Raw genomic sequence first — 57671 nt, forward strand, 5'->3', positions numbered from 1 at the left:
CTCTGGATAGTGCGTCGTACGGTCGTCGACGTCGTACGCCCGGCGATCTGGCCGGAAGAGTTGACGATGACTCGCTGGTGCTCCGGCTTCTCCACGAGATGGGCGAACATGCGTGTGCGCTTCGACGGCAGCAACGGCGCGCTGATGGAAACCGAAGGCTTCTGGATCAACATCAGCGCCGAGTCGGGCATGCCCACGCGGATGAGTGACGACTTCATGCGGCCACTGGAGGAATCCACCGACGAGCATCGCCTGAAGTGGAAGCGGGTACTCGCCGAGAACGCACCGGAGGCGGACGGCGCGGGTGTTCTGGACACGCCGTTCGCTCTGCGCGCCACGGATATCGACCCGTTCGACCACGTCAACAACGCCGTCTACTGGCAGGCAGTCGAAGAGGTCCTCAGCGCTCGCACGGAACTACGGACAGTTCCGCATCGAGCACTGATCGAGTACCTCTCCCCCATCGTCTTCAGCGACGACGTCGTCCTGCGCAGCCGCGTCGACGACAAGACCGTCACGGTCTGGTTCCTGGTCGGCGAAGCGCTCCGCGCAGTTGCGCAGGTGAGCGCCCTCTAACGCAGTTTCTGGGTCGCGACAGCCGCGACACCGAACACCAACGCAAGAAGAATCGCGGCCCAGAAACCGAAGAGCCACCACACCACGCCGAACACGACCACTGCCGGGGCAACGGTGATGAAAGCGATGGTGGGGCTTTCGCGTACCACCTCGAGTGCAGTTCGGGCATTAGTTCGATCGAGCTTCTTACCGGCCATCGAAAACCTCCGTCAAGGTCCTGACCATCCAGAGTAACCGGACTGACGGGCACAAAGCGGATACCGTGAACGCATGGCCGACCACCGCACCCTCGTCCTCATGCGACACGGCAAGTCCAGCTACCCCGAGGGCATCCGTGATCACGAGCGTCCGCTCGCCGAACGGGGCCTGCGCGAGGCCCGCATCGGCGGCGAATGGATCCGCGAAAACGTCCCGCCCGTCGACGCCGTTCTGTGCTCCACCTCCCGGCGGACCGTCGAAACCCTTGCCTCGACGGGAATCGAAGCTCCCGCCGGGTTCGAGAAGTCCATCTACGGCGGCTCACCCGCAGACGTCATTGCAGCTGCGCGAACCACGTCCGACCACGTCAAGACGCTCCTGATCGTCGGACACGAACCCGGAATTCCCTGGACTGCACTCGATCTCGCATCGAACGAAAACTCCGAAGCGGCCCAACGTATCCGCGACAAGTTCCCGACTTCGGCGATCGCCGTCCTCTCCGTACCGGTGCCGTGGACCGAACTCGACGACTCCGTCGCCACTCTGCTCGAGTTTCACGTGCCTCGTTAGATCAACCACACCGCTAAAGCACCTCACGCAGTAGGCGGTCCGAAAGTGTAAGCGCGTCACGGTCGTACGTCGATGTCGACGCCAACACTTCGTCGGCACCGGTCCGTTCGGCGAGAGAGTGAAGTTGCTGTTTCACCTCGACGGGTGTGCCGTGCAGCGCCGAAGCCGTGAACGACTCGATGCGCCTGGCGTTTCGATCACTGCGCGGGGCGCGCCTGATCTCGTCCGGCGACACGAGCGGCGGAAACTCCCCTGTCCGTGACGATTCTGCGAGCGCGTACGCCTCCGGGATCAGCAACTCACGGGCCGCCTCGGTGGTATCGGCAACCGCCACCTCGAGGGAAACCACCACATAGGGTTCGGGGTGTGTGTCGGTGGGCTGGAAAGCTCGGCGGTACTCGTCCAACGCATCCACCCGATCGGTGCTACCGATTCCCAGTATCGGCCCACCCACGACCACCGGAAGCCCCAGCTGCGCTGCCACTTTCAGACCTGTGCGCGTCGCCAGCACGAAGATCGGCACCCCAGTCTGCGACGCCGGCCGTGCCGTCACTGCGGCGGATCCGTCCAGGTAACGCCTCACCTCGTCCAGGTCCGACACAAACGTGTCCGGAGCGTCCTTGCTGCGTCGTAGTGCCTGACGTACGGGCTCCGTGAATCCCAGCGATCGGCCGAGGCCGAGATCGATTCGCCCCGGGTAGAGAGCCTCCAGCATCAAGAACTGCTCGGCGACGATCAGCGGTTGGTGATTCGGCAGCATGACTCCACCGCTGCCGAGTCTGATTTCGCGCGTATGCGCGCCGATCGCGGCAAGCAGTACTGCCGGCGACCCGCTCCCGATCCCGGGCACCGCGTGATGCTCGGCGACCCAGAACCGGTGGTAGCCGAGAGCGTCGGCGTGCGCGGCACGTTCGACGGAATGCGTCATAGCTGCGGAGTCGGGGTATCCGCTCCTGGTTCGGGATCGGTCGAGCAGTGAGAGAAGCACCCTCGGAGCAACACGGAATTCGGAAAGTTTCATCCGGACGCCGAACGAGGACCGTTTCTGACCGCAATACCCGCAACACTGGACCTGTCGCCGGAATTCACCATCACATGAAGGGCACGTCATGGACATCAAGCTCGAACTGGTCGCCATTCCCGTCACCGACATCGACCGCGCCAAGGACTTCTACGTCCGCCTCGGATTCAATGCCGACCACGATCACACGGTCAGCGAAGACCTGCGATTCGTCCAGCTGACCCCTCCCGGTTCGGCCTGCTCGATCTGCATCGGCAAGGGAATCACCGACGCCGAGCCCGGCTCGGTCGTCGGCATGCAGGTAGTGGTCAAAGACATCGAAGAGGCCGAGCGCGAGTTCAAGAGCCGCGGCATCGACATCAGCCCGATCGACGACCAGGCCTGGGGGCGGTTCATCTACTTCGCCGACCCCGACGGGAACAAGTGGGCTGTCCAGGAGATCGTCATCCCGGACCTCAGCGGCAGCAACTCCTGAAAACGTCCCACTCCTGACATGAAAAATCCCCCCACCTCTTTCGAAGTGGGGGGATTTCTACGAACTAACGCTTAGCGGTAGTCGTTGCTGAAGCCGTAGTCGTCCAGCGGAACTGCAGCACCGGTGTTCTGGCCGAAGCCGTCCGGGCTGTAGTACTGGTCGTCGTACGACGGCACTGCGTAAGCAGCGGCGCGTGCCTCTTCGGTGGGCTGAACCTGGATGTTGCGGTAACGGTTGATACCGGTACCCGCAGGGATCAGCTTGCCGATGATGACATTTTCCTTCAGACCGATCAGCTTGTCCGAGCGGCAGTTGATAGCCGCGTCGGTCAAGACACGAGTGGTCTCCTGGAACGATGCCGCGGACAGCCACGAATCCGTCGCGAGCGACGCCTTCGTGATACCCATGAGCACCGGACGGCCGGCTGCGGGCTCGCCACCCTCGGCGACAACGCGGCGGTTTGCCGACTCGAACTCGGCGCGCTCGGTGAGCGAACCGGGCAGGAACTCGGTGGCACCGGAATCGATGATCGTCACGCGACGAAGCATCTGGCGCACGATGACCTCGATGTGCTTGTCGTGGATCGACACACCCTGGCTCCGGTACACCTCCTGGACCTCGTTGACCAAGTGGATCTGAACCTGACGCGGACCCATGACTCGCAGGACCTCGTGGGGATCGGCAGCACCTTCCATGAGCTGCTGTCCGACCTCGACGTGGTCACCGTCAGCCAAGAGGCTTTCGCGACCGTCGGCGTGCTTGAAGACACGCAGACGCTGACGCTTGCTGAGCTTGTCGTAGACAACCTCTTCGCCGCCGTCGTCCGGAACGATGGTGATCTTGTAGAAACGATCGCCGTCTTCGAGCTGTACCCGACCGGTGACGTCCGCGATAGGAGCCTTGCCCTTGGGCACACGTGCCTCGAACAGCTCCTGGACACGCGGCAGACCGCCGGTGATGTCATCTCCTGCGACACCACCCTGGTGGAAGGTACGCATGGTCAGCTGAGTACCGGGCTCACCGATCGACTGTGCGGCGACGATACCGACAGCCTCACCGATGTCGACCAGCTTGCCGGTGGCCATCGAGCGGCCGTAGCAAGTGGCGCAAACGCCGGTGCCGGTGGTGCAGGTCAGGACCGAGCGGACCTTGACCGTCGTGATGCCGGCTTCGAGCAGAGCATCGATCGCGGGGTCACCGAGATCGTGGCCACGCTCGACGATGACGGTGCCGTTCGCGTCGACTGCATCGGCCGCCAAGGTACGGGCGTACGTGCTGGTCTCCACGTGAGCATCGCGGATCATCGTGCCGTCGGCCTGCTTCTCGGCGATCGTGGTGACGATGCCGCGCTCTGTTCCACAGTCGACCTCGCGGACGATGACGTCCTGCGAAACGTCCACCAGACGACGGGTCAGGTAACCCGAGTCGGCGGTGCGGAGTGCGGTATCGGCCAGACCCTTACGAGCACCGTGCGTGTTGATGAAGTACTCGAGAACGGTCAGGCCTTCCTTGAAGGAAGACTTGATCGGACGCGGGATGAACTCACCCTTCGGGTTTGTCACCAGGCCCTTCATACCGGCGAGCGAGCGAACCTGAGTCATGTTGCCGGCTGCGCCGGACTTCACGATCATCGGGATCGGGTTGCTGTCGGGGAAGTGAGCCTCCATGGCCTTGCCGACCTTGTCGGTCGCTTCCTGCCAAATGGTGACCAGAGCGCTGTTGCGCTCCTTCTTGTCCAGAGCACCACGCTGGTACTGCTTCTCGATCTTGTCGGCCTGAGCCTCGAAGTCCTCGATGATGGCAGGCTTCTCCGGCGGCACGAGCACGTCGGAGATCGAGACCGTGACACCCGAACGGGTGGCCCAGTAGAACCCGACGTCCTTGAGCTTGTCGACGGTCTGAGCAACCACGATCATCGGGTACCGCTCGGCGAGATCGTTGATGATCGTCGCCTGGCGCTTCTTCGGCATCTGCTCGTTGACGAACGGGTAGTCCGCCGGAAGCAGCTCGTTGAAGAGCACACGGCCGAGTGTCGTGGTGGCGGTCCAGCCGTCACCGTAGTTCCAGCCCTCGGGGAACAGTTCGTTCTCGAGGTCGCGCGGCGGACGCTGCTGCGTCAGACGCACCTTGATCTGAGCCTGAACCGAGAGCGCGCCGCGGTCGACTGCCATCTGAGCCTCGGCGGGCGAGGAGTACACGCCCTGCTCTGCCTCGTCGTTGGTCGGAGCAACGAGCTCACCGGTGACGCCCTCGTCTAGACGGGTCAGGTGGAACAGACCCGTGACCATGTCCAGACGCGGCATGGCGAGCGGGCGACCCGAAGCAGGCGAGAGGATGTTGTTCGAGGACAGCATCAGGATGCGTGCCTCGGCCTGTGCCTCTGCCGACAGCGGGAGGTGAACAGCCATCTGGTCACCGTCGAAGTCGGCGTTGAAGGCCTCACACACCAGCGGGTGGAGCTGAATGGCCTTGCCCTCGACGAGCTGCGGCTCGAATGCCTGGATACCCAGACGGTGCAGCGTAGGTGCACGGTTGAGCAGCACGGGGTGCTCGGCGATGACCTCTTCGAGGACGTCCCACACCTGGACGCGCTTGCGCTCGACCATGCGCTTTGCCGACTTGATGTTCTGCGCGTGGTTCAGATCGACCAGACGCTTCATCACGAACGGCTTGAACAGCTCGAGAGCCATCAGCTTGGGCAGACCACACTGGTGCAGCTTGAGCTGAGGACCGACGACGATGACGGAACGACCCGAGTAGTCGACGCGCTTACCGAGCAGGTTCTGACGGAAGCGACCCTGCTTGCCCTTGAGCAGATCGCTCAGGGACTTCAGCGGGCGGTTACCCGGTCCGGTGACCGGACGTCCACGACGACCGTTGTCGAACAGGGCGTCGACCGACTCCTGCAGCATCCGCTTCTCGTTGTTGACGATGATCTCGGGAGCACCGAGGTCGATCAGTCGCTTGAGGCGGTTGTTGCGGTTGATGACGCGGCGGTACAGGTCGTTGAGGTCGGACGTCGCGAAACGTCCACCGTCGAGCTGAACCATCGGGCGAAGCTCCGGCGGGATCACCGGAACAGCGTTGAGGACCATGCCCATCGGCGAGTTGCCGTTGGTCTGGAATGCCGCAACCACCTTGAGGCGCTTGAGTGCACGCAGCTTCTTCTGGCCCTTGCCGCTGCGGATGGTCTCGCGGAGAGACTCTGCCTCGGCGTCGAGGTCGAAGTTCTGCATCAGGATCTGGATGGACTCTGCGCCCATCGCACCCGTGAAGTACTCGCCGTAACGGTCGACCAGCTCGCGGTACAGGAGCTCGTCGATGATGAGCTGCTTGACGCTCAGCTTGGTGAAGGTGGTCCAGATCTCGTCGAGACGATCCAGCTCACGCTGCGCGCGGTCACGGAGCTGACGCATTTCGCGCTCGCCGCCGTCCTTGACCTTGCGGCGGACATCGGACTTCGCGCCCTCTGCCTCGAGCTCGGCGATGTCGGCTTCGAGCTTCTGCGCACGTGCCTCGAGATCGGCGTCGCGCTGATCTGCGACGGTCTTCTTCTCGACCTGCATCTCGGCTTCGAGGGTGGACAGCTCGTTGTGACGGAGCTCCTCGTCGACACCGACGATGACGTAGGCAGCGAAGTAGATGATCTTTTCGAGATCCTTCGGAGCCAGGTCGAGCAGGTAACCGAGACGGCTCGGAACACCCTTGAAGTACCAGATGTGCGTGACCGGTGCGGCCAGTTCGATGTGACCCATGCGCTCACGACGAACCTTGGCGCGAGTGACCTCGACGCCACAGCGCTCACAGATGATGCCCTTGAAGCGGACACGCTTGTACTTACCGCAGTAGCACTCCCAGTCCCGAGTGGGGCCGAAGATCTTCTCGCAGAAGAGGCCGTCCTTCTCGGGCTTGAGCGTGCGGTAGTTGATGGTCTCCGGCTTCTTGACCTCGCCGTAGGACCAATTGCGGATGTCCTCTGCACTGGCCAAGCCAATGCGGAGTTCATCGAAGAAGTTGACGTCGAGCACGTAACTTCCTTTCCCCGTTGGGGTTACGGTTGCCGGTCACCCGGCAACCTGACTGCCAATTCAAATGTGAACTACGCCCCCGGGCCGCTCTTTCAAGAGCAACCCGGGGACCGAAACCTAGTTCGCGAGGTCGTCGACCGTCGCAGCTTCGTTCCTGGACAGGTTGATGCCCAGGTTCGCTGCGGCCCGCTCCAAGTCCTCGTCGTCGCCGTCCGCCATCGTGATGGCCGCGCCGTCCGAGGACAGCACCTCCACGTTGAGGCAGAGCGACTGGAGCTCCTTGAGGAGCACCTTGAACGACTCGGGGATGCCGGGTTCGGGGATGTTCTCGCCCTTGACGATGGCTTCGTACACCTTGACTCGACCGACCACGTCGTCCGACTTGATGGTCAGCAGTTCCTGCAGCGTGTAAGCCGCGCCGTAGGCCTGCATCGCCCAGCACTCCATCTCACCGAAGCGCTGGCCACCGAACTGGGCCTTACCGCCGAGAGGCTGCTGCGTGATCATCGAGTACGGACCGGTCGAACGAGCGTGGATCTTGTCGTCGACCAAGTGGTGCAGCTTGATGATGTACATGTAACCGACCGAGACCGGGTACGGGAACGGCTCGCCGGAGCGGCCGTCGAACAAGGTGGCCTTTCCGTCGGGTCCGACCATCTGCTCGCCGTCACGGTTCGGCAGCGTCGCGCCGAGGAGACCGGTGAGCTCGTCTTCCTTCGCACCGTCGAACACCGGGGTGGCGATGTTCGAGTCGGCCGGAGCGGACAGCATCTCTTCCGGCAGGGTCGCAGCCCAGTCGGGACGAGAGCCGTCGGACGCGATCTGAACGTTCCAGCCGGTCTTGCCGATCCACCCGAGGTGGGTCTCCAACACCTGACCGATGTTCATACGACGCGGGACGCCGTGCGTGTTCAAGATGATGTCGACAGGCGTGCCGTCCGAGAGGAACGGCATGTCTTCCTGCGGCAGGATCTTGCCGATGACGCCCTTGTTACCGTGGCGGCCGGCGAGCTTGTCACCGTCCTGGATCTTGCGCTTCTGTGCCACGTAGACGCGGACCAGCTCGTTGACACCGGGAGGCAGATCGTCGTCTTCGTCACGCGAGAACACGCGGATTCCGATGACCTTGCCGGTCTCACCGTGAGGAACCTTGAGGGACGTGTCACGAACCTCGCGAGCCTTCTCACCGAAGATGGCGCGAAGGAGGCGCTCTTCGGGGGTCAGCTCGGTCTCGCCCTTCGGCGTGACCTTTCCGACCAGCACGTCGCCGTCACGAACCTCGGCACCGATACGGATGATGCCGCGCTCGTCGAGGTCGGCGAGGACCTCGTCGGAGACGTTCGGGATGTCGCGAGTGATTTCCTCGGCACCGAGCTTGGTGTCGCGGGCATCGATCTCGTGCTCCTCGATGTGAATCGAGGTCAGGACGTCCTCTTCCACGAGACGCTGCGACAGAATGATCGCGTCCTCGTAGTTGTGGCCTTCCCACGGCATGATCGCGACGAGCAAGTTCTTGCCCAGCGCCATCTCACCGTTCTCGGTGCAAGGACCGTCGGCCAGAACCTGGCCGGCCTCGACGCGCTGTCCCTCGTCCACGATCGGACGCTGGTTGGCGCACGTGCCCTGGTTGGAACGCGCGAACTTGCGCATCCGGTACGTCTTGCGGCTTCCGTCGTCAGCCATCACCGTGACGTAGTCCGCGGAGATCTCCTCCACGACACCGGTCTTCTCGGTGATGATGACGTCGCCGGCATCCACAGCTGCACGCAACTCCATGCCGGTACCGACGAGAGGTGCCTCGCTGCGAACCAGCGGGACAGCCTGACGCTGCATGTTCGCGCCCATCAGGGCACGGTTTGCATCGTCGTGCTCGAGGAACGGAATCATCGCGGTTGCGACGGACACCATCTGACGCGGCGAAACGTCCATGTAGTCGATGTCGGAGGACGCGACGAACTCGACCTCGCCACCCTTACGGCGGACGAGAATCTTCGAGTCGGTGAAGCGACCCTCGCGGTCGATGGCCGAGTTGGCCTGCGCGACTACGTGGCGGTCTTCTTCGTCAGCGGTCAGGTAGTCGACCTCGTCGGTCACCTGTCCGTCGACGACGCGACGGTACGGGGTCTCGATGAAACCGAACGGGTTGACGCGGGCGTAGACCGACAGCGAACCGATCAGGCCGATGTTCGGGCCTTCCGGGGTCTCGATCGGGCACATGCGGCCGTAGTGCGACGGGTGAACGTCGCGAACCTCGAGGCCGGCGCGCTCACGGGACAGACCACCCGGGCCGAGGGCGGACAGACGACGCTTGTGCGTCAGCCCCGACAGCGGGTTGTTCTGGTCCATGAACTGCGACAGCTGGGAGGTTCCGAAGAACTCCCTGATCGCAGCGACGACGGGACGGATGTTGATCAGCGTCTGAGGCGTGATTGCCTCGACGTCCTGTGTGGTCATGCGCTCACGAACCACACGCTCCATGCGGGACAGGCCCACGCGGATCTGGTTCTGGATGAGCTCGCCGACCGTACGCAGACGACGGTTGCCGAAGTGGTCGATGTCGTCGACCTCGACGGGAACCTCGACGCCGCCCGGAGCCGTCATCGAGGTGTCACCTGCGTGCAGACGCACGAGGTACTCGACGGTGGCGACGATGTCTTCTTCGGTGAGCGTGGATGCAACGATCGGCTGACCCGCGTTCAGGCCGAGCTTCTTGTTGATCTTGTAACGACCCACGCGAGCGAGGTCGTAGCGCTTGTCCTTGAAGAACAGGTTCTCCAGCAGGGTCTGCGCGCTCTCCTTGGTGGGGGGCTCGCCCGGACGCAGCTTGCGGTAGATGTCGAGCAACGCCTCATCGGTGCCGGCTGTGTTGTCCTTCTCCAGCGTGGCCATGAGGATCTCGGAGAAGCCGAAGCGCTCCGTGATCTGCTCGGTGGTCCAGCCGAGTGCCTTGAGCAGGACGGTGACAGGCTGACGACGCTTGCGGTCGATACGGACACCAACGGTGTCGCGCTTGTCGACGTCGAACTCGAGCCATGCGCCGCGACCCGGGATCACCTTGACGCTGTGCAGATCCTTCTCGGTGCTCTTGTCGACGCTCATGTCGAAGTACACACCGGGGGAACGCACGAGCTGCGAGACGACCACACGCTCGGTGCCGTTGATGATGAAGGTGCCCTTGTCGGTCATCATCGGGAAATCTCCCATGAAGACCGTCTGGCTCTTGATCTCACCAGTGTTGTTGTTGATGAACTCCGCGGTGACGAACAACGGCGCCGCGTAGGTCATGTCCTTGTCTTTGCACTCGTCCGTCGAGGCCTTGACCTCGTCGAATCGAGGGTCGGAGAAGGACAGCGACATAGTGCCGTTGAAATCCTCGATCGGAGAAAGCTCCGCGAGGATGTCCTCGAGACCACCGGACACTCCATTGTCGCCGAGTGCCGCTGCTCGTTCACGCCAACTCTGCGCGCCGATCAGCCACTCGAACGAATCTGTCTGTACGTCAAGAAGCCCGGGAACTTCGAGGGGTTCGCGAACTTTCGCGAACGAAACCCTCTTCGGGGCTCCGGGGATTCCGGAAACTGCCTTGGTCTGGCTAGAGACTGCCAAGATGCGTCCTTCCAGCACCTCACGCGGGCCGCTCCGTGCTGTTGCGACCGCCGCTGTATCTGCTTCGAATTTCGCTGGTTACAACCCGAACGAAACCCGTCGCAGAAAGCAAGAAGTACTTGACTTCGCAGCGGTTGAGACGAGGGGTGGACAGGAGGCAGCCAGCGCAACGTCCAAAAGTACACCCTTACTCTGGAAATGTCGAGTCGGGTGTAACTGAGGGTCGAATTCAGATACTGACGTGAGACTGCCGATCACTCGTCCGTGCATGTTCACCGATCAGAGTGGACCTTGCGGACCGCTCCGTCAAGGGCGAGAGCGCGTGTCGCAGCATTCGAACATTCGTGACGCGCATTCGAACACTGCCACCGGGAGTGTAGCCAGCAACGGCGTCACATACGAAAAATCTGGACCGACATCGTGCGTCGATCCAGATCTTCGCGCTGGTGCGCAGGTGCTACTGGTCGCGAATCTCCGAGCTACTGGTCGCGAATCTCCGAGATCAGCCAGTTTCCGTCCTGCTTCTCCAGACTCACGATGACCATTCCGGAGCGAGAGTCTGCCGCCACGCCGTTCTGCGTCGAGCTGACGTTCAGTTGGGCGAGCAACTGCGCCCGGTCCTTCTCGAGCCGTGTGATCCCGATCAGCGGGACATCAGCGGTCGTTGCCGTCTGGGTTTGTTCGACGCCGGCCTTCTGCGTGTCCTTGTACTGCGTCAGCTGATCGCGCATCGACTGGTTCAGGCCCTGGACACCCTTGTCGAAATCGGCGTCGAACGTGTCGGGAGAGAACGTGAAGACTGCAGCCAACGCCGACGGCGTCACACGAAGAACCTCAGCCGTGGCGCCTTCGTCCACCCAGGCGATGTCGTCCGTCTTCGCGCCGACTTTGAAGAAGGCGATGCCGGCGAGGATCGCGACGATGACCGCTGCGGCCCCCAGGATCGCGACCAGGCGCCAACCGGCCTTGGATTGTGTAGGTGTTGTCGCCGACTCCCCCGCGCCCGTCTCCGGGGTAGCAGGGGCCTTGGGCTCGTCTGCGACGGTTTTCGCCGGTTTGGTCAGATCGGGGCCTGGTGTGGATTCCGGAGCGTCGGTTTCCGTCTTCGGCGGCTCGATGTCTCCGGACTCGGCCTTCGTGAGCGTCGGCTTCGCAACCTCCGGCTTCACAGCCTCCTGTGTTTCTTCTTCCGGCTGTTCGATCGTGGGCTCGACCGGATCCGAATCGGACGTCCCCGCGGGGACGTTGAGCGAGCGAGCGCTTCCCGCGATCTTCGGCCGACGGTTCTGCGGGGAGGACGGTCCGCCGGTACGACGTTTGGGTGGCATTACGCGCTTCTCCTTCGAGGGATGTCGGTGTGCAGGTTCGACGAACTACTGGCCACCGGAATCACCACCCTCGGTTGTCGGTGCGGGAGCACCGGAGGCAGGTGCCTCGGTCCCCGAACCGGGTGCGGGCGTTGCGTCAGGAGCAGGCGTGGAGCCGTCGGTGGCCGGCAGGGTGCCGGAGCCGAGATCGAGCCGAGAGCCGATCGGATCAGCCGACTGAGCCTTCCAGACCCCGTCGACCTCGACCATGCCCAGCCGCATGCCGAGCTGATTCTTGACGAACTGGTTGCCCTGGGTCGTGGTGACTCGAACGACGACCAGTGCCGTGGCGGTCCGGTCATCGGTATTGAGCTCGGTCAGCGCGGACTGAACGACTTCGGTGTCAGCCTTCGAGCCCGAGTTACGCAACTCGTCGGTGATGGAATCCTGAACGGTCTGCAGATACGTCGTCATCTCGTCACCGGTCACCGAAGAACGCATGTTCTCGATCGACTGGTCGAGATTGGCCGAATCCGCGTTGTTGAGGTTGATCGCGACTTGCTGTGCACCGATAAGCGCGTCGTCACGCATCTCGGCGGTGGTGCGGTCGGTGGTGAGCGCCCGAACGTACGGGACGCCGAACACACCGAGCGCAACCACGGCCGCCAGAAGCAAGACACCGACCGCAATCAGAGACGCTGTCAGCCCCTTCGGTCTACCGGTTGTCGGCGCTCCCGATTCCACTTGCTCGGGCCCGCCGGACTGCGGGGAACTGTTTCTCTGAATCACACTCACTACCCTACTTACCTGTTTTGCCCAGCCTCTGGCCGCGAATCGTCAACTGCCACAACTCAGTAGCCTGAACTGCACAAACTCGACCACATTCGGATCGGTCTACTTCGGTGTCACTCCGAGCAACGGCGCCAACTGCGTCGCGATCGGGTTGAGGTTCAACTTGTCCGGATCGACCTTCGGCTTGAAGTCCCAAGGCTGGATCGTGTCGGGATCGGCGTACACCACGCGGTTGGCACTGCGGACGCCCGTCTCGCTGCCCAGCGGCGTCTCACACGACGCGGCGGTGTTGAGCGGGAAGTCCTGCTGGGTGTCGTCGAAATTGGGATTCTGACGCTTCATCTCGTCCAGGATCGCCATGGTGCCTTCGTAACCCACCGTGCACGAGAGCGGATTGTTGGTCTCCAGCACCAAGCCCTGATGGACCGTTCCGTCGCCGGGAGCAACCGTCGGTGCGGCAGCGGCCAGACCGGGAAGGAAGATCAGGAACGGCTGCAGCGCGATCGTTCGCGGCGCAAGCGTCTTGGTGGTCGCGGCAAGATTGGTCAGGTCAGTCGTCAGGCTCGGGCCCGCCTCGTTGATGAGGGCACCGATCTGATCGCTGGCCGGGATGCCGTTGTCGATCAAGCGACGGATGTCCGGATCGCTGGTCCGCAACTGCGCCGTGACAGCATCGAGATCGGTACTGAACTGCTTGATCGCGGAGGACTGATCCGACTGCGTCGTCAGTACCGTCTCACTGTTCCGAATCAGCGCGAGCGTCTGAGGCAGAGTGTCGAGCCCGGACTGCGACAGACCGGACAGCGAATCGGCCAGGACCTGAATGTCCTCGCCCTTCCCGTTGAACGCTGCACCGAGTTCGACGGCGACGGTGTGGAGCGCGTCGACGGGCACGGACTTGACCAAGCCGTTGGCACTGGTCAGCACATCCTCGATCGGGATCGGAGTTGTGGTGTCCCCCACCGCGATCACCGAGCCGTCCTCGAGAAACGGTCCCTGGTCGGTATCGGGCTGAAGGTCGACATACTGCTCACCGATGGCGGAGCGGTTGGCCACGACGGCACGGGCCGACGCGGGAATCTCCGGAGCACTGTTGTCGATCTTCAGGTCGACCTGAATTCCGTCCTCGGTCAACGACATGTCGCCCACTCGCCCGACCGGCACGCCGCGATACGTCACCTCGGCGTTGGTGAAAATTCCACCGGACGTGGCCAATTCAGTCTTGACCGTGTACTGACCGAACCCCATGAGATTGTCCAGGCGCACGTACTTGGCGCCGACGTAGATGAGACCCAGGAGCGCAACCACGACAAAGCCGACGAGCTGCCATCTGACCAGAGCTGATCTCACTGTCCATCACCGCCGATTCCGAACTGTTCCAGCATTCCCTGGATGGGGTTGAGTGGGTTCGCCGCGGGCGCCGGCGTTGCCGGGTCACCCGCTGTTGTGGCGGGAAGGCCGGCGACAACGGGAACCTGCGGCAGGATCGGAGCGATCGGCAGCAGTGACACTGTCGGCCACCCCGGTCGCGGCCCGTTGCCGTTGTAGTACGGGTTGGAGGGGTCGACCACCGGCTTGGGATTGCCGAACTTGGGCTGGCGGTATTCCGGTTCTCCCTGCCCGACACCGAGACCCGAGAGTGTATTGCCGATCTGCAGGTCGACACTCAGGAAGAGGTTGACGGAACCACCCTGTGCAATCTTCTCGACACCGTCCGGGAACGGGAACGTCGGAAGGAACGGAAGTGCCCCCACGAAGTCGTCACCGGAGTCTGCGAGCGCCTGCAGCGTCGGACGCAGAGCCTGAAGATCAGCGATCAGATCGTCCTTGGACTGTGTGAGGACGTCGGTTCCCACTGTTCCGAGTCGATCCACCTGAGCGAGCATCTGCGTCAGCTGCGGACGCTGCTCGTTGAGAACCTGTGTCGCAACGGGGAGTTCCTCGAGAATCTTCCCGATCTTCTCGTTCTGATCGTTGACGCGAGTCGAGAGCACATCCAGGCCGTCGAGCGCGCGTGTGATGTCGTCACGCTGCTCGTTGAGTCCACCGATGAGTGTGTTCGCCTGCTCCAGAAGACTTCTCGTCTTGCCTTCGCGACCGTCGAACGCGGCACCGAGTTCTTCGACGATGGGCTGCAACTGGCCCACACCGCCGCCGTTGAGCAGCAGCGACAATGCGCCGAGAACCTGCTCGATCTCCGTGGCGTGGCGAGTGCGATCCAGCGGAATGAGATCACCGTCGGCCAGCTTCGCAGAGTCCGGTCCGGACGGCGGGGCCGACAGCTGGATGAACTTCTCGCCGAGCAGGTTGGTCTGCTCGACCGCGGCAATTGCGTTGGCGGGCAGATCAACCGACGAGTCGAGGATGATGCCGACATCCGCGGTCCATCCGTCCGGTCCGACCGACACGTCGTCGACGCGACCGACGGGAACGCCGTCGACCTTCACAGCGGACTGCGGAACCAAGTCGAGCACGTCGTCGAACTGAATGGTCAAGTGCATCGGATCGGAACCCACATCGGGACCGCCGGGAAGCGGAACCGCGTAGATTCCCTCGGACGAGCAGGCTGTTGCCGAGATCAGGACGGCGCACAGTCCGGCGCCGACTATCAATGAACGCTTCACTCGCCCTCCCCGTTTCCACTGGTCAGTCGCGGTGACACGACGCCGGGCACAGTGCCCGGAACTACCTGCATCTGCCGTTCGGAACCGGCAAGGATGCCGAAGGGAAGGTTCAGGCCTGCAGCCTGATTGGCTGCGTCGGTCATCGCAGCGACGTTTGCGCACTGGTCGATGGCCGGTTGCATCTGCCTTCCCAATGCCTCGAACCGCGGATCACCGGGCAACAGCTTGCCGAGGTCCATCAACTTGCAGAGCACGCCGGCCGGGTTCTGAAGATCAGGGAACGCCAGACGTGAAGCCAGCACACCTGATTCGGCGTCGTACGAGTTGACCAAGTTGGAGATCGCCAGCGGAAGCATGGTGAGCGTGTTGGCCAGTGCTTCCTTGTTGTTCGCCAATGTCTGTGTCGGTTCGACGAGACCTTCGGTTGTCTGGACCAGTTGATCGCGGTTGTCGGCCACGAACTTCGCGACGTCGCCGAGCGCAATCGAGAGCTGGTTCAGAGCGGCACCGAGATCGTCGCGCTCACCTGCCAGGAATCCGGTCAGGTCCGACAACTGCGTGTTGAACTGGCGCACCTGCTGATCGTTGGCCGCGAGAGCGCCCACAAAAGTATCCAGGTTCTTGATGGTGAGCGAGATGTTGTCACGCGAATCGTTGAGCGTCCGTGCGGCATCCGAGAGGTTGGTGATGCTGTCTCCCAACGCTTCACCGTTGCCCTCGAGGTTGGCCGCACCTGTCTCGACGAAATCGGACAGTGCTCCGTTCTTGTTGGCACCTTCAGGACCGAGAGCCGACGCGAGTTCGTCGATGCTGGAGTACAACTGGTCGACCTCGACGGGCGTCGCCGTCTTCTCGATCGGAATGACTGCACCGCTGGCCATCTTGTCGCCGCCGGTGAAGACCGGTGTCAGCTGGATGTAGCGGTCGGCAACCACCGACGGCGTGATCTGAGCGGCACTGGCACCCGCGGGAATGTCGATCCCACGATCGACACGCAGCTCGACCTTGACCTGATCTCCCTGGGGTTCGACGGATTCGACGGTGCCGACCTTGACACCGAGAACACGAACGTCGGAGCCGTCGTAGATACCCACCGACTTGTCGAAGTAGGCGGTGATCTTGGTGGTTCCGGCGCGAGTGAACACCCACCACAGCGCACCACCGATTACGAGTAACCCGATCAGAACAGCGGCGATGATCGCGACCGAGCGCTTCTTGGAGCCGCTTCCGGCTTCGGCAGTATCAGCCATCAGTTGCCTCCCAACGTACGAACGGGGTCACGGTAGCCCGGAATGTCCGGCAGACCCGGCGGAAGGAGGTTCACGACGACCTGGTCGAACCAACGGCCGTTGCCGACCACGTTGGCGTACAAGCGAATGAAGGGTTCGTAGAGCTTCAGTGCCTTGTCCAAGTTCTCGTTGTTGGCCTTCAAGATGTCGATGACGCCGTTGAGCTGCGTCAGCGCCGGCCCGATTGCCGCCTCGTTGTCACGAACGAGACCGGTGAGCTGCTGAGAGACGCGCTGAGTTCCGGTGAGCAGCTGCGAAATCGCTTGCTGGCGATTGTTGAGTTCCTGCACCAAAAGTCCGCCGTCACGGATCAGCTGGGTGAATTCCTTGTTGCGGTCAGCAAGAATCTGCGACGTCTTCCCGGTGGCGGCGAAGAGCTTCTGCAAGTCCTGATCGCGGCTCGCGATCGTCTGCGACAGCCGACTGACGCCGTCGAGCGAAGCGCGGACATCGCCAGGTGTCTCGGAGAATGCCTGGGACAACGTCTCCATGCTCTTCGCCAACTGGTCGGTGTCGATGTCGCCGACGGTGTCCGCCGCGGCCGAGAAGGCCTGAACGACGTCGTACGGCGAGGTGGTGCGCTCGAGCGGAATCCGATCCTTGGGATCGAGGTTGTCGGTTCCGCGCGGATCTAGGGCGAGGTACTTCTGTCCCAGAATGGTCTTGATCTGAATGGACGCAGAGGTTTGATCTCCCACCCACGCGTCACTGACCTTGAAGTCGACGAGAACACGGTCACCGTCGAGATCGACGGAAGTGACCTTGCCGACCTTCACGCCGGCGATACGAACCTCGTTACCAGGCTTGAGACCCGCGGCTTCGGAGAACTCGGCGGAGTAGGACGAGCCTGCTCCCACGAACGGAAGCGAATCAAGGAAGAACGCGGACAAAGTGGCCAGCAGCACCACGAAGATACCGATGGCTCCGGCCATTGCCGGACTGCGACGTTTACTCATCGACCTTGCAACTCCCTCATACCGTCTTGAGTGCATCGCGTGGCCGCGTTGGTGTAAATCGGCTGATTGACCGTCGGCAGGCCGGTGGGCAGATTCAGCGAGGCAGACTGTCCTGGACCGGCAACGATGTCGATTCCGCACAGATAGAACTGGAACCAGGAACCGTAGCTCGCTACGCGTGCGAGCTTCTCGAGCTTGACCGGCAAGGTCTCGAGCACCGCGTTGACGTCGTCACTCCGACGATTGAGTGTGGTCGCCAGCGTGTTGAGTGCCGTGATCGAGCCCTGAATCGACGGCCGCGTCGGCTCGAGCAGGTCTGCCGTCGCGTCGGTCAGGCCGGCGAGTGAGGTGACGGCCGAACCGACCACCCCACGCTCGTTGGCCAACCCGGTGACGAGTTGCTGGGTGTTGACGATCAGTGAATCGAGGTTCTTGTCGTTCGCGTTGACGGTGTCGAGAACGTCGTTGAGGTTCTTGATCACCGCGCCGATGACCGCGTCCTTGTCCGCGACGGTGTTGGTCAGGCTCGCGGTGTTGCGCACGAGCTCACTGATGGTGCCCGATTCGCCTTGGAACACCTGGATGATCTGGTACGACAGCTTGTTGACGTCGTCCGCGCTCAGGGTGGTGAACAGCGGCTTGAAGCCGTTGAAGAGTGTCGTGAGGTTGACTGCCGGGCGCGTCTGAGACAGCGGCAGGGTATCGCCGCCGGTGATCTTCTTGCCTTGGCTGCCTTCACCTTGCGAGAGCGAGATGTACCGCTGCCCCACCAGGTTGCGGAACCGGATGGTGGCGATGGAACTGGCCGGCAACCAATCACGGTCGGATACCGAGAACTGGACCTCGGCCTGGTTGTCGTTGACGATGGCAATCTTCTCGACCTGGCCGACACGAACACCGGCAATGCGAACCTCGTCGCCCTCGTTCAACGAAGTGACGTCGGAGAAGACGGCGTTGAACTTGGTGCCGCCACCGCCGCCGAGGTTGGCGATACTGGCTGCCAGCAGTCCTGTCGCCAGGACCGTCACCACAACGAAGATGATGAGCTTTGTCAGCGGAGCTGCGAGTCCTCTCATTGGACGCTCACCTCCGCCCCTGCGAATGCCGGAGCGCTGACCATCGTGGTCCACGCCGGAACATCGTCCGGCGCAACACCGTTGGCCTGTCCGTAGATCACCTTCAACGTATCCTCTTCGAGTTTCGAGCCCGCGTAGCCGGCCTGCTGAGCCGGACCGCTGTTGTTGGTCGAGAACAACTGAGGTCCGGAGCCCTCGGGTGCAGGCAGGAATTCCATGGTGGCGGGACCTGGGTTGCGGGAAGGAACCTGGTAGGAACCGTCACCGTACGAACCGCCGGGGTACTGCGGGAACGGACGACCGGGCTCGGTGACGTTGTCGTAGCAAACCGGGCCGCGGTTGTCGACGAGCCGTGGCTCGTCCTGGTTGGGCAGGTAGCGACCCTTGGGGTTCACGATCTGAATACTCGCACGCACACCAGGATTGGGCGCGTCGGTGGACAGGATCTTGGCAGCTTCCGGAGCGGTGTCCGAGAAGCCCTTGAACGTGCACCCGAAGGTCGGAGAGTACTGGGCCAGAAGCTGGAGAGCTTCCTTCGAATCCGCAGCGAGCGTGATGATCGAGGACGAGTTCGCTTCGAGGAAGGCTGCGGTGTCCGACGATGTCACGGTGAGCGACGCCAGCAGTGTCCGCAACTGGTCCTGCTTCTGCACCACCGTGTTACCCGTGGTCCGCAGATTGTCGAGAGCGTTGATCAGATCGGGCGCAGCGTCCGAGTACGTCTGGGAGAAGTCCGCGAACTTGCGCAGATCCTCTTGCACCGCGGGCAGTTCGGTATTGACGCCGCGGAAGATCTCCTCGAGACGATCGACCGTCAGACCGAGCTCGGCGCCGCGTCCCGTCAGACCCTGCGCGAGAGAACCGAGAGTGTTCGCCAGATCCTGCGGCGGAATCGCCTGCAGAAGTGGGAGCAGTCCGTCCAGAACGTCGCCGACCTCGACAGCATTGCCGCTCTTGTCCTGGTGGATCACCGTTCCCGCGGAAATCGGGGTCGCGGTGGTTCCCTCCGGAATGATCAGGGAGACGTAGCGCTCACCGAAAAGCGTCTTCGGGAGCAGACGCGCCGTGACGTTGGACGGAATGAGATCAGCCTTGTCCGGCTCGATCGCGAGGACCGAGGTGACCTGGCCGTCTTTCGTCGACGCGGATCGCACCTCGCCGACCAGCAGCCCACGGACCTTGACGTCCGCGTTGGGTGGCAACGCATTTCCGACTGTGTCGGTCACGAGGTCGATCTTCACGACGTCCTTGAACGTCTTGTTGAAGGTTCCGATGGTGAAGGCCAGGAACAATGCCAACACCACGAAGAACACGAGTCCGAGCACACGGCGGCGCAGGACTGACGGAGCCTCGATCATCCGGCCACCCTCACTGTCGTCGTGGTGCCCCAGATTGCGAGGCTGAGGAAGAAGTCGAGAACGGCGATGGTCACGATTGCGGCGCGAACAGCGCGTCCGACGGCCACACCGACACCTGCGGGACCACCTGAGGCATGGAACCCGTAGTAGCAGTGGATCAGGATCAGCACGAAGGCGAATACCAGGACTTTCGCAAACGAATACAGCACGTCCTGCGGTGGCAGGAACAGGTTGAAGTAGTGGTCGTAGGAACCCGTCGACTGCCCGTTGAAGACCGTGCTGATCACTCTCGAGGCGAGGTACGCCGCGAGTAGACCCACGATGTACAGCGGGATGACGGCGACGAAGCCGGCGATCATGCGCGTCGTGACCAGGAACGGCACCGACGGAACTGCCATGACCTCGAGCGCGTCGATCTCTTCGGAGATACGCATGGCACCGAGTTGGGCGGTGAAGCCACAACCCACCGTGGCCGAGAGCGCAAGAGCCGCAACGATCGGAGCGATCTCACGGGTGTTGACGTATGCGGAGAGGAAGCCGGTCAGGACCGAGCTACCCAACTGCTCCAGAGCGGCGAAGCCCTGGAGGCCGACGACGACACCGGTGAATCCGGACATCATCGCGATGACGCCGATGGTTCCGCCGATCACTGCGAGCGCACCGCTACCGAAGGTCACTTCGGCGAGTAGTCGAAGCGTCTCCTTCCGGTACCGATGCAGGGTGCGCGGGGTCCACGCGATGGCGCGCGCGTAGAACGACATCTGCTCGCCCGCGCGGTCCAACGCGTTCACTGGAATTCTGGCTACTTTGCGACTCTTCAGCAGGAACTGATCGCCGCGGCCTCGTGCAATGGTCATTTAGGTCAAGATCCCTTCGCCGGCACGATCTGGAGGTACACCATCGTCAGAATCAGATTGGCGAAGAACAACAGCAGGAACGTGATGACGACGGCCTGGTTCACCGCCTCACCGACGCCCTTCGGGCCACCGGACGGGTGGAGTCCCTTGTACGCGGAGATCACACCAGCGATGACACCGAACACCGCGGCTTTGATCTCACCGCTCCAAATGTCCGGTAGCTGCGCAAAAGCTGAGAACGACGAGATGTAGGCACCGGGGTTACCGCCCTGCAGGATCACGTTGAAGAAGTAACCACCCGCGATACCGACGACGGACACCAGTCCGTTGAGCAGAACAGCGATCAGCACCATCGCGAGTACACGCGGAACCACCAGGCGCTGAATCGGATTGATTCCGAGGACTTCCATCGCGTCGATCTCTTCACGGATGGTTCGAGAACCGAGATCGGCCGTCACGGCCGATCCGGCCGCACCGGCGACCAGCAACGCTGTCACCAGGGGGCTACCCTGCTGGATCACCGCCAGGACGCTGGCAGCGCCAGTGAACGATTCTGCACCCAACTGCTTGATCAGCGAACCGGTCTGCAGTGAGACGACGGCGCCGAAAGGGATGGCTACCAATGCCGTCGGCAAAATTGTCACGCTGGCGATGAACCAGGCCTGCTCGATGAACTCACGGAACTGAAATGGACGCCGGAACGTATTCCTGACGACGTCGACAAACAGTTCGACGATGTTTCCGGCCTGAGTTAATGCTCCGTTGACCGGACTCAGAACCGAGTTGCGGGTAACCCCCATCCGATATGCCTACCCTTGCCCGTGTGTCGTGTTTCCGTAGGGATCGCCCTCGTATGCAGGAATGACCTGCGTGTCTTGCGAGTTGTCGTTCCACTCCCCCTGATAGCCGCTCGCTTCGGCGTACTGGGGATCGTACTGCCCAGTTCCGTCAACCTCGTCGAGGCTGTCCTGAATCGCCGCCTGTGCGTTAGCTGGGAGGGTGTGCATGATCTGACGGACGCGCTCCTGGCGACGACGAACAGCCTGACGCTCCGGGTTTCCGGGGGTGGCCTTCATCTGCGGCACGATGCCCTCGACGTCGTCGACACCACCGGCGTGGTGACCGGCGTCGACGAGCGCCTGCTCGTGCGCCATCTGAGCCTCGTCCTTCTCCTCCGACATACCGATCGGACCGATCATCGTTCCGTTGAGGAACTGCTTGACGACGGGCTCGTCCGAGGTGAGCAGCACCTCACGAGGACCGAACATCACCAACTGACGACGGAAGAGCATGCCGATGTTGTCCGGCACCGTGCGTGCGAGGTTGATGTTGTGCGAGACGATCAGAATCGTCGCGTCCGACTGGGCGTTGATGTCGATCAGCGTTTGGCTGATGTACGTCGTACGCACCGGATCCAGACCGGAGTCGGGCTCGTCGACGAGGATGATCTCGGGATCGAGAACGAGTGCACGCGCCAGACCGGCACGCTTGCGCATACCGCCGGAGATCTCACCGGGAAGCTTGTCCTCGGCGCCGACCAGACCCGTGAGGTCCAACTTCTCCATCACGATCTTGCGGATATCGGATTCCGACTTCTTGGTGTGCTCACGAAGCGGGAAGGCGATGTTGTCGTACAAGTTCATCGAGCCGAACAGTGCGCCGTCCTGGAAGAGAACGCCGAACAGCTTGCGGATCTCGTAGAGCTCCTTGGAGGAGCACTGCAGGATGTCCGTGCCGTCGATGACGATGGAGCCTTGTTCAGGGCGGAGCAGTCCGATCAGGGACTTCAGGAACACCGACTTACCGGTACCCGAAGGCCCGAGCAGTGCGCTGACCTCACCCGCGGGAAGTGTCAACGACACGTCCTGCCAAATCCTCTGCGACCCGAAAGACTTTGTCAGTCCTTGTACCGCTACCTCGACTCCCACCATTACCTCCGCGACGTCCGTTGCATGCATGCACCCGTGTGGGTTGGGTCACTCTATCGCATGGGAGTGGTACCCGTGACTGCGAATACTACTAACGAGTAGGGAAGAAGCATAATTCAGATCACAGCCTAGTTCGGACACCCCTCCCACCTGCATGAATTCCGGCATATCACCCGCGAAAAAAGTTCAAAAAAAGAGGGCCACTCCCCGTGGGGAGTGGCCCTCTTCGTTACTACTCGCGAAGAGCAGCGGGAAAACCGTCTTACTTGATGACGATCTTTGCGCCGGCAGCTTCGAGCTTTTCCTTGGCAGCCTCTGCGGCGTCCTTGGCAACCTTCTCGAGGATGGCCTTCGGAGCGCTCTCGACGAGGTCCTTGGCTTCCTTCAGGCCGAGGCCGGAAACGACCTCACGGACGACCTTGATGACCTGGATCTTCTTGTCGCCAGCCGACTCGAGGACGACGTCGAACTCGTCCTGCTCTTCAGCAGCTTCTGCGCCGGCAGCCGGTGCGCCTGCAGCGGCGACGGCGACGGGAGCAGCAGCGGTGACCTCGAAGGTCTCCTCGAATGCCTTAACGAACTCCGAGAGCTCGAGGAGGGTGAGCTCCTTGAACTGGTCCAACAACTCTTCGGTGCTGAGCTTCGCCATTGTGGCGGTCCTTCCTGTAAGTCCCATGTCGCTGATCCGCGACCGGGCGGGGTTATAGCAGTGATGCGCGGGTGCGGATCAGCTTTCGGCTTCGGCCTCGGCCGGAGCCTCGGTGGCAGCCTCTGCGGGGGCCTCTGCGGCTCCGCCTTCTGCAGCCTTCTTCTCCTGCAGGGCAGCGGCCAGACGGGCCATCTGCGAAGCGGGAGCATTGAACAGGCCTGCGGCCTTTGCCAAGTTGCCCTTCATCGCGCCGGCAAGCTTTGCCAACAGGATTTCGCGGGATTCGAGATCCGCGATCTTGTTGACCTCTTCCACGGACAGCGCAGCGCCGTCCATGTAGCCGCCCTTGATGATGAGCGCCTTGTTGTCCTTAGCGAAGTTCTTCAGAGCCTTCGCAGCGTCGACCGGTTCGCCCTTGATGAATGCAATGGCGGTCGGACCAACGAACAGGTCATCAAGGCCCTCGATGCCAGCCTCTGCGGCGGCACGCTTGACCAGGGTGTTCTTGGCGACGGAGTAGGTGGCACCTTCTCCGAGAGCGCGTCGCAGTGTCGTGATGTTGCCAACCGAAAGGCCACGGTATTCCGTGACCACAGCGGCGGTCGAACCCTTGAACTGCTCGGTGATTTCCGCAACTGCGGAAACCTTCTCAGGCTTTGCCATACTTCGCCTCCTCTCGTGACAGTCGTTGTCCCACTCAGGAACCGCTGCACCTCATCGGGGTGAACCCGAGAAGACACAGTCCGCGACATGCAAAACGCCCCGGCGCAAGCGCACGGGGCGTACAGAGGAAACATGAAGAAGAGGCTTACGAATCAGCGTAACGATGCAAAGCGAGGCAGTGCATAACCAGGCAAACTGTAGAACCACTACATCAAGCTATCCCCCTACCTCGTTCACCTACGTGGGCCGCCGGGCACTCCCGGACTTTCAACCACACCCATCACTGAGTGCAATCACCAACGGTCTTGGGTAGAACATGATTTTGGGGTGAAGTTCATATCCAGCACTGAACTCCGCCTCGAAGACTACCTGACTGCTCGCTGCACAACCAAATCGAGTTCGTCACGCACCCGATTCCTTCAAGCACCGATAGCCCTGGCGATCTTGTGTTCGATTGCTGCCCGAGCTCGGTCCGGCAACACCAGCAATCCATCGAGTTCCTTGTGGGCCTTCCGGTACGCACTCTGACGTTCCTGTGGCGTCGCGCCCTCGTCCATGGCCAGTCGCAGCAGACGTTGCGCCCTTACCAGGCGTTCTTGTTCGTCGAGGGTGAATCCGCTCCGTCGGCGGCGCTTCGCCTCAGCTTCCGCGATTTCGAAGGCGATCGAGTAAGCGTGCACCGCCTCGCGGTACTCGGTTTGTGCCTGCTGGTTGCCGATCATCGTCTCCGGATTGCCTGGGCGAAGCAGATCGGCACGATATTTGGCTCGATGAAAATCGGCGGTCAAAGGCTCGCGCATGTCCGTCATCATCGGGGTGTCGAGCAGTGTGACCGGATCGAGCTCGTACGAGAACCATCGGGCGTCGACCGCATCGTGCTGCTCGATTGCCTTGGCCAGCTCTCGGCGCTGTGTTTCTTCGTCGGCGTGATGTTGTGCGTTGGCTTGCGCGATGGCGACCTTGGTCTGCTGCTTGAGCCGGAAGCGCTCTTGCCGGCGCTCGATCCGCCTTTCGTTGGCAACCGCGACACCTTTCAGCGCCCCACCGATGGTGCCGCCGAAAACGAAGATCAGCCACCAAAAGTTTCCGAGGAACTGGAACGCTTCGTGCATACCCCGATGATGCCACCGTTAGATCGATACCACCGATGGACCGATACCACCGGCAGAGGCAGGCCCTCCCGACACAGACAAGAAGGCCGGCAGGGAGTGATCCCTGCCGGCCTTCTTGTTCGTATGCGGACTGCTTACGCGTCTGCAGCATCCTCGAGGAGGTTGCGAGTACGGTTCGGATCCACCGGGATGCCCGGACCGGTGGTGGTCGAGACCGTGATCTTCTTCACGTAGCGGCCCTTGGCCGACGAGGGCTTCGCACGCAGGATCTCGTCCAGGGCTGCGCCGTAGTTCTCCACCAGCTTCTCATCGTCGAACGATGCCTTGCCGATGACGAAGTGCAGGTTGGCCTGCTTGTCGACGCGGAAGTTGATCTTTCCGCCCTTGATGTCGTTGACAGCCTTGGTGACATCCGCCGTGACGGTGCCCGTCTTCGGGTTCGGCATCAGGCCACGCGGTCCGAGGACACGGGCGATGCGGCCGACCTTGGCCATCTGATCAGGAGTCGCGATTGCGGCGTCGAAATCGACCCATCCACCCTGGATGCGCTCGATCAGGTCTTCTGCACCGACTACGTCAGCGCCTGCAGCCTCGGCTTCTGCTGCCTTCTCGCCAACAGCGAACACGATGACGCGAGCGGTCTTACCGGTGCCGTGGGGCAGGTTGACCGTTCCGCGGACCATCTGGTCAGCCTTACGGGGGTCGACGCCCAGACGAACTGCAACCTCAACGGTTGCATCCATCTTGGTGGACGACGTCTCCTTGGCGAGCTTTGCAGCCTGAAGCGGGCTGTAGAGCTTGTCTGCGTCGATCTTCTCAGCGGCGGCGAGGTACGCCTTGCTGCGCTTTGCCATTTGTTCTGTCCTTACTTGTCACTGCAGCGAATTACCTGTGCAGTGGTGAATGGTTCAGTTGTGGTCGGGGCCTGGCCGGCCCTCCCACGTAATGCTGTGGAGCGGACTATCAGCCCTGGACCGTGATGCCCATGGAACGAGCGGTGCCGGCGATGATCTTCGCGGCCTGCTCGATGTCATTGGCATTGAGGTCTTCAGCCTTGGTCTTCGCGATTTCGCGCACCTGATCCATGGTCACCGAGGCAACCTTGGTCTTGTGCGGTTCGCCGGAGCCCTTGGCGACGCCGGCTGCCTTGAGGAGCAGCTTGGCGGCGGGAGGGGTCTTCAGCTTGAAATCGAAGGTCCGGTCTTCGTAGACCGAGATCTCGACCGGCACAACGTTGCCGCGCTGGGACTCAGTCGCCGCGTTGTAGGCCTTGCAGAACTCCATGATGTTCACGCCGTGCTGACCGAGTGCGGGACCCACGGGAGGTGCAGGGTTGGCCTGACCTGCCTGGATCTGCAGCTTGATGAGCCCGGCGAGCTTCTTCTTCTTTGGGGGCATCTCTAGTTCCTAGTTTCTAGCTTGGGTGTGTGTCTTGCGTCGAACAAATTGCAAGTTTTGGGGTGGTCAGATCTTCGCGACCTGGTTGAAGTTGAGCTCAACCGGGGTTTCACGACCGAAGATCGACACGAGAACCTTGAGCTTCTGCTGCTCGCCGTTGACCTCGCTGATGCTGGCCGGAAGGGTTGCGAACGGGCCGTCCATGACGGTGACCGACTCGCCGACCTCGAAGTCGACCTCGATGAGGGGCTTGCCGAAGGACTCGGACGGTGCCTCGCCTGCTGCGACGGCGGCCGCTGCAGCCTGCTGCTTCTTCTGCTCCTGCTGCGGGAGCAGGAACTTGACGACCTCGTTGAGGGTCAGCGGCGAGGGACGCGACGTGGCACCGACAAAACCGGTGACACCAGGCGTGTTGCGCACGGCGCCCCACGACTCGTCGTTGAGCTCCATGCGAACGAGGATGTATCCGGGCAGAACCTTGCGGTTGACCTGCTTGCGCTGGCCGTTCTTGATCTCGGTGACCTCTTCGGTGGGAACTTCCACCTGGAAGATGTAGTCGCCGACATCGAGGTTCTGAACGCGAGTCTCGAGGTTGGTCTTGACCTTGTTCTCGTAACCGGCGTACGAGTGGATGACGTACCAGTCACCCGGGGCGCGGCGCAGCGCAGCCTTGAGTTCGGCAACGGGATCCTCGACCTCGAGCTCGGCGGCGGGAGCGGCCTCGTCGGAGTTCTCGGCATCGTCGGAGATGACGTCCTCGGTCGCTGCAGCGTCTGCATCAGTGCCTTCGGCAACGTCTGCATCGGTGCCTTCGGCAACCACGACGTCTACTTCGGCTGCCGCCTCGGCAGAAACACGCTCTTCGGCCAAAGCCTCATTCGTGTCGTTCTCGGGGGTGCTCACTGGGGCACTCGCTTCCTCTCGTTACTCGGACCCGGGTCGGGTCTTGTCGCGCTCGCAGGCAAAGACGCCCGACTGCTACGGCGATCAGCCGAACAGCCAGGTGACACCCTTGATCACAGCGATATCGACGCCGCTGATGAAAGCGACCATGAAGACCACGAACGTCAGCACGACGCTGGTGTAGGTGATCATCTGCTTGCGGTTCGGCCAGATGACCTTACGGAGTTCTGCGATGACCTCGCGGAAGAATTTGCGCAGGCGCTTGAAGATGTTGTCCTTCTTCGCCTTGGGCTTCTTGCCGGGGTTCGTTGCAGTCGGCTTGGCCGAAGATGTCCGGGATGCCGTCCGGGCCGGAGTCTTCACGGTGGACGCGCTGACCGAGGCGCCGCGTGCAGCGCGCTTGCCGGTCGGCTTGTTGGAAACCCCAGTGGATGCGGAGGGAGCCTTTTCGGCACCGTCCTTGTCCAACGAAAGATCGGAACGCGTAGTCGCGTCAGCTGCAGTGTCGTCGACACCGGTCGAATCGGCAGACGGTGAAGTCTCCGCATCCGAAGTGTCGGCGTCGCGCTTGGCGCGCTCCTCGCTCACGTCGTTCCTCTCAGTCGCTGGCATCCGGGGGCAGGGGCGACAGGACTTGAACCTGCAACCTGCGGTTTTGGAGACCGCTGCTCTGCCAGTTGAGCTACGCCCCTTTGGTTGACCTCGACAGGTAGATCCTGCCTGAATCAACCGTTCTGCGATCACACAACATACGCGCTACCCGAGGTGAATGTCTTGCAACATTCAGGGCAGCGCGCAGCGCTGAGGAATCCCAGAAATCTCAGTGTACTTCAAAGCCCCGGAACAAACACAATCCGCCCTGCGATCAGGCTAGACGGACCGTGGCAGTGGCACGACCGAAGATCTTCTTACCTTCGGACTTGGCCACAATTGCCAGTACTGCGGTCTTGCTTTCTTCGTCGATCGACTTCACCTTGGCGGTGAACTCGATCTCGGCAGCCTTGTCGGCTGCCACGATCACCGGACTCGTGAACCGTACGTTGTACTCGGTCACTGCGCCCGGATCTCCCAGCCATTCGGTGACGTAGCCGGCACCGATGCCCATGGAGAGCATGCCGTGCGCGACGACGTCCGGCAAGCCGGCAAGTCGTGCGACCTCGTCACTGAAGTGAATCGGATTGGGATCTCCCGAAACACCCGCGTAGTTGGCGAGGTTTCCACGCGTCAGGGTGACGGACTTCTCGGGGAGAAGTTCGCCGACACTCACGTCGGAAAATTTACGAAGCGACATGCATCATCACGTCCTTGACTGCGTGGGCGATGTTCTCGTCCACTTCCCCACCCGTTCGAGCAACAAGCGTCGTCCACGTGGTGACGACGGCTTCGTCGTTCTGATCGGTGATGATGTTCTTGGTCACGATGATGTCGCTACCTGCGGCCTGCCTGAACGAATCCAGGAAGACGTCGCAGAAGAGTCGGTCACCGACCTGCATGGGCTTGTGCAGCACCAAGCGCTGATCGGTCTGAAGAATCTGACTCAGGTCGTAGCCTGTGACGATCTCTTCGAACAGACGTCGCTGAGCAATGGCACCCACGATGGCGACGAACGTGATGGGAGCGATCAGGCCGTCATATCCGAGGCCCTTGGCTGCCGTCTCGTCGTAGTGCGCGGGATGGGCGTCCTGGACGGCGCGAGCGAACTCGCGTACCTTCTCGCGTCCGACCTCGTAGAAGTCTTCGACACGATAGTGGTGACCGACCATCTGGACGGCATGAGCGGCCGGGTCCGTAGGGACCTCGGCCGCTGCCTGGTTCTCTTGCAAATCTGTCACGCGGTGAGACTCTCTTCTAGCTAGGACCCGAAGACGCAGGCCCAGAGAGGGTCTTCCGCGAAAATCGTCGTCCTGTTAAGGACTTACTACTTCGACTCGCGATGCGACTGGTGGGTTCCGCAGTTGGGGCAGAACTTCTTGAGCTCCAGGCGATCGGGGTCGTTGCGCCGATTCTTCTTGGTGATGTAGTTGCGGTGCTTGCATACCTCGCAGGCCAAGGTGATCTTGGGCCGAACGTCGGTCGAGGAGGCCACGGGATGCCTTCTTTCGGGTGTATCTGATTACGAGCAATCAGGGTGGATCATGCATATTGTGTAGCGGTGACCGGACTTGAACCGGCGACGCAACGATTATGAGTCGTTTGCTCTACCAACTGAGCTACACCGCCTCGGTGTCGAGTGTCGCGCGGAAAGCACGGCACCACAATCCAGCGAGCCCCCTAACGGAATCGAACCGTTGACCTTTTCCTTACCATGGAAACGCTCTACCGACTGAGCTAAGGGGGCGTGGCTCAGGAGCGCGTTGCCGCTCTCTTGAAGCCTCCGAAAGATTACACACGAACGAGCGCCAGCACCAAATCCGCTGGTCATCGGGGCAAAAATGGTGCCGGAGCCCATTGTTGCACCGATCGAGGCCGCTGGCGAGGGCTTTGCGGGAACCAACTTGACCCCGCACTCCCCCTGAAACCATCCCCCGGGGCCCATCCCGAGGCCCCTGAGCCTCCGACACCCCTGAGCCGAAGCCGGCGCCTGCGTCGCCAACGCGCGCTCGACCTCGGTACACGCACAAAAAAAGTCAGCCCCGACTCTCGCGAAGAGAATCGGGGCTGACTTGGTGTGGCAGATGTAGGATTCGAACCTACGTAGGCATAAGCCGACGGATTTACAGTCCGCTCCCATTGGCCGCTCGGGCAATCTGCCGTGCTTGCACCAGGCTTCGATCCGGCGCATTCGCAAGTATATCGCGACGTGCGGCGGCCGAAAACGGCTTCCTCGGTGCGGTGAGAAGAATACAACGAACACACCCCCATTTTGCAAACCGGGTGGTAACGGGCGGTGCCGACCCGATAACGTCGAGGTGTCCACCGGTATGGAAGGTGGGCGGAACTCGATGTTCGTGAACTACCGGAAAGCGGGAGTGTGAAGTGGCTGATTCGTCCTTCGACGTGGTGAGCAAGGTTGACCGTCAAGAGGTGGACAACGCCCTGCATCAGGCTGCCAAGGAGTTGACCACGCGTTTCGACTTCCGAAACACGGGAGCGTCGATCGAGTGGTCTGGTGAAGAGACGATCACGTTGAACGCCGACACCGAGGAGCGACTGCTGGCCGCCCTCGACGTGTTCAAGGAGAAGTTGATCCGTCGTGACATCTCGCTGAAGGCATTCGATGCCGGCGAGCCGGCGCAGTCCGGAAAGATCTACAAGCTGTCCGGAACCTTGGTCCAGGGCATCAGCAGCGAGAACGCGAAGAAGATCACCAAGAAGATTCGCGACGAGGGCCCCAAGGGCGTCAAGGCGCAGATCCAGGGTGAGGAACTTCGTGTGAGCAGCAAGAAGCGCGACGACCTCCAGGGCGTCATCTCCCTGCTCAAGGGTGAGGACTTCGGGATCGCCCTGCAGTTCGTGAACTACCGGTAGTAGGGGCTGCGCCCCTGTGCGCCTTTTTGGTAGTTCCGACGACCAGAAAGGCTCACAGGGGCCGAAGGCCCCTACATCCCCGCCATCTTCTCCAAACGCTCGATCCGGTCCGCCATGGGCGGATGCGTCGAGAACAGCTTGCTGACCTTGTCGCCCGCTCTGAAGGGGTTGGCGATCATCAGGTGGGACTGCGCCGCGAGCTTGGGCTCAGGCGGCAACGGCGCGGCTGCGACGCCCGACTCGAGCTTGCGCAGCGCCGACGCCAACGCCAGCGGGTCACCGGTGAGCTCGGCTCCCGATTGATCCGCCTGGTACTCGCGAGAGCGCGAAACGGCCAGCTTGACCACGGTTGCCGCGATCGGTCCCAGCAGGGAGACGAGCAGCAGCGCGATCGGATTGCTTCCCTGCCCGTTCCCTCGGCCGCCGAAGATGCTCGCGTACATCGCGAAGTTGGCCAGGCCAGAGATGACGCTGGCCATCGCGCCGGCCACGGACGAGATCAAAATGTCCCGGTTGTAGACGTGGGAGAGTTCGTGCCCGAGCACGGCACGCAGTTCGCGTTCGTTCAGGATCTGCATGATGCCGCTGGTCACGCACACCGCGGCATGCCGAGGGCTACGACCGGTGGCAAACGCGTTCGGGGCGTTCGTGGGGCTGACGTACAGCCTGGGCATCGGTTGGTGCGCCGTCGTGGCGAGTTCGCGCACGATTCGGTAGATCGCCGGTGCCTCGACCTCGGTGATGGGCTGGGCGCGCATCGATCGAAGCGCCAGCTTGTCGCTGTTGAAGTACACGTAGGCATTCATGCCGACGGCAAACAGAACGGATCCCCACAGAAGGAACGGGCTGTTGAACAGCGAGCCGATGAAGACGATCAGCGCCGACATCCCCACCAACAAGCCGAATGTCTTCGCACCGTTCGCGTAGCCGTGCAAACCGCTCACCTCTTGCCTCGCTGGAGCCGAAGGCTCACCCGAACTCCCCGGTGTATGCACCGGTTCTGTTCAGTCAACGAAAGACAGGGGCATCAGGGTTCCCACCCAGTGACTGTCGGGGTTTCCACCCGGTAGCCCCGATTCGCCGAGGTGTCAGCCGACTCGTTCGATCGTGTAATCGACGAGACGCACGAGCGCTTCGTTGGCCGGTCCCTGCGGGAGCTCAGCCAACTGAGCTTTCGCCGCGACGGCATACTCGCCGAGCTTTGCCTTCGCCTTGACCATGCCCGGCGAACGCTCGAGCAGTTCGAGGGCCTCTTCCACCAGGGCATCTTCGGTAACCGGGCCCGCGAGAAGCTCCCGCAGGCGATCTGCGTCGGCCCCTTCTTCGCGGAACGCGTACAGGACGGGCAGGGTGTGGACTCCCTCGCGCAGGTCGGTGCCGGGCGTCTTGCCGGACTGCGCCGAGACGGACGAGATGTCGATGATGTCGTCGGAGATCTGGAACGCGGTGCCGACGGCGTCACCCAGGCGCTCGAGGCGCTCGATGTGAGCTGCGTCGGCGCCGGAGAAGGTGCCGCCGAAGCGTCCCGAAGCAGCGATCAGCGAACCGGTCTTCTCCCACACGACCTTGAGGTAGTGCTCGACCGGATCCTGCTCCTTCTTGACACCGATCGTCTCGCGCATCTGGCCGGTGACCAGTTCGGCGAATGTTTCGGCGATGATCCGAACGGCCTCGGGTCCGAGCGTCGACACCAGTCGTGATGCGTGCGCGAACAGATAGTCGCCGGCCAGGATCGCCACGCTGTTTCCCCAGCGGGCATTGGCGCTGGGTGCTCCGCGCCGCATGGACGCCTCGTCCATGACGTCGTCGTGATAGAGCGTCGCCAGGTGAACGAGTTCGGTGACAGTCGCTGCGGTGATGATCGACGGATCGTTCGGCACCGGTCCGAGTTGCGCGGTCAGGATCGTGAACAACGGACGGAAGCGCTTTCCACCAGCTCGCGCGAGATGCAGCGCGGCCTCGGTGAGGAAGTCTTCTCCGTCGGACAGCTCGCTGACCAACAACTCCTCGACATCGGAGAGTCCACCACGCACTACTGCGGCGAGCTGTTCGTCGCCCAGGTCGATGCCTGCAACGACGGTGCTCGATGCGGTTGCGTCGGCAGCAGTCTTTTCGGTGCTCACGATGTCAGTACCCATTCCTGTCGTCAGTGACGGCTCGGTTCCCACGGTAGTGAACCTAGCGGTTCGCACTCGGGACGGCCTCGCCACGGTGGCGATCGCGAGCCTGGGAAGATGTGAGTGTGTCCGTAGAAGAGCAGTCCCCCGTCGTCGATTCGCTTCCGAACGAAACCGACATTGTGGTCATCGGCGCAGGTCCCGCGGGTTCTTCGGCCGCTGCATGGGCCGCCCGCAGCGGCCGAGACGTCGTCCTCGTGGACGCTGCCGTCTTCCCGCGAGACAAGACTTGTGGTGATGGACTCACTCCGCGCGCCGTGGCCGAACTAGATCTCCTCGGCCTCGGCGAGTGGGTTCGGTCACATACGACGAACAAGGGCCTGCGGTTGTCCGGCTTCGGACAAGAACTCGAACTCGAGTGGCCGGGGACGTCGTTCCCGCCGATCGGCAGCGCCATCCCCCGCACCGAACTCGACGACGCCATTCGCCGGTGCGCCGTCGAATCGGGCGCGGTCATGGTCGAGGGCACCAAGGCCGTCGACGTCGAACTCGACGGTGATCGAGTAGCCGCCGTCGTACTCGCCGGCCCCTCGGGACGAAGCACCCTTCGTTGTCAGACGCTGATCATCGCCGACGGCGTTCGCTCGACGCTCGGCAAGAAGCTGGGACGGCAGTGGCACCGGGACACCGCGTACGGCGTCGCGGCACGCGCGTATGTCGCGACGCCGCGCAGCGCCGACCCGTGGATCACCTCGCATCTGGAACTGCGGGACACCGAGGGCACGTTGCAGGCGGGGTACGGCTGGATCTTCCCGCTCGGCACCGGCGAGGTGAACATCGGCGTCGGGACACTGGCGACGTCCAAGCGCCCGGCACCAGGTGCCCTGCGACCTTTGCTGGACCTCTACACCGATCAGCGCCGAAGCGAGTGGCAGTGGAGCAGCGAAATACATTCCGTCGCTTCGGCTTTGCTACCCATGGGTGGAGCAGTTTCCAACATCGCCGGACGCAACTGGGCCGTGATCGGCGACGCCGCAGCGTGCGTGAACCCGCTCAACGGTGAGGGCATCGACTACGGCCTCGAAGGCGGACGTCTGGTGGTCGAACAGCTCGGCGCCGACGACCTCACGGAGCTGTGGCCGACCGTGCTTCGGGAGCATTACGGCCAGGCGTTCTCGGTCGCGCGCCGGCTCGCAGGCCTGCTGACGGTTCCGCAGTTCCTGCCCGCGTCGGGCCCGATTGCGATGCGCTCACGGGCACTGATGACGGTCGCCGTTCGGGTGATGGGGAACCTGGTCACCGACGCCGACGCCGACCTGACGGCAAAGGCCTGGCGCGCGTCGGGGGCCGCGTCGAGAAAGATCGACTCCCGACCGCTGTTCGGTTGAGCAAGTGCTGTGCGCCTTTATTAACCGCCGGGGGTTGATAAAGGCGCACAGCAGTTCAGGCAGTGGCGTAATGCAGCGCCACGATGCCGCCGGTGAGGTTGCGCCACTTGACGTTCTTCCACCCGGCAGCCTCGATCTTGCGGGCCAACTCTTCCTGGGTCGGCCAGGCACGGATCGATTCGGCGAGGTACACGTAGGCGTCGGGGTTGCTGCTGACGGTGCGTGCGACCTGAGGGAGCGCCTTCATCAGGTACTCCATGTAGACCGTGCGGAAGGGCCCGAAAACGGGCGTCGAGAACTCGCTGACGACGAGACGTCCGCCCGGCTTGGTTACGCGGGCGATCTCACGCAGTCCGGCTTCGAAGTCGGAGACGTTGCGCAGACCGAAGGAAATCGTCGCGGCGTCGAACACGTTGTCGGCATAGGGCAGGTACATCGCGTCACCTGCGACCATCGGAACCTTGCGCGAGATTCCGGCCTTGAGCATTCCCTTGGAGAAGTCGGTGGCGACGCACCAGGCACCGGAGCGCCCCAGTTCGACGGTCGAGACTCCGGTTCCGGCGGCGAGGTCGAGCACCTTCTCGCCCGGCTTGAGGTCGAGGGCTTCGCGGGTGGCCTTGCGCCAACCCTTGTCCTGGCCGAAGGACAGCACGGTGTTGGTGAGGTCGTATCGCTCCGCGACGTCGTCGAACATCGACGCGACTTCGTGCGGTTGCTTCTCGAGAGTTGCTCGGGTTCCGTGTGTAGTGGCCACACCCGAAACGCTACCAACCCTCGGGCAGCGAGGGCGTTCAGGCTGCGCTGGCACCCGTTCGCCGCCCGAGGCCCTGCACGTCCTCGTAGTGACGGAGCAACTCTTCGCAGATTGCCGGCCAGGTCCGGTGCAGCACCGAGCGCCTCGCCGCGGAGCCGAACTGCACCCGCAGATCACGCTGACGAAGTGCGTCGACTGCGCTTGGCAGGAGTTCGGTGAACCTGTCCGTCGGCAGGAGGTAGCCGTTGCGGCAATGCGAGATCAGGTCACGTGGTCCGCCGGCGTCCGGTCCGACGACAGGCACACCGCTCGCGAGGGCTTCCTGGACCGCCTGGCAAAAGGTCTCGTGCTCGCCGGGGTGAACGAACACGTCCAGGCTCGCGTAGGCGTCGGCCAGCGCGGTACCGCCCAGTTGTCCGGTGAAGATCGCGTCCGGCATCAGTCGTCGTAGGTTCTCGCGATCCGGGCCGTCTCCGACGATCACGATCTGCACGCTGGGATCGGCCGCCAGCACCGCCAGTCGCTCGACGTGCTTTTCGGGCGCGAGGCGACCGACGAAGCCGACCACCAACCGGTCGCTGTCACCGATCCAGGACCGCCGCAACACCGAGCTACGACGCGAAGGCGCGAATCGTTGTGCGTCGACGCCGCGGGCCCATCGGTGCACGCGCGGAATGCCGTGCTCTTCGAGGGCGTCGACTGCCGACGTGGAGGGCGCGAGTGTCCTGTTGCAGCTCTTGTGGATTCGACGGGTCCACGCCCATGCGGCGCGGCTGGTGACGCCGAGACCGTAGCTTTCGGCAAATCCGGCGACGTCGGTCTGGTAGACCGCGACGGTCGGGATCCCGAGCCGCTTCGCGACGGCCACTCCCCCGGCGCCGAGCAGGAACGGTGACGCCAGATGGACGACGTCGGGCGCGAAGGTCCGCACGGCCGTGGTCAATCGTGGTTGCGGCAGGCCGACGGGAAGTGAACTGACTTTGGGCACCATGACGGCTGGCACCCGAACCACCTGAACGCCTTCGTGTTCGGTGGCGGCAGAGGTGTCGGATCCGACAGTGTCCGGCGCAATGACCATGGCGTCGTGGCCAGTGCGATCGAGGTGTTCGAGCACGCGTAGTACCGAGTTGGTGACGCCGTTCATGTTGGGCAGGAATGACTCCGCAACGATGGCTACTCTCACACCGAGAACGGTGACAGGGCCAGGAAAAGTCCACGTCATGTTCGTGTGAAGTTCGGGCGAAGCGCGAACTAACTCGAGGCGACCGGCGCCGAACTTGCCGCCTGCGCTTCCCGCTTGCGCAGGTACCAGATCGACGGTCCAGCCAGGAGCCACGTCACGACGATCACCGATCCTGCCGGGATCAGCGCCACCGTCGCGTTGCGTCCCGCTACCCGGACCAAATCAGGGTCGGCTTTGGAGTACTCCACCTCGATGCGTTGTCCCACAGTCAGATTGGTGGGGTAGAGCACGCCGAGTTCAGGGTTGTGGTTGGCGCCGTCCGGTGTCACGAAGCTGATCGCCGAACGTAGCGAGCCTGCCGAGAGCACCTCGGCAGTTGCGGTCCCCATGTTCGATTCGATGGTCCGATCGTTGCGCCAGGCACCGAGAACCAGGATCACCGCGAGCACGGAAATGCCGACCGCAACCACCAGTACGCCGATGCGGAGACGACGCAGAACCGTTTGCGTCACAGCTGTGCCCGCACGGAAGCGTGGAGTTCGCGCAGCCCACTACGATCCGTCGCGACCTCGAGCACACGAATGCCGTTGGCCGGTTGCGCCAGCGTCGTTGCCAGGGCGTCGACGGTGACCGCTGCGTGCGGCACGCGGTAGGCCGCGCACAGCGCAGCGAGGTCCATGCCGTGTGGTGTTCCGAACACTCGCTCGAAGACGCCGGCGTACTGCGGGTCGCCTTGTTCGAGGAGCTCGAAGATACCGCCGCCGTCGTCGTTGGCGACGACGATGGTGAGGTCGCTCGGCCTCGGCTCACCGGTCCCGATCAGCAGCCCGGACGCGTCGTGCAGGAATGTCAGGTCGCCCATGAGAGCGACGGTCCGGCCGCCCTCGTACGCCAACGCAGCACCGACCGCCGCCGAGACGGTGCCGTCGATACCTGCGACGCCGCGATTCGACAGCACCCGTACGGCGGGCTTGGGATAGCTCACGAGGGCCGCGTCGCGAACAGGGTTGGATGCGCCGAGCAGAAGCTGGTCGCCGTCCGCGAGAGCATCCATCACAGCAGCTGCCACGTGCAGGCCGGTGGCCTTGGGGTGGGCGTCGAGTTGCTTGCGGACGGCAGTTTCGGCGTGTTCGGTCAGCGCGGCACATCGAGCGATCCAGGCGGGATCGGGAGTCCCGGTGACCACTGCTCTGGTTCCGGTGGCGAGTACGTTGCCGGATACGTCCGGCCAGCGCGGCCCGGTAGTCAGCGCGTAGACGTCGACGCCCGGGTCGGCCAGCACCTTCGAGACCTGACGATGCAACGTCGGGCGGCCGGTGATGATCGCCTGCTTGGGCTTGAGTTGCGAGAGCGCGAGTGGATGCAGTGCGATCCCGTGCATCGGAGCCGTCGGCTCGGCCACCGTCGGCAGGCCGGCCAGCTCAGGCCGAAGTGCGCTGCCGTGTCCGGAAATGACCACCGTATCTGCGGTCAGATCCAGATCGACGGGAACGTCGAGCGTCGCATTCTGGGTGGTGGTCCAGGCCGCACCGCCGGGACGGCCCTCCGGGACCGGTCCCTGCGCGTGCACGTCCGGCACCAGCGGCTCACGAAGTGGAATGTCGAAATGCACCGGACCCGCGTTTCCGGATCGGGTTCCGCGGGCAGCGGCGAGGACCCGGCAGACCGCCGAGCGCCACTGGCTGTTCTGCGTCGAATCGTCCTCCGCCAGGCCCAGGCTGATGGTTGCGCGGACTTGACTGCCGAAGAGCCCGAGCTGCTCGACGGTCTGGTTGGCGCCGGTGCCGAGCATCTCGTACGGCCGGTTGGCGCTCAGGACCACCAGCGGCACTCGCGCGTAGTTGGCCTCGAGGACAGCGGGTCCGAGATTCGCGACGGCGGTCCCGGAAGTCATCACGATGGGGACCGGTCGTTTCCCGGCGATTGCCAGTCCGAGTGCCAGAAAGCCTGCTGTCCGCTCGTCGATCCGCATGTGCAGACGCAACCGGCCGTCGAGATCGGCGGCCTGGAGGGCAAATGCGAGGGGCGCGTTGCGCGAGCCTGGACACAGCACGACTTCACGCACGCCACCACGAACCAGTTCGTCGACGACGGCTGTGGCTTGTGCAGTGGACGGATTCACGCCTTCAAGAGTGTCAGATGTTCGGGCGCAAGCATGCCCAGGGGCGGGGACAGCGGCATTATGTGTGGGTGCGCACACTCTTCGATCCAGCCGAGCTCGAACCCCGCCGGTTCTATCAGTTACTCACCGCTTCGGTGGTCCCCCGGCCGATTGCCTGGGTGTCCACCCTGTCGGCGGACGGCGTCGGCAATCTGGCTCCGTACAGCTTTTTCACCGTGGCAAGTTCGGCGCCGCCGATCGTGCAGTTCACGTCGGTCGGACGCAAGGACAGTCTGCGCAACATCGAAGCGACCGGCGAATTCGTGATCAACCTGGCGACTGCCAGGCTTGCCGACGTGGTGAACCAGAGTTCCGCCTTCTACGACGCCGAGGCCGACGAGTTTCTCGAGTTGAACATCCGTAGCGAGCCGAGCGAGCGGGTTCGCCCCGTACGGGTCGCCGACTCCCCGATCGCCATCGAATGCACGCTCCACCAGGTCATCGAGGTCGGCAATTCATTTGTCGTGATGGGAAATGTGGTGGCGGTCGCAGTACGTCCCGAGGCTGTCGCCGACGACGGCCTGCCGGACTTCGCGGCAATCGCACCGATGAGCCGACTTGGCCGAGCGCAGTGGGGTCTTCCTCCCGAAGTCGTCGAAAAGGACAGACCCACCACTCCACAGCGACCGTAAATCAGGTTAGGGTTACCTGATTAGGTACGAGTAACAGATAATCAGGGAGCAACCAGTCATGGCCAAGCGCGCCAAGTTCGTGAAACCGGCCTCACGCAGCATCGTGTCGGCGCAGGTCGTGGCGAACAAACGAATCAGCCCCAGCTTCATCCGGGTGACCATTGCCGGCGAAGAGCTGTCCACCATCGCTCCGATGGGTGCCGATCAGTGGTTCCGCATGTTCATCCCGCAGGTCGGCCAGAGTGAACTCCGGTTGCCGAGCGCGGCCAGCAATCTCTGGTATGCGCAGTACCTGTTGATGTCCAAGGACACGCGACCCGTCGTGCGCAACTACACGATTCGCGCCTACCGTGCTGCCGGATCCGGTCTCTTCGGCGAGACCACGGAGATCGACATCGACTTCGCTTATCACGGCGACATCGGCCCGGCATCCGCGTGGGCGGACACCGCGTCGGCCGGCGACGAGGTCGCCCTCTTGGACGAAGGCTGCATCTACAACCCCACACCCGAGGCCAAGTGGCAACTGCTCGTCGGCGACGAGAGTGCACTTCCCGCGATCATCGGCATTCTGGAATCCGCACCCGCAGACCTGCGTGCCGAGGTCTTCGTCGAGATTCCGAACATCGAAGACAAGCAAGACATTCCGGAGTTGGCGAACGTCAACGCGCATTGGCTCGTTCGCGAGGACGAACACGCGACGCCGGGTGTTCTGACCCTCGAGACCGTCCGCGCCGCCGAACTGCCCGAGGGGCCGTCGTACACCTTTGTCGCCGGCGAACAGGCACTCACCACCGGGCTGCGTCGGCACCTCGTGAACGACCGGAAGTTCGCCAAAACCGACATCACCTTCACCGGCTTCTGGCGTCACGGACATTCGGCTCACTGACAAACGCACCGAAAACGACGAGTGGCCCGAGAGAAACTCCCGGGCCACTAGTCGTTTTACGTTCGCTTATGCAGCGTGCTTCTGGATCACATCGCCCAGACGCGGCAGAGCTGCAGTCACATGCTTCTTCGCCGAACCGCGCAGCTTCGAGTACATCGACTTGACGACGGCCTTGTCGCTGCCCTCGATACGCTCGTCCGTCACCTCGAGGAGGGAATCGGCAACCGCGTCACCGCGGGCGCTGATGAAATCGGCGAAGCTGCCTTCGCCGGAAGCCGAGAATTCCTGCCAGTACGGCTCGAGCTTTGCCACGAAAGCCGGCAGAAGCGCGGTGACGGCGTCCGGCACGATGGACGGGCTCACCTTCTTGACCGCGCCGTAGCCACCCTTGAGAGCCAGCCCTGAGGCCCCCGACTTATCCGAAACCTCTGCGTCGATCAAGGTCTGCACGTCCGCGACGACCGCGGGAACCCGTGATTCCTCGAGCAGGGTTTCGTTCAGAGCTGCAACCACTTTCGATCCCTTCATTCTTCACTGATGTTCATCAGGTCGCGCCCGAGACTATACGAAATTCGGCTGGTCCCTACTGCCGAGTATCCGATGGCAGCGCCGAGCCCTCTCCAACCACCAGTCGCGCCGGTCCGCGGGCGCGGCCAGCGTCTCGAGCAGAACCGGATCAGGCTCGACGGCACCCACCGACAAAGCACCGTCGACAGCTGCCCCGGTGACCGCGACATCCCGGACGAACAGGCCGCCGGTACCGAGTCCGCAGGCAAACGGAAGGGCGGGCAAGGCTGCCGCGGCCGCCAGTCCCGCGGACATCCCCACAGCCGTGTCCAGAGCGCTCGAGACCACCACCGGCACCCCGTAGTCCGCCAGCTGCGCCGACAGCACCACCACAGCACGCATTCCGCCCAGCGGCGGCACCTTCACGACGGCCACGTCCGCTCCCCCCGCTCGTACGACGCGCAGCGGGTCCTCGGCACGGCGAATGCTCTCGTCGGCAGCGATCCTCACACCGGTCCCCGCGGCGCGGACCCTGACCAGTTCCTCGACGCTTCCACACGGCTGCTCGGCGTATTCGAGTTCACCGTCATCGGTGATCGCTCGCAAGGCCGTGATCGCCTCGTCCACGCTCCACCCGCCGTTGGCGTCGACGCGCACGTTCGGGATGTGCCGACGCACCTCGTTCACCCGGGCGACGTCCTGCGCCAGCGACTGTCCCTTCTCGGCGACCTTGACCTTCGCTGTCCGGGCCCCGGGGAAGCGCTCCAGCAATTCCGGAACGGCAGACGCGTCGATCGCCGGCACGGTCGCGTTGACGGGAACTGCGTCACGAAGCGCAGGCGGCGGACCCAGCCACGCCGCTTCGATACCCGCGAGCAGCCACTGCGACGCCTCGTCGTCGTCGTACTCGACGAACGGGGCGAATTCTCCCCACCCGGCCGGGCCGCGAACGAGCAGGGCCTCACGAGTCGTGATGCCGCGAAAGCGAACTCGCATCGGCAGCGCGAGCACCACTGCGTCCGCGATCAGATCGTCGAACGAGGGGAACATGTCAGGGCTGTCCCGGAAGCAGTTCGATCATGAGCGCCTCACCGTCGGCGAGGAGCTTGCCGTCGAGATCGGTCAGGCGCGCGCTGACAAAAGTCTTGCGACCCTCGACCCGATCCACCTGCCCCTCGATCACCAGTTGTTGATTGAGCGGAGTGATCGCGCGGTAATTGATGTGGAGGTAGCCGGTGCGGGAGATCGGACGGCCACCCGCGTGGACCGTCATCCCGAAGACGTCGTCGAACAGCAAGGGCAGGACACCGCCGTGAGCGGCGCCGTTGCCGCCCAGGTGGTAGCGGCGGAAGACGCCGGTACTGCGGACTCCTTCGGTGTCGAACTTCTCGACCATCCACGGGAGCATGAGGAGGCTGCCGCGTCCGGGCAGTTGGATGTTCGAGCCTGCGGGCGACTTGCCTTCCGGGACCTCGTACGGAGTCAACCGATCGGCAAGCTCCTCGGCTTGCGTAGCGATGTCTGCGAGTACGTCGTCGGGAACATTGGTCGAGACGGCAAGGTCCTGCAACCTGCGCATCGCTTCGACGAAGCGGCCGAAGTCCGGACCTGCGGGAGTGTGCCGGAACCGTGGAAATCCGCCCCGCTTCTCACCGTCTGTGACGATCTCCGTGCCGTCTGCGGTTTGTTCGCTCATGACCTGCACGTTAGCGCGCCCGGGAACGTGTTCTACCTCAGGTATCCGTTAGACGCGCGAGCCGTGCCTCTATCGTGGCTCAGGTGACCTTCAACCCGCAGCTCTGGCGCCCTGTCCCCGGATTCGAGAACCTCACCGACATCACCTACCACCGGCATGTCAGCCAAGGCACCGTTCGCGTCGCCTTCGACCGACCGGAAGTGCGTAATGCGTTCCGCCCGCACACCGTCGACGAGTTGTACCGCGCGCTCGATCACGCCCGGATGACCTCCGACGTGGGAGCGGTGCTCCTGACCGGCAACGGACCGAGCGAGAAGGACGGCGGTTGGGCGTTCTGCTCCGGCGGAGACCAGCGCATCCGTGGTCGCAGCGGCTACCAGTACGCCGAAGGAGAAACGGCGGACACCGTCGACAAAGCACGCGCCGGGCGCCTGCACATCCTCGAGGTCCAGCGCTTGATCCGCTTCATGCCGAAGGTCGTGATCTGCCTGGTCAACGGCTGGGCTGCGGGCGGCGGCCACAGCCTGCACGTGGTGTGCGACCTGACGCTCGCCAGCCGCGAGCACGCACGGTTCAAGCAGACCGACGCCGACGTCGGAAGCTTCGACGGCGGCTACGGCAGCGCCTATCTGGCAAAGATGGTGGGCCAGAAGTTCGCTCGCGAGATCTTCTTCCTGGGTGAGACGTACACCGCCGAGGAAATGCATCAGATGGGCGCGGTCAACAAGGTTGTCGACCACGCTGAACTCGAAAACGTCGCGATCGACTGGGCCGGCAAGATCAACGGCAAGTCGCCGCAGGCACAGCGGATGCTCAAGTACGCGTTCAACCTGCAGGACGACGGGTTGGTCGGCCAGCAGCTGTTCGCCGGTGAGGCAACACGTTTGGCGTACATGACCGACGAGGCCGTCGAGGGTCGTGACTCGTTCCTCGAAAAGCGTGATCCCGACTGGTCACCATATCCCTGGTATTTCTGACACAGTAGGTGCGAGAGGGAGGTCGGACGTGGAGATTCTGAGCAGTCGGACGATATTGCGCCCGAGCGAGTACGAACGAACGCTGAGCTTCTACCGAGACACCCTCGGTCTGGCGATCGCTCGTGAATATCCCGGCGGCACAGTCTTCTTCGCCGGCCAAGGGCTGATCGAAGTCGCTGCGCACGGCGGCACCGGTGAGGGCGGCTTTCGCGGCGCGATCTGGCTGCAGGTCCGGGACCTCACTGCCGTTCAGACCGAACTGGTTCTCGCCGGGGTCAAGATCGCGCGCGAGGCAAGACAGGAACCGTGGGGTCTACACGAGATGTGGATCGCCGACCCGGAGGGGACACCGATCGTGATGGTGCAGATCCCGGAGGACCATCCCATCCGACGCGATTCCCGGCCACCGTCCGCGTAGTCGAGACACCGCTGTAGCCGAGACACCGCTGTAGCCGAGCAATGACAGATGCCCGCCACGACTTTCGTGGCGGGCATCGTTCGGTTCTTCACAAAGATCAGTTGCGCGTGCTCAACGCCTGCGAGATCTGATCTGTCTGGGCCTGGCCCTCGAGCAGTTGGCGAACCAGCCACAGCCGCAGCACCTTTGCCACCGATGCGGCCAGGAAGAGAGCGGCACCGACCACTGTCAGGGCGAGGAAAACCACGGTGAGGATCTGGTACGACACCAGATCCCGCAGGTCCGAGAGCGTCAGCGAAGAGATGTAGACGACGAAGGCGCCGACCACTCCGACGACCATGAGCACCAGGCCCGCGATGCGCGTCGCCGCGTCGCCGCCTGCCTGCTTCTTGTCCAGCTTCAACTCTGCGATGTTCTTCTTGAATTCCTCACGGCGATCTTCGGCGAGAGTAGTCATCGTCATCCTCCTAGATAACTGGTAGAAAGTTCGTTTTCGATGTCGTGTGGATCGCCGGTCTTGACGACGCGTCCCTGCAACATCAGTGCGGCCGAGGTCGCGATGGGCAGCACCGCTCGCGCGAACTGCTCGGCGACGAGAATGGAAATGCCTTCGGCTGCAAGCGAGCCGACGACGTCGTACATCTGCGAGACGATTCGAGGTGCGAGCCCCATCGACAGCTCGTCGAGCAGGAGCACCGTCGGGTGAGTGCCGAGTGCCCGTGACAGCGCCAGCATCTGCTGCTCACCACCGGACATCGATCCGGCCAACTGTCCGCGCCGCTCCCCCAGGATCGGGAACCTGCCGTACGCAACCTCTTCGAGTTCGGCCAGCCCGACGCCCGTTCCGGTGGCGATCCACAGGTTTTCCCGCACAGTGAGGTTGGCGAAGATCCCGCGTCCTTCGGGGATGGAGCAGACCCCCAGCCGAGCCAACTCCGAAGGCTCGACTCCGTTCACGACCTGGCCCGCGAGCCGGAACTCGCCGCGGGTGACCGGAAGGACGCCCGAGCAGATCTTGAGCGTCGACGTCTTGCCGCCGCCGTTGGGTCCGAGCAGCGCCACCACGGCGCCCGGTTCCAGAATCAGGTCCACCCCGTGCAGAACTTCGATGGATCCGTAACCGGCGCGGACACCGGACAGTTCGAGCAACGGTTCGGCGCGGTCGGGGCTGCGTATACCCTCGTCGATTTTCGCCTCGCCAATTTTCGCTGAAGTCATACCGCCTCCTCCTCGGTCCCGATGTAGGCCGCGATCACTTCCGGATCCGTCCGGATCTTCTCCGGATCACCCGAGGCGAGGACTGCGCCGTAATCGAGCACGTGGATGGTCGAGCACACTTTCATCACCAGCGGAATGTCGTGCTCCACCAGACAGATTCCGAGTCCACCCGCAGCAAGTTCGGTGAGCATCTCGGCAAAGACCTCGGTTTCCTGCTCGGTCTGACCCGAGGCCGGTTCGTCGAGCAGAAGCACTCGCGGGTCGGTCATGAGGGCTCGTGCAACTTCGACGACGCGAGCCCGTCCGGTGGGGATGTCCGCGACGTCCTTGTCCGCGACATCCGTGAGCCCGGTCAGCTCCAGCAGGCGATCGGTCTCGCCGTCCACGTCGATCTTGTTGCGGCCGTTCGCCTTGTGGATGTCTCCCGCGACGCGCAGGTTGTCTCGCACCGACAGCGAGACGAACAGTTCGAGCCGCTGGAAGGTACGTGCCAGCCCGCGCCCCGCCCGCTTGTGCGGCGGCAGCTTCGTCACGTCGACGCCACCGAGGAACACCTGACCGGAGGTGGGTTTCTGCAGCCCGGTGATGGTGTTGAAGAGCGTCGTCTTGCCGGCACCGTTCGGTCCGATGAGTCCTGTCACCGTTCCGGGTTGCACGGTGAGCGAAACGTCCTTGACCGCGACGTGTCCACCGAAACGAACGCTCACACCGCGCGTTTCGAGAAGTGGTGTATCAGACATGGACGGTCAACTCCTTCGGCGAGCCACCCTGGTACTGAGGAATCCCCAGTTCGCGGTCGATCTCGTCACGGATCTCGGGGCTGTAAGGGACATCGATCCCGATGTCCTCGGGAACGACTGTCGCTTTGGCGGCCAGTTCCTCCGGAGTGAGAACCGCGCTGGGCATGACCATCTCACCGATCACCGGCAGCATGAACACCACCGCGATCGTGATGGACGCGAACCACCAGTTGCCGAGTACACCGGTCAGAGCGAGGACGTAGGTCAGCAGAACGACTGCGGCGCCGCCGATCAGAACAGGCTTGGCACCGGCGAGCCGTCGGTAGCCCTCGATCACGCTGTGGACCGTTCCGCTGGGGTTCGCGCCGACGCCGATGCCGATCAGTGCCGGGCTGACTGCCGCGATGTTGCCGAAGAGCAGCCACATTCCCTCCAACTCCGGTTGCGCCGAAGCCAGATTGGTGAACGAGACCATGATGACCGCAAACCCGATTCCAGCCATCAGTCCACCGAACAGGGCGCCGGTGACGTATCCGATACCCGCGACGACGGTCAGCATGAGCAGCGAGAGGCTGACCATGATGGCAAAGCTCTCGCCCGAGACGGACCCCATGGCGCTCGACATCAGAATGCCGCCGAGACCGGCGATCCCCGACGAGATCATGAAGACGCTGAGCTTGAGCCGAACCAGGCTCTGTCCGAGCATGGCCGAACCGGCCGGGCTGTCCTTCATCGCCGCGAGTCGGCGCCCGTAGCCGCTGTTACGCAACGCGATGACGCCGACGCCGAGTATCGAGAACAGCGCGGTCACGGTCATCAGGAACACCGTCTCGTTGCTCAGATCGAGCGGGCCGATCTTCAGCGGCGGGAGGGCGATGTTGCCGTCTTTGAACAGCGAGTACTTCATGCCGAACATCTCGTGTTCGGTGGTGTCGCGAAGGACCATGTTGGAGAGGAACACTCCGAAGGCCATGGTTGCCAGCGCGAGATACAGCCCTCTCAGCCGCAGCGCCGGCAGGGCGACGAGGCCACCGATCACGGCGGTGACGAGGACTCCGACGACGATGCCCCACAGGTTGAGGTGCGCAGCCAACCCGGAACCGGAGATCCCGAAATGGAAGGCCACGATGGTCGCGATGGCGCCGAAAGACACCGGCGCCAAGTTCAATTCACCCGCGTAACCGGTGAGGAGTGTGAGCGAGAGCGCGATGATCGCGAACGTCATTCCGATGGTCAGTGTGGTGACGGCGGAGGTCACCATCAGCAGACGGATCAGGTAGACGATGACGATCAGTGCCACGCCCCAGACGACGGCCTTGCGCACGCTCGGCACGTGGTAACGCTCGCGAGTACGAGTGACCGCGCCACGCAAGCGGTCCTGTGGGAGCACGATCAGCACCACGAACAGCGCGATCATCGGTAGGGAGACACGGAAATTCGATGTCCAACTCCAACTCGTCGGGAAGTATGCCAATACGTACGTACCGGCAAGCCCGAGGACCACGGCGCCGACGAACGTGCGCGGAATGCTGCGCAACCGGCCGAACATGGCCGCGGCAAACGCGTCGATCACCAAGAGTGTCAACATGTTCGCCTCGAGTGTGCCGCCACTGATCGGGGTGATCAGGATGCCGGCCAGGACTGCGAGCGTCGAACCCATCGCCCAGGACAGGGCCGCAAGACGCTCCGGATTGTGGCCGTTGAGGCGCAACAGTTCCGGATCGTCGACGACGCCGCGCATCGCGACACCGGCGCGGGTGCGCGTGAACAGGATGCGCAGGCCGACGGCGATGGCGATCGCAACGAGGATGCAGATCAACTCGTGGTAGCGGATGCTCGCGCCGAACACCGTGATCTTGGACTGGTCGCCGAAGAACATCTGCATCGTCCGAGCGGTCTCGGGGTGCCAGAACCAGTGCGAGATCGAGAGCATTCCGAGCAGGATCGAGACCGTCACAACGATTTTGGTGACCTCGGCGGTATCGCGCAGACCCTTCATGATCAGGACGTAGAGGCCGAGGCCCATCAGTGGCCCGACCAGGACGAGTGAAATCAGCAAAGCGACGACGGTGGGAAGTTCCCAGCCGTAGCGCAACTGCCAGTAGATGAACGCACCGAGCATTGCCTGTGCACCGTGCGCGAAGTTGAAGATGCCTGACGTGTTGTACGTGAGTACCAGCCCGGAGGCGGCGATCGCGTACACCGACCCCAGGACCAGGCCCAGGATCGTGAAAGTGACAAAAGTGTTCATGGCTGAACCCTCGTTAGGGACTCGGGCGGCGGTTGGCGCTCGCCGCCCGAGTCGGAAGAATCAGGACTGCGGCTTGATGACGTTGGCGTTCTGGTACTTCGTCGACACGCGGTCAGCCCCGAGTTCGGTTCCCCAGGTGCTCTTGTCGGTCGCGACGAGGTACTTGGGGTCGCACTTGAATTCGCCCGCGGTGGACGGGAATGCCTGCGCGTAGGTACTGCCCTTCAGCGAGGTCATGAGTCCGCAGGTGGCCGGCATGTTCTTGCCGGGATCGGTGACGGCATGCAATCCGCCGCCGTCCCACTCGTGAATGTTCGAGAGTTCGTTCACCATGCACTGACGCGTCAGATCGCTACCGCACTCGTCCGCGGCGGCCGCCCACAGCAGGAACGACGACGCCGCCTGCATACCGAGAAGCGCAGTCTTGCCACCTTGCTCGGAGACAAGATCGACGTACTTCTTCACTGCGGGGACCTTGTCCGCGTTCTCGAGCATCTGGAAGGTCATGCCCGCGTTGAGGTTGTCGAGCAGTCCGGTGTCCTTGTTCCAATCGGAGACGGTCGCGCCGTACCAGGTGGCTTCACCGAAGAAGACGGGATCGATCCCGACCTGATCGAGCGCCTTCACGAAGTTCAGCTCCGACGGGCTCGCCGATCGTGACGTCCAGATACCCTTCGCGCCGCACTCCTTGTACTTCTCGGCGAACGGCACATAGCTCGATTCCCCCTCGTAGTTGAGGGTGACGCCGCAATCCTTGAGCTTGAAACCCGCAGCCTCGGCGATCGAGCGAATCTTCGTGGTGGAGCTGATGATCGTGGGCATCGTGCTGTTGACGACGTCGAAGTCGTTCACCAGATCGGGGTGCATCTCGGCCATCTGGAACCACTGCGAACCGTTCGCGTAGTCGACCGGGAACGGGACACCCTGGAATGTCATCGGTCCGTTGGCTGCGTCGGGTGACACGGTGAAGCCTGGCACGGACACCAGGTTGCACGCGACACGCGTCTGCTCGGCGGTCTGATCCATCGCGAAGCCGTAGCCGACCATCATGAACTGGCTCGCGCACGCTTCCTGCATGACCGAGTTGGCCTGCGTCATCGCGGCGTCGTAGTCGGTACCGACAACCTTGCGGCCGTTGATGCCGCCCTGATCGTTGCACCAAGAGATGAGCGCGTTCACCGCATCGCTCATTTCCTTGTTCAGCCCAGGAGACTTCACATAACCGCGGTCGTCACCGAACCCGATCTTGATCTCGGTGTCGCTGACGCCTTGATCGGTTGCGCCGGTGGCGTCGCCTTCACCACAGGGCGAATCGAGGGTGCCGAACTTCGCGTCGGATGTGCTCGACGCAAGGTCTGCGCTGACGCCGGGTCCGCCGACAGCGACGGCGTAGGGATCGTCACCACGATTCGATGCGCAGGCTGACGCCAGAACGGCGGTCGCGGCGAGTGCCACGATCAGCTTCGTGGACTTGTTGGGCTTCACGGTCGGAGCTCTCCTTCTCACTGACAGACACCGAGAAACAGGGGTGAAACCCCTGTTCCGGTGCGCTCGGTGCCCGTAGGTAATCAGCGTTTAAAACGGTCCGAATGTGCCTTCCCGGTGAGTGAGACCAAAAAGTGAGGTCCCACACAGGGTTCCGATTTCGTGGCGCTGAACACATCGCGAACGGCAGCGCCGCAGCCCACGCGCGGGGACGTACTCCGCGGAGCCCCTGTTCGCATCCCGTTCGCTGTACTTTTACGCGTTCGATACGCACAATTCACGTTGTGACCGCAGAGCTCGTAATCCTCCTGGTGGTAGTTGTCACCGCCCTCGCGTTCGATTTCACGAATGGTTTTCACGACACCGGTAACGCAATGGCCACCTCCATCGCGACCGGAGCACTCAAGCCCAAAGTTGCGGTCACACTTTCCGCGATCCTGAACCTGGTCGGTGCGTTCCTGTCCGTCGAGGTCGCTGCGACCGTGGCCAAAGGCGTCGTCAACCTCGGCGCGGTCAGTGGGCAGGATCTGCTGCTGATCGTCTTCGCCGGTCTCGTCGGCGGAATCATCTGGAATCTGGCGACCTGGCTGCTCGGATTGCCGTCGAGCTCCTCACACGCACTGTTCGGCGGATTGATCGGCGCCGCAATCGCCTCCATCGGTATGGGCGGCGTCGAGTGGGGTGGAGTTCTGACCAAGGTCGTCGTCCCCGCGATCCTCGCGCCGGTCGTCGCGGCCCTGGTCGCAGGCGTCGGTACCAAGCTCGTGTACCGAATCACCGCATCCGTCAAGGAAGACGAGCGTGAGCGCGGTTTCCGTTTCGGCCAGATCGGCACCGCCTCGCTGATCTCACTTGCGCACGGCACCAATGACGCCCAGAAGACTATGGGCGTCATCTTTTTGGCCCTGGTCGCTCACGGCACCATCACCGCCGAGACCGAGATGCCGTTCTGGGTGAAGTTCACCTGTGCCGTCGCGATCGCTCTCGGCACCTACCTGGGCGGTTGGCGCATCATCCGCACCCTGGGCAAGGGCCTTGTCGAGATCGCCGCGCCGCAGGGTCTGGCAGCCGAAGCGTCGTCCGCCGCCATCATTCTCACGTCGAGCCACCTCGGACTCCCCCTCTCGACCACCCACGTCGCCACCGGATCGATCCTCGGTACCGGCATCGGGCGCAAGGGCGCCGAGGTCCGCTGGGGCGTCGCAGGCCGGATGGCCGCCGCCTGGTTGATCACCTTGCCGTCGGCCGCAGTGGTCGGCGCCATCTGCTGGGCACTCGCGCATCTGATCGGCGGCCTGGCCGGCGTGCTCGTCGTCTTCGCTGCCCTCATCGCGTTCGCGATCTTCATGTACCTGCGTTCGCGTAAGGAACCCGTAGACGCCGCCAACGTGACCGCCGAATGGGACGAGAATCCGGATGCGACGGCTCGCGAGATTCCGACTGCTGATCCCACTCCGTCCACCGAACCCACTCGCAACTCCTGAAAGGGGCGCAAGAGAATGCATCTACTCACCGATACCCTCGATTCGCTCTGGCAGGTAGTGGCAGTCGGACTGCTCTTCGGAGCCGGACTGCCGGCGATCTTCGCCTTCGGCCTCAAGTCGCTGAGTCTGCCGAACGCCGACGGCACCGAAGGACCGTCCACCCTGGGTAAAATGGGTGCGTACCTCTGTTTTGCGGTCGTGCTCGTCACGATCTTCGCCGGAATTCTGTTGTTGATGAAGAACTTCTTGGCCAGCACGTTCGGAATCCACGTCTTCTGAGTGGTCGTCGCGGCGCACCACTGAAACCACCGAAACGAAAATGAGGCCGAGGATTTGAGCAAGTATTCATTGCGCAGCGTGCTCGACTGGCTGCGTGCCGGGTATCCCGAGGGCATCCCGGACAAGGATCATTTTGCGCTGCTCGCCGTTCTCCGTCGTCGTCTGACCGACGAGGAGATCGAGCAGGTCGTTTCGATGTCCATCGAGTCGGCACACGAAGTGCCGGACCGCCACGTCGACTACGACACCATCCGCGCCATCATCGAGGGAATCCTCAACGAGGAGCCGTCCGAGGACGACGTCGATCGTGTCACCGAAAGGCTGCGCGCAGGTGGGTGGCCGGTCATCGAAGACGTGGACACCGACAACGAAGTTCGAGACGTGAGCTGACGTCATGGCCCTTCCGCCCTTCCTCACGTCGATAGTCGGCTGGTTGCGGGCCGGCTATCCCAATGGCGTCCCCGAGCAGGACTACATCCCACTTTTCGCGCTCCTCACTCGCAGACTCTCCGAAACCGAGGTCGACGCCGTCGCCGACGCGTTGATCGAGGACGGCGATCTGCCCATCGAGAAGACCGACATCCAGGTCCTCATCACGAAGATCACCAACGAGATGCCACTCGAAACCGACGTCGACCGCGTACGAAGCCATCTGGCTGCCGGTGGTTGGCCGCTGGCCGGGCCGGACGTCCGGTGAACGTTCTTCGCACACTGGCCGTTCCACAGGGTGAGGCGGTCTTCGAGGTACTGCCTGCCATCGCGCAGATCCTGGACGGCGTGCACGACGCCGTGCTTCCCGTCCCGGCGGCCGACGCACGCGAGACGGCCCGACTGAGCGACGCTCTGCACCCCGATCAGCCCATCGACGACGGCATCTCGCTGGTGGTCGCCACGTCCGGGACCACCGGAACCCCGAAGGGCGCGATGCTCGCCGCGAGCGCACTGCGAGCCAGCGGCGACGCGACCCATGAACGCCTCGGCGGCACCGGATCCTGGTTGCTGGTTCTCCCCCCGCACCACATCGCCGGGATGCAAGTTCTGTTGCGCAGTGTCCTCGCCGGAACACAACCGGTGATCGTCGACGTCAGTGCGGGTTTCGACCCTGCCGCATTGCCGGGCGCTGTCGCCGCGATGAGCGGACCGCGCCGCTACACCTCGTTGGTGCCGACGCAGTTGGTCAAGGCACTCGGTGATCGCTCCGCGGTCGAGGCTCTGGCTTCGCTCGACGCGGTTCTGCTCGGCGGCGCTGCTACTCCCGCACCGGTACTCGCGCAGGCGACCGAAGCGGGCATCACCGTCGTCCGCACCTACGGGATGAGCGAAACGTCCGGCGGTTGCGTCTACGACGGAATCCCGTTGTCCGGAGCACAGATTCGTATCGACGACGGGCGAGTACTGCTGGGCGGTCCGATGCTCGCGTCCGGGTACCGCCGGCTTCCCGACCACCCTGCCTTCGCCGAACCCGGATGGTTCCGGACCGACGACGCCGGATCAGTGGTCGACGGGGTCCTTCGCATCAGCGGCCGGTTGGACGAGGCAATCTCCACCGGCGGGCTGACCGTCGTACCGCAGGTGGTCGAGGCCGCGCTGGCCGATCACCCCGCCGTTCGCGAGTGCGCGGTGATCGGCATCGAGGACCCGCGGCTGGGGCAGCGGGTGGTGGCCGTCGTCGTACCCGAGGGCGAAGCTCCGACGCTCGATGAACTACGCACACATGCGCAGCGGACACTCGACGTCACCGCGGCGCCGCGCGAGCTGTTCGTCGTGGACGCACTGCCACTCCGGGGGCCGGGCAAGCTCGACCGCGCCGCACTGGTAGCGCGGTTCAGCTAGCAGCCGCAGCACCGACCTCGCGCGCTGTGCAAGTAACCGCAAGTTCCACGCAAGGTCCATGCAAGATCGGTCTGCCAAGCTTCATCCCATGAACCACACAGCTTCGCCTCTTGCCATCGAGGCCGACGGACTCGTCAAGAAGTTCGGCGAGCACCGCGCGGTCGACGGCGTCAGCCTCACCGTCCCCACCGGCTCGGTGTTCGGCGTCCTCGGGCCGAACGGCGCCGGCAAGACCACCACCGTCCGCATGCTCGCCACTCTCCTTCGCCCCGACGGCGGTGAGGCGCGCATCTTCGGCCACGACGTCAGCCGTGAACCCACCGCGGTCCGATCCCTGATCGGCGTCACCGGTCAGTACGCCTCCGTCGACGAGGATCTGACGGCGACCGAGAACCTCGTGATCTTCTCCCGGTTGCTCGGCCTGAGCCGCCGCGATGCGCGCACCAAGTCCCTGGAACTCCTCGAGGAGTTCGATCTGGTCGAGGCCGCGACCAAACCGCTGAAGAACTTCTCCGGCGGCATGCGTCGACGCCTGGATCTGGCGGCAAGCCTGATCGCGCGCCCGCCGCTGCTGTTTCTCGACGAGCCCACCACCGGCCTCGATCCGCGCACCCGCGCCCAGATGTGGGTGACCATCCGGCGACTCGTCGCCGAGGGTTCGACGGTGTTGCTCACCACGCAGTACCTCGACGAAGCCGATCAACTGGCCGATCGCATCGCGGTGATCGACCGCGGCCGCGTGATCGCCAACGGCACCGCCGACGAACTCAAGGCTTCGGTCGGGATCTCCTCGCTCCAACTCAAGCTGGTCGATCGTGATCGCACCGAGGAGGCTCGCTCGCTCATCGCCGCTGCGCTGAGCGTCGAGGTGGGTGTCACTCCCGAGGTCGGGCGGATCACCGCCCCGCTGAGCGACCCGTCGATCACGGCGGACCTGTTGATCCGTCTGCGTGAGCAAGGTATCGCCGTCGACGAAATCAACGTACAGAAACCCAGCCTGGACGAAGTGTTCCTGACCATCACCGGGCACCAGCCCGAAGACGGTGGTCGCAACGACGCCCAGTCCGACAACGACTCCGATCGGAGCGTCGCATGACAACCACTCTCACCAAACCCCGGTCGCCGATAGCCCAGCCGGATGCCGCACCCCGCCGCATCAGCCTGCAGCAGAGCTTCGCGAACACGTTCACGATGGCGTACCGCGGAATTCTCAAGATCAAGCACAACCCCGAGCAACTGTTCGACGTCGTCATCCAGCCGATCATCTTCACGTTGATGTTCACCTACATCTTCGGCGGCGCGATCGCCGGTGACGTGACGGCATATCTGCCGACGATCATCCCCGGCATCCTCGTCCAGACCGTCATCACCGGTTCCATCGTCACGGGCACGCAGCTTCGTGAGGACATGGACAAGGGCGTGTTCGACCGCTTCAAGTCCCTTCCCATCGCTCGTATCGCCCCGCTGTCCGGTGCATTGCTCGCCGACGTCGTGCGCTACGGCATCGCCACGACCATCACGTTCATCGTCGGTTTCGCGATGGGTTACCGCCCCGCAGGCGGCGTGGTCGGCATTCTGTCTGCCGCGATCCTGGTCATGGTGTGCGCCTTCTCCATCAGCTGGATCTTCGCTCTCATGGGCGTGCTGATGAACAAAGCGTCCACGGTGCAGGGTGTTTCGATGCTCGTGCTGTTCCCGCTGACGTTCCTGTCGAATGCGTTCGTCGATCCTGCCACCATGCCGAGTTGGCTTCAGAAGTTCGTGAACGTCAATCCGGTCTCACACCTGGTGACCGCGGTTCGCGAGCTGGCCAACGACGGCCACTTCGGTATCCACGTCGTGTGGTCGCTGGTGGGCGCCGCGGTGATCGTTGCCGTCATGGCACCTTTGACCGTGCGGATGTACATGCGCAAGACATAAGTCCCGCACCATCGTCCAGACCTAGTCCAGCACCGGTCCGCGAAGCGCAGCCAACACTGCTTCGCGGACCGTTCTGCGTGAGTAACCCGATACCTTCTCGGTTTCCACAGACCACCTGTCGGCTCCGACCAGACCAACCGCGAAGTCGGAGAGGCGCGCGTGATGGAGCGAGACGAAGTCTTGTCTCCCCGGCATTTTCAACGACAACGCCATCAGTTCGACTCCGCGTTCGATGTTGCCCGTGACAAGATCGAACGACCCGATCGCCGATGCCAACGAACCGGCGAGTGGCAGGTCCGCGTAACCGTTGGGATCGAGCTTGAGAGCACTCGACTCCTTCATCTGCAGAACGCGGCCCGCCACCAGTTCGTGCCTGCCGTGAACTGCGTGAGCGCACACAGCCGCGGCACCGAGCAGAACGACGAAGGGATCACCGAAGATGTTCTCGATCGCAGAACCCAACAGCTCCAGCGCTTCTCGATACCGAGCCAAGCCCTCGTCGATACGGCCGTCCGCGAGATCCGCCTCGGCGATACTCGCTATGAGCGCCGCACGCCGTTGATCGGTTTCGATGGCCCCGGTCCCACCCGAATGCGCCAATGCCGGACGTGCACGATCGAGAAGCACCCGACCACCAGCGGTGTCACCGGCCGCGATCATTGCTCCGGCTTGAAAGCAGGTGAGCTGCATCGCCTCGTCACGCGCACCGAGGCGTTCCATCGACGCCGCCGCGATCGCGTAGAACTCGATGGCCTCGCCATAGCGGGCGGATTGGCTGTGAACCGACCCGACATGTTGGGCCGCCATCGCCAGACCCCACTCGTCACCGATGCTGGTGGCGTAGTCGAACAGAGTCTCCCCGTCCAGCAATGCACCGCGCAGATCTCCGATGTTCTCCCGCATGTTCGAACGCGCGGACAACGCCGCCATGCGGGTCTCGGGATCGGAACTGCGAACGCCTTCGGCCACCAACCGCGCAAGTTTGTGGTTGGCGATCCCACTCGTGGTCAGCTTGATCAGAAATGCGAACAACGGACCGAGATCATCGCGCTCACGCAACAGCTTTCGAAGTCGGATCCGCGCACGGGCATGGTTTCGATCGGCCTCTCCGAAGAAGAGATGCATCGCCACCAGGATGAACGTAGCGCCCACCAGTTCTGCATTCACGTCGCGCAGATCGTTGTCCGCGGTCGCCCCGACGATCTTCGACGCCCAGTTCGAGATTTCCGAGTTCGATCCTCGTACGGCCCACAGAATCGCGAGGACGGGAAAGACGTTGGCTACGGTCACCGCGTCGCCGCGTTCCACGGCCCAGCGAAGTACAGCCAGAAGGTTGTCGTGCTCGGCATCGAGGTCGGCAATCAGACGGAGCTGATCCGTCCGTGCACGCACGACGGCATCCTCGGCGATCGCAATGGCCCAGTCGTCGAGGCGCCGAATCACTTCCGGCCCCTCCCCGGACGCGGCGAGTTGCTCCTCGCCGTATTCACGGACAGTCTCGAGCATGTAGTACCGAAGATCTCCCTGCCCGTCGCTGACGGAAAGAAGTGACTGATTCACCAGCGCTTCGACGGCACTTGCCACATCGGTCAACTCGCCCCACCCGGCAACGGCCTGCGCCGAAGAAAGGGTGAAGCCGGCCGGGAATCGGCACAATCGACGCAACGCAATCTGATCCCCGCTGCCCAACAGATTCCAGCTCCAGTCGATCACCGCGTGCAGGGTGCGATGCCGATCCGGAGACGTCGGATCATCGGAGCGCAACAACGCGAACCTGTCTCGCAGTCTCGAACCGATTTCGTCGACGCTCATGGTGCGGACCCGCGCGGCAGCGAGCTCGATCGCCAGCGGGAGTCCGTCGAGCGTCGTACACAGCTTGACTACCGCGTCGACGTCCAGATGAACAGACGGCCGCACCGCACAGGCTCTCGCCGAGAAGAGTTCGACTGCCGAGCCGGTTCCGTCTTCGATCGCCAACGGCGGCAACGGGTACACCGCCTCGGCACTGATCATGAGCGGAGAACGACTGGTGGTCAGAACCGTCAGCTGACGACCGGCCGCGATCATCTCGGCCACGATCTCCGAACACGCGCCGATCACGTGCTCACAATTGTCGAGGATGAGCAACATCGGACCAGCGGACAGCGCCTCTTTGAGTCGCTCTCTCGCCGAATGCGTTCGGCCGACGGTCAATTTGCCTGGCGCCAGATCGGATTCGCTGATTCCGAGGGTGCCTCCGATGGCCGCGATGACATCTTCGCTGCTGCGCAACGACGCCAACTCCACGAGGACCACCGAGACGCCCGGCTGGTTCACGGATCCGCGCAGGCCCAATTCGTGTGCGAGACGGGTCTTTCCGGCGCCACCAGGTCCGAGAATGGTGACGACGCGCGAGCGGGCGAGCAAGGATTCGATCTGGTCGATGTCGTTGTCGCGACCGAGCAAGGTGTTGGGGGCAGCGCGCAGACCGATCGCACGGGCGGCCCGCGGTGTAGCCGCAGGTGCCCCGAGAAGTTCCGCGTTGAGAGTCACCAGTGCGGGTGACGGATCAGCGCCCAGGCGATTGGCGAGGTGGTTGCGGAACTCCGCGAACACTTCGAGTGCCTCGTTGACTCGGCCTGCTCCGGCGAGCGCACGCATCAACGCCTCGGCCGCTGTGTCGTCGAATGGGCTCGCCAGATGGCGTCCGCGCACCAGGGGAATGGCTGCCGCGTACTCCCCCAATGTGAGCAACGCGTCGATCTGCGCCGTCTCCAGTTCGTCGTACACCCGGCCTGCGTCGAGCGCCAGACGATCTGCAACGTCGCCGACGACGTCACTCCCGGGGGTACCGCGCCACAGGCGCAATGACGCGGTCGTGACTGCGAGCGCTTCGGACGCGTCGGCGC

The 57671-nt window shown here is 63.2% G+C and carries 56 protein-coding genes and 4 tRNA genes (2 of these 60 cut by a window edge); 16 read left to right on the top strand and 44 right to left on the bottom strand.

Features of this window, described 5'->3' with window-relative positions; genetic code table 11:
- Window positions 1-576: the 3' portion of an acyl-[acyl-carrier-protein] thioesterase gene (locus G4D79_RS25600; RefSeq protein WP_214514529.1), read on the top strand. The gene continues 183 nt to the left of window position 1, outside the view; 576 of the gene's 759 nt are visible here — the last part of the coding sequence; the start codon falls outside the window, past its left edge; the stop codon is at window positions 574-576.
- On the opposite strand, the gene G4D79_RS25605 is transcribed toward G4D79_RS25600, so the two are convergent.
- Entirely contained in the window at window positions 573-773 is a 201-nt protein-coding gene (locus G4D79_RS25605; RefSeq protein WP_003941897.1) for a hypothetical protein, read from the bottom strand. The genes G4D79_RS25600 and G4D79_RS25605 overlap by 4 nt on opposite strands.
- 73 nt (window positions 774-846) lie before the next feature.
- On the opposite strand from G4D79_RS25605, the gene G4D79_RS25610 reads away from it, so the two are divergent.
- The gene (locus tag G4D79_RS25610) at window positions 847-1344 is read left to right on the top strand and encodes a histidine phosphatase family protein (protein ID WP_007728426.1); all 498 of its coding nucleotides are present in this window, start codon (window positions 847-849) and stop codon (window positions 1342-1344) included.
- A 13-nt stretch (window positions 1345-1357) separates the two neighbouring features.
- Here the strand turns inward: G4D79_RS25610 and G4D79_RS25615 are convergent, their stop codons facing one another.
- Window positions 1358-2365 (bottom strand): LLM class flavin-dependent oxidoreductase, encoded by a 1008-nt coding sequence (locus G4D79_RS25615; RefSeq protein ID WP_214514530.1) that lies wholly within the window; start codon window positions 2363-2365, stop codon window positions 1358-1360.
- 88 nt (window positions 2366-2453) lie between these two features.
- Here G4D79_RS25615 and G4D79_RS25620 point away from each other — a divergent pair, with 88 nt between their 5' ends.
- A complete protein-coding gene (locus G4D79_RS25620) occupies window positions 2454-2840 on the top strand; it encodes a glyoxalase superfamily protein (RefSeq protein ID WP_003942070.1) in 387 nt (128 codons plus the stop codon).
- Between the two features lie 71 nt (window positions 2841-2911).
- Here G4D79_RS25620 and G4D79_RS25625 read toward each other — a convergent pair whose 3' ends face one another.
- The 27 genes from G4D79_RS25625 to G4D79_RS25755 form a co-directional block, all read right to left on the bottom strand.
- Window positions 2912-6868 (bottom strand): DNA-directed RNA polymerase subunit beta', encoded by a 3957-nt coding sequence (locus tag G4D79_RS25625; RefSeq protein ID WP_003941914.1) that lies wholly within the window; start codon window positions 6866-6868, stop codon window positions 2912-2914.
- A gap of 117 nt (window positions 6869-6985) precedes the next feature.
- A complete protein-coding gene (rpoB, locus tag G4D79_RS25630; RefSeq protein WP_214514531.1) occupies window positions 6986-10492 on the bottom strand; it encodes a DNA-directed RNA polymerase subunit beta in 3507 nt (1168 codons plus the stop codon).
- A 461-nt stretch (window positions 10493-10953) separates the two neighbouring features.
- A complete protein-coding gene (locus G4D79_RS25635) occupies window positions 10954-11802 on the bottom strand; it encodes a hypothetical protein (RefSeq protein ID WP_003941846.1) in 849 nt (282 codons plus the stop codon).
- A 45-nt stretch (window positions 11803-11847) separates the two neighbouring features.
- A complete protein-coding gene (locus tag G4D79_RS25640; RefSeq protein ID WP_007728440.1) occupies window positions 11848-12576 on the bottom strand; it encodes a hypothetical protein in 729 nt (242 codons plus the stop codon).
- A gap of 99 nt (window positions 12577-12675) precedes the next feature.
- The gene (locus G4D79_RS25645; protein WP_003942085.1) at window positions 12676-13923 is read right to left on the bottom strand and encodes an MCE family protein; all 1248 of its coding nucleotides are present in this window, start codon (window positions 13921-13923) and stop codon (window positions 12676-12678) included.
- The gene (locus G4D79_RS25650) at window positions 13920-15197 is read right to left on the bottom strand and encodes an MCE family protein (protein ID WP_003941859.1); all 1278 of its coding nucleotides are present in this window, start codon (window positions 15195-15197) and stop codon (window positions 13920-13922) included. Before G4D79_RS25650 ends, G4D79_RS25645 begins: the two co-directional genes overlap by 4 nt.
- Complete coding sequence (locus tag G4D79_RS25655) at window positions 15194-16447, bottom strand: MCE family protein (RefSeq protein ID WP_003941941.1); 1254 nt, start codon at window positions 16445-16447, stop codon at window positions 15194-15196. Before G4D79_RS25655 ends, G4D79_RS25650 begins: the two co-directional genes overlap by 4 nt.
- Window positions 16447-17442, bottom strand: coding sequence for an MCE family protein (locus G4D79_RS25660; RefSeq protein WP_003942053.1), 996 nt, complete (start codon window positions 17440-17442; stop codon window positions 16447-16449). The genes G4D79_RS25655 and G4D79_RS25660 overlap by 1 nt, the downstream gene beginning before the upstream one ends.
- Window positions 17439-18518: an MCE family protein gene (locus tag G4D79_RS25665; RefSeq protein WP_003941932.1), complete on the bottom strand. Its 1080-nt coding sequence runs from the start codon at window positions 18516-18518 to the stop codon at window positions 17439-17441. The genes G4D79_RS25660 and G4D79_RS25665 overlap by 4 nt, the downstream gene beginning before the upstream one ends.
- Complete coding sequence (locus G4D79_RS25670) at window positions 18515-19876, bottom strand: MCE family protein (RefSeq protein WP_003942007.1); 1362 nt, start codon at window positions 19874-19876, stop codon at window positions 18515-18517. The genes G4D79_RS25665 and G4D79_RS25670 overlap by 4 nt, the downstream gene beginning before the upstream one ends.
- Complete coding sequence (locus G4D79_RS25675; protein ID WP_003941894.1) at window positions 19873-20733, bottom strand: ABC transporter permease; 861 nt, start codon at window positions 20731-20733, stop codon at window positions 19873-19875. The genes G4D79_RS25670 and G4D79_RS25675 overlap by 4 nt, the downstream gene beginning before the upstream one ends.
- 5 nt (window positions 20734-20738) lie before the next feature.
- Window positions 20739-21533, bottom strand: a complete 795-nt coding sequence (locus G4D79_RS25680; protein WP_003942038.1) for an ABC transporter permease — start codon at window positions 21531-21533, stop codon at window positions 20739-20741.
- A gap of 9 nt (window positions 21534-21542) precedes the next feature.
- Window positions 21543-22664 carry an ABC transporter ATP-binding protein gene (locus G4D79_RS25685; RefSeq protein ID WP_007728450.1) on the bottom strand — a complete coding sequence of 374 codons (1122 nt, stop codon included), beginning with the start codon at window positions 22662-22664 and terminating at the stop codon, window positions 21543-21545.
- Window positions 22665-22923: 259 nt separating this feature from the next.
- Window positions 22924-23310: a 50S ribosomal protein L7/L12 gene (gene rplL, locus G4D79_RS25690; protein WP_003941857.1), complete on the bottom strand. Its 387-nt coding sequence runs from the start codon at window positions 23308-23310 to the stop codon at window positions 22924-22926.
- 78 nt (window positions 23311-23388) lie between these two features.
- The gene (rplJ, locus tag G4D79_RS25695) at window positions 23389-23973 is read right to left on the bottom strand and encodes a 50S ribosomal protein L10 (RefSeq protein ID WP_003942074.1); all 585 of its coding nucleotides are present in this window, start codon (window positions 23971-23973) and stop codon (window positions 23389-23391) included.
- A 419-nt stretch (window positions 23974-24392) separates the two neighbouring features.
- Entirely contained in the window at window positions 24393-25085 is a 693-nt protein-coding gene (locus G4D79_RS25700) for a hypothetical protein (RefSeq protein WP_042453090.1), read from the bottom strand.
- 134 nt (window positions 25086-25219) lie between these two features.
- Window positions 25220-25939 carry a 50S ribosomal protein L1 gene (gene rplA, locus G4D79_RS25705; protein WP_003941982.1) on the bottom strand — a complete coding sequence of 240 codons (720 nt, stop codon included), beginning with the start codon at window positions 25937-25939 and terminating at the stop codon, window positions 25220-25222.
- 109 nt (window positions 25940-26048) lie between these two features.
- Window positions 26049-26483, bottom strand: coding sequence for a 50S ribosomal protein L11 (gene rplK, locus G4D79_RS25710; protein ID WP_003941896.1), 435 nt, complete (start codon window positions 26481-26483; stop codon window positions 26049-26051).
- A 66-nt stretch (window positions 26484-26549) separates the two neighbouring features.
- The gene (gene nusG, locus G4D79_RS25715; RefSeq protein ID WP_003942049.1) at window positions 26550-27386 is read right to left on the bottom strand and encodes a transcription termination/antitermination protein NusG; all 837 of its coding nucleotides are present in this window, start codon (window positions 27384-27386) and stop codon (window positions 26550-26552) included.
- 84 nt (window positions 27387-27470) lie between these two features.
- Window positions 27471-27974, bottom strand: a complete 504-nt coding sequence (gene secE / locus G4D79_RS25720) for a preprotein translocase subunit SecE (protein WP_007728455.1) — start codon at window positions 27972-27974, stop codon at window positions 27471-27473.
- 31 nt (window positions 27975-28005) lie between these two features.
- Window positions 28006-28078: transfer RNA gene (locus G4D79_RS25725), tRNA-Trp, on the bottom strand.
- A gap of 173 nt (window positions 28079-28251) precedes the next feature.
- Entirely contained in the window at window positions 28252-28677 is a 426-nt protein-coding gene (gene hadB, locus G4D79_RS25730; protein WP_003941909.1) for a (3R)-hydroxyacyl-ACP dehydratase subunit HadB, read from the bottom strand.
- Window positions 28664-29218 (bottom strand): (3R)-hydroxyacyl-ACP dehydratase subunit HadA, encoded by a 555-nt coding sequence (gene hadA, locus G4D79_RS25735; RefSeq protein ID WP_007728457.1) that lies wholly within the window; start codon window positions 29216-29218, stop codon window positions 28664-28666. Before hadA ends, hadB begins: the two co-directional genes overlap by 14 nt.
- A gap of 86 nt (window positions 29219-29304) precedes the next feature.
- On the bottom strand, window positions 29305-29472 hold the full coding sequence (gene rpmG / locus G4D79_RS25740) for a 50S ribosomal protein L33 (protein WP_003941903.1): 168 nt from the start codon (window positions 29470-29472) through the stop codon (window positions 29305-29307).
- A gap of 61 nt (window positions 29473-29533) precedes the next feature.
- Window positions 29534-29606 (bottom strand) — tRNA-Met (locus G4D79_RS25745).
- Between the two features lie 45 nt (window positions 29607-29651).
- Window positions 29652-29724: transfer RNA gene (locus tag G4D79_RS25750), tRNA-Thr, on the bottom strand.
- Window positions 29725-30055: 331 nt separating this feature from the next.
- Window positions 30056-30138, bottom strand: a tRNA-Tyr gene (locus tag G4D79_RS25755).
- Between the two features lie 224 nt (window positions 30139-30362).
- On the opposite strand from G4D79_RS25755, the gene G4D79_RS25760 reads away from it, so the two are divergent.
- Window positions 30363-30854 (top strand): YajQ family cyclic di-GMP-binding protein, encoded by a 492-nt coding sequence (locus G4D79_RS25760; protein ID WP_003941854.1) that lies wholly within the window; start codon window positions 30363-30365, stop codon window positions 30852-30854.
- Between the two features lie 71 nt (window positions 30855-30925).
- On the opposite strand, the gene htpX is transcribed toward G4D79_RS25760, so the two are convergent.
- Together htpX and G4D79_RS25770 are read right to left on the bottom strand one after the other, a co-directional pair.
- Window positions 30926-31789, bottom strand: coding sequence for a zinc metalloprotease HtpX (htpX, locus tag G4D79_RS25765; RefSeq protein WP_007728460.1), 864 nt, complete (start codon window positions 31787-31789; stop codon window positions 30926-30928).
- Window positions 31790-31942: 153 nt separating this feature from the next.
- The gene (locus tag G4D79_RS25770) at window positions 31943-32992 is read right to left on the bottom strand and encodes a polyprenyl synthetase family protein (protein WP_037129929.1); all 1050 of its coding nucleotides are present in this window, start codon (window positions 32990-32992) and stop codon (window positions 31943-31945) included.
- Between the two features lie 104 nt (window positions 32993-33096).
- On the opposite strand from G4D79_RS25770, the gene G4D79_RS25775 reads away from it, so the two are divergent.
- Entirely contained in the window at window positions 33097-34359 is a 1263-nt protein-coding gene (locus G4D79_RS25775; RefSeq protein ID WP_374223446.1) for a geranylgeranyl reductase family protein, read from the top strand.
- Between the two features lie 55 nt (window positions 34360-34414).
- On the opposite strand, the gene G4D79_RS25780 is transcribed toward G4D79_RS25775, so the two are convergent.
- The 4 genes from G4D79_RS25780 to menD all read right to left on the bottom strand — a co-directional run bounded on the left by G4D79_RS25780 (window position 34415) and on the right by menD (window position 38418).
- Window positions 34415-35113 carry a demethylmenaquinone methyltransferase gene (locus G4D79_RS25780; protein WP_003941879.1) on the bottom strand — a complete coding sequence of 233 codons (699 nt, stop codon included), beginning with the start codon at window positions 35111-35113 and terminating at the stop codon, window positions 34415-34417.
- Between the two features lie 37 nt (window positions 35114-35150).
- Complete coding sequence (locus tag G4D79_RS25785; protein WP_214514533.1) at window positions 35151-36296, bottom strand: glycosyltransferase family 1 protein; 1146 nt, start codon at window positions 36294-36296, stop codon at window positions 35151-35153.
- 68 nt (window positions 36297-36364) lie between these two features.
- Entirely contained in the window at window positions 36365-36808 is a 444-nt protein-coding gene (locus G4D79_RS25790) for a DUF3592 domain-containing protein (protein ID WP_007728471.1), read from the bottom strand.
- Window positions 36805-38418, bottom strand: a complete 1614-nt coding sequence (gene menD, locus G4D79_RS25795; RefSeq protein ID WP_214514534.1) for a 2-succinyl-5-enolpyruvyl-6-hydroxy-3-cyclohexene-1-carboxylic-acid synthase — start codon at window positions 38416-38418, stop codon at window positions 36805-36807. Before menD ends, G4D79_RS25790 begins: the two co-directional genes overlap by 4 nt.
- 68 nt (window positions 38419-38486) lie before the next feature.
- Between menD and G4D79_RS25800 the strand changes: the two genes are divergently transcribed.
- Complete coding sequence (locus G4D79_RS25800; protein WP_039972961.1) at window positions 38487-39089, top strand: flavin reductase family protein; 603 nt, start codon at window positions 38487-38489, stop codon at window positions 39087-39089.
- Window positions 39090-39147: 58 nt separating this feature from the next.
- Window positions 39148-39975 carry a siderophore-interacting protein gene (locus tag G4D79_RS25805; protein ID WP_214514535.1) on the top strand — a complete coding sequence of 276 codons (828 nt, stop codon included), beginning with the start codon at window positions 39148-39150 and terminating at the stop codon, window positions 39973-39975.
- A gap of 66 nt (window positions 39976-40041) precedes the next feature.
- On the opposite strand, the gene G4D79_RS25810 is transcribed toward G4D79_RS25805, so the two are convergent.
- From G4D79_RS25810 to G4D79_RS25820, 3 genes are read right to left on the bottom strand one after another with little or no spacing between them, the layout of a single operon-like run.
- Complete coding sequence (locus tag G4D79_RS25810; RefSeq protein ID WP_003941973.1) at window positions 40042-40488, bottom strand: hypothetical protein; 447 nt, start codon at window positions 40486-40488, stop codon at window positions 40042-40044.
- A 48-nt stretch (window positions 40489-40536) separates the two neighbouring features.
- Window positions 40537-41532: an o-succinylbenzoate synthase gene (locus tag G4D79_RS25815; protein ID WP_214514536.1), complete on the bottom strand. Its 996-nt coding sequence runs from the start codon at window positions 41530-41532 to the stop codon at window positions 40537-40539.
- A gap of 1 nt (window position 41533) precedes the next feature.
- Window positions 41534-42178, bottom strand: a complete 645-nt coding sequence (locus G4D79_RS25820) for a PaaI family thioesterase (RefSeq protein ID WP_037129937.1) — start codon at window positions 42176-42178, stop codon at window positions 41534-41536.
- Window positions 42179-42261: 83 nt separating this feature from the next.
- Here G4D79_RS25820 and G4D79_RS25825 point away from each other — a divergent pair, with 83 nt between their 5' ends.
- Together G4D79_RS25825 and G4D79_RS25830 are read left to right on the top strand one after the other, a co-directional pair.
- Window positions 42262-43155, top strand: a complete 894-nt coding sequence (locus G4D79_RS25825; RefSeq protein WP_024487301.1) for a 1,4-dihydroxy-2-naphthoyl-CoA synthase — start codon at window positions 42262-42264, stop codon at window positions 43153-43155.
- Window positions 43156-43183: 28 nt separating this feature from the next.
- Window positions 43184-43573, top strand: coding sequence for a VOC family protein (locus tag G4D79_RS25830; protein ID WP_214514537.1), 390 nt, complete (start codon window positions 43184-43186; stop codon window positions 43571-43573).
- Window positions 43574-43670: 97 nt separating this feature from the next.
- Here the strand turns inward: G4D79_RS25830 and G4D79_RS25835 are convergent, their stop codons facing one another.
- The 5 genes from G4D79_RS25835 to G4D79_RS25855 are packed head-to-tail and all read right to left on the bottom strand — an operon-like array spanning window position 43671 to window position 49267.
- A complete protein-coding gene (locus G4D79_RS25835; RefSeq protein ID WP_003942018.1) occupies window positions 43671-44030 on the bottom strand; it encodes a hypothetical protein in 360 nt (119 codons plus the stop codon).
- Window positions 44031-44032: 2 nt separating this feature from the next.
- Window positions 44033-44791: an ABC transporter ATP-binding protein gene (locus G4D79_RS25840; protein ID WP_003941866.1), complete on the bottom strand. Its 759-nt coding sequence runs from the start codon at window positions 44789-44791 to the stop codon at window positions 44033-44035.
- Window positions 44788-45531, bottom strand: coding sequence for an ABC transporter ATP-binding protein (locus G4D79_RS25845; RefSeq protein ID WP_003942056.1), 744 nt, complete (start codon window positions 45529-45531; stop codon window positions 44788-44790). The genes G4D79_RS25840 and G4D79_RS25845 overlap by 4 nt, the downstream gene beginning before the upstream one ends.
- Window positions 45524-47782 (bottom strand): ABC transporter permease, encoded by a 2259-nt coding sequence (locus G4D79_RS25850; protein WP_063314759.1) that lies wholly within the window; start codon window positions 47780-47782, stop codon window positions 45524-45526. The genes G4D79_RS25845 and G4D79_RS25850 overlap by 8 nt, the downstream gene beginning before the upstream one ends.
- A gap of 60 nt (window positions 47783-47842) precedes the next feature.
- Window positions 47843-49267 carry an ABC transporter substrate-binding protein gene (locus G4D79_RS25855; RefSeq protein WP_070162612.1) on the bottom strand — a complete coding sequence of 475 codons (1425 nt, stop codon included), beginning with the start codon at window positions 49265-49267 and terminating at the stop codon, window positions 47843-47845.
- Between the two features lie 284 nt (window positions 49268-49551).
- On the opposite strand from G4D79_RS25855, the gene G4D79_RS25860 reads away from it, so the two are divergent.
- From G4D79_RS25860 to G4D79_RS25890, 7 genes are all read left to right on the top strand, one after another.
- Window positions 49552-50751, top strand: a complete 1200-nt coding sequence (locus G4D79_RS25860; RefSeq protein ID WP_007728486.1) for an inorganic phosphate transporter — start codon at window positions 49552-49554, stop codon at window positions 50749-50751.
- A 15-nt stretch (window positions 50752-50766) separates the two neighbouring features.
- On the top strand, window positions 50767-51030 hold the full coding sequence (locus tag G4D79_RS25865) for a hypothetical protein (protein ID WP_003942079.1): 264 nt from the start codon (window positions 50767-50769) through the stop codon (window positions 51028-51030).
- A gap of 54 nt (window positions 51031-51084) precedes the next feature.
- Window positions 51085-51420 carry a DUF3349 domain-containing protein gene (locus G4D79_RS25870; protein WP_003941853.1) on the top strand — a complete coding sequence of 112 codons (336 nt, stop codon included), beginning with the start codon at window positions 51085-51087 and terminating at the stop codon, window positions 51418-51420.
- 4 nt (window positions 51421-51424) lie between these two features.
- Window positions 51425-51727: a DUF3349 domain-containing protein gene (locus G4D79_RS25875; RefSeq protein ID WP_003941976.1), complete on the top strand. Its 303-nt coding sequence runs from the start codon at window positions 51425-51427 to the stop codon at window positions 51725-51727.
- Complete coding sequence (gene menE / locus G4D79_RS25880) at window positions 51724-52863, top strand: o-succinylbenzoate--CoA ligase (RefSeq protein ID WP_214514538.1); 1140 nt, start codon at window positions 51724-51726, stop codon at window positions 52861-52863. The genes G4D79_RS25875 and menE overlap by 4 nt, the downstream gene beginning before the upstream one ends.
- An 88-nt stretch (window positions 52864-52951) precedes the next feature.
- Complete coding sequence (locus G4D79_RS25885; RefSeq protein ID WP_003941960.1) at window positions 52952-53959, top strand: daunorubicin resistance protein DrrA family ABC transporter ATP-binding protein; 1008 nt, start codon at window positions 52952-52954, stop codon at window positions 53957-53959.
- Window positions 53956-54783, top strand: coding sequence for an ABC transporter permease (locus G4D79_RS25890; RefSeq protein WP_003941848.1), 828 nt, complete (start codon window positions 53956-53958; stop codon window positions 54781-54783). Before G4D79_RS25885 ends, G4D79_RS25890 begins: the two co-directional genes overlap by 4 nt.
- Before the next feature lie 21 nt (window positions 54784-54804).
- Here G4D79_RS25890 and G4D79_RS25895 read toward each other — a convergent pair whose 3' ends face one another.
- Window positions 54805-57671: the 3' portion of a BTAD domain-containing putative transcriptional regulator gene (locus G4D79_RS25895; RefSeq protein ID WP_214514539.1), read on the bottom strand. The gene runs 382 nt beyond the window's last position; 2867 of the gene's 3249 nt are visible here — the last part of the coding sequence; its start codon lies off the right edge, out of view; the stop codon is at window positions 54805-54807.

This window comes from Rhodococcus sp. WY5, assembly GCF_018588185.1.
Lineage (GTDB): Bacteria > Actinomycetota > Actinomycetes > Mycobacteriales > Mycobacteriaceae > Rhodococcus_F > Rhodococcus_F qingshengii.

Bases quoted from the DNA above. Each gene is read 5' to 3' on its own strand.
- G4D79_RS25655 (WP_003941941.1), bottom strand. From the start codon at position 16,447: ATGGCTGATACTGCCGAAGCCGGAAGCGGCTCCAAGAAGCGCTCGGTC.
- G4D79_RS25680 (WP_003942038.1), bottom strand. From the start codon at position 21,533: ATGGGGGTTACCCGCAACTCGGTTCTGAGTCCGGTCAACGGAGCATTA.
- rplK (WP_003941896.1), bottom strand. From the start codon at position 26,483: ATGCCCCCAAAGAAGAAGAAGCTCGCCGGGCTCATCAAGCTGCAGATC.
- rplJ (WP_003942074.1), bottom strand. From the start codon at position 23,973: ATGGCAAAGCCTGAGAAGGTTTCCGCAGTTGCGGAAATCACCGAGCAG.
- G4D79_RS25805 (WP_214514535.1), top strand. From the start codon at position 39,148: ATGGCCAAGCGCGCCAAGTTCGTGAAACCGGCCTCACGCAGCATCGTG.
- G4D79_RS25850 (WP_063314759.1), bottom strand. From the start codon at position 47,782: ATGAACACTTTTGTCACTTTCACGATCCTGGGCCTGGTCCTGGGGTCG.
- rplL (WP_003941857.1), bottom strand. From the start codon at position 23,310: ATGGCGAAGCTCAGCACCGAAGAGTTGTTGGACCAGTTCAAGGAGCTC.
- G4D79_RS25865 (WP_003942079.1), top strand. From the start codon at position 50,767: ATGCATCTACTCACCGATACCCTCGATTCGCTCTGGCAGGTAGTGGCA.
- G4D79_RS25820 (WP_037129937.1), bottom strand. From the start codon at position 42,178: ATGAGCGAACAAACCGCAGACGGCACGGAGATCGTCACAGACGGTGAG.
- hadB (WP_003941909.1), bottom strand. From the start codon at position 28,677: ATGTCGCTTCGTAAATTTTCCGACGTGAGTGTCGGCGAACTTCTCCCC.
- G4D79_RS25875 (WP_003941976.1), top strand. From the start codon at position 51,425: ATGGCCCTTCCGCCCTTCCTCACGTCGATAGTCGGCTGGTTGCGGGCC.
- G4D79_RS25665 (WP_003941932.1), bottom strand. From the start codon at position 18,518: ATGAGAGGACTCGCAGCTCCGCTGACAAAGCTCATCATCTTCGTTGTG.
- G4D79_RS25675 (WP_003941894.1), bottom strand. From the start codon at position 20,733: ATGACCATTGCACGAGGCCGCGGCGATCAGTTCCTGCTGAAGAGTCGC.
- G4D79_RS25815 (WP_214514536.1), bottom strand. From the start codon at position 41,532: ATGTTCCCCTCGTTCGACGATCTGATCGCGGACGCAGTGGTGCTCGCG.
- G4D79_RS25770 (WP_037129929.1), bottom strand. From the start codon at position 32,992: ATGGGTACTGACATCGTGAGCACCGAAAAGACTGCTGCCGACGCAACC.
- G4D79_RS25835 (WP_003942018.1), bottom strand. From the start codon at position 44,030: ATGACTACTCTCGCCGAAGATCGCCGTGAGGAATTCAAGAAGAACATC.
- G4D79_RS25840 (WP_003941866.1), bottom strand. From the start codon at position 44,791: ATGACTTCAGCGAAAATTGGCGAGGCGAAAATCGACGAGGGTATACGC.
- G4D79_RS25635 (WP_003941846.1), bottom strand. From the start codon at position 11,802: ATGCCACCCAAACGTCGTACCGGCGGACCGTCCTCCCCGCAGAACCGT.
- G4D79_RS25610 (WP_007728426.1), top strand. From the start codon at position 847: ATGGCCGACCACCGCACCCTCGTCCTCATGCGACACGGCAAGTCCAGC.
- G4D79_RS25660 (WP_003942053.1), bottom strand. From the start codon at position 17,442: ATGAGTAAACGTCGCAGTCCGGCAATGGCCGGAGCCATCGGTATCTTC.
- G4D79_RS25685 (WP_007728450.1), bottom strand. From the start codon at position 22,664: ATGGTGGGAGTCGAGGTAGCGGTACAAGGACTGACAAAGTCTTTCGGG.
- G4D79_RS25605 (WP_003941897.1), bottom strand. From the start codon at position 773: ATGGCCGGTAAGAAGCTCGATCGAACTAATGCCCGAACTGCACTCGAG.
- G4D79_RS25670 (WP_003942007.1), bottom strand. From the start codon at position 19,876: ATGATCGAGGCTCCGTCAGTCCTGCGCCGCCGTGTGCTCGGACTCGTG.
- G4D79_RS25620 (WP_003942070.1), top strand. From the start codon at position 2,454: ATGGACATCAAGCTCGAACTGGTCGCCATTCCCGTCACCGACATCGAC.
- rplA (WP_003941982.1), bottom strand. From the start codon at position 25,939: ATGGCAAAGCGCAGCAAGGCGTACCTCGCCGCCGCTGAGAAGATCGAC.
- G4D79_RS25615 (WP_214514530.1), bottom strand. From the start codon at position 2,365: ATGAAACTTTCCGAATTCCGTGTTGCTCCGAGGGTGCTTCTCTCACTG.
- G4D79_RS25890 (WP_003941848.1), top strand. From the start codon at position 53,956: ATGACAACCACTCTCACCAAACCCCGGTCGCCGATAGCCCAGCCGGAT.
- G4D79_RS25845 (WP_003942056.1), bottom strand. From the start codon at position 45,531: ATGTCTGATACACCACTTCTCGAAACGCGCGGTGTGAGCGTTCGTTTC.
- G4D79_RS25885 (WP_003941960.1), top strand. From the start codon at position 52,952: ATGAACCACACAGCTTCGCCTCTTGCCATCGAGGCCGACGGACTCGTC.
- G4D79_RS25700 (WP_042453090.1), bottom strand. From the start codon at position 25,085: ATGCACGAAGCGTTCCAGTTCCTCGGAAACTTTTGGTGGCTGATCTTC.